This is a genomic window from Desulfovibrio sp. TomC, from assembly GCF_000801335.2.
Classification (GTDB): domain Bacteria; phylum Desulfobacterota; class Desulfovibrionia; order Desulfovibrionales; family Desulfovibrionaceae; genus Solidesulfovibrio.
The window spans coordinates 230687-286502 of the sequence record NZ_JSEH01000003.1 but is presented as its reverse complement, the minus strand read 5'-3'; the positions used below and the strand labels follow the sequence as shown (position 1 = coordinate 286502).

The window sequence follows — 55816 nt, the reverse complement described above, 5'->3', positions numbered from 1 at the left end:
CGCCTGTTCCTTGAGCACTGCCATCTGCCGGGCCAGAATGTCGGGCAACGTCGCCCCGTCTTCATCGAGCAGCCGCCGGATCTCGGCCAGGGAGCAGCCGAACTGTTTGAGCGCCAGGACGGCGTGCAGCCGCATGGCCTCGGCCTGCCCATACACCCTGTCTCCGCCCTCGGTCCGCGTCGTCGGGCGAAGCAGCCCCAAGGCGTCATAATGGCGCAGCGTCCTGACCGTCACCCCGGCGCGCCGGGCCAATTCACCGATACGAAGCACCATGGCCGCCCTCCTTTTCCCCAGGGTACACCCTGACGCAACGTCAGATTCAAGGGAAAAGACACCCCTGGACCAACATTTTTGACGCAGCGTCCGACTGTTTTGTCGCCCGCCTGCCCCGACAGCGTATCAAACCGCGGCTTCAAAAAAGGAAACGGCCGGCAGCGCCCGCATCCCGGGGAGCTTCCGGCCGTCTGACGGCGCTGTTGCCAAGGGCGCCTGCGCGCCCGGCGATTGGTTGGGAGCTAGATGCCGCCGCACAGGCGGGCAAAGCTCATGCACTCGAACCGATTGCTAAAGGGGCACGGTTCCTTGGAAAACCACTTGCGCTTGGGGCACCAGTAGGCATTCTTGAAGGGCTCGTTGCACCCGGAGGGCGTCGTGGCCTTGCGGGTGTACGAGCCGAACCGCATCCTGCCATCGTTGTGACTGACGTTCCAGACGGCCATGATCGTCGCCTCCGTTTTTCCCTTCCATTGCATAGGGCGGGCCAAAGCAGAATTTGCCATCTGGTTATAATTCAAACGATTTCTCCTGGCCTCGGTCGCCCCTGGCGCATGGCTCCATTTTGATCTAAAAGCCTGCACGTATCCCAACCCATCGCGCGCCGGAGATTCCGGCGGGCAAAGGAGGACGCCTTGGGACTTTTGGCCGCCAGCGGCGGATTCACCCGATATAGGATTGTTGGCGAGGCGGATAAGCAGATTCTGCGCGAGGCCCCGGAACGGCTCAAAAAATACGCCTTCGTGGACATTGACGGCACCGCCGATGAACGCTCCTTCGGCTGGACCGCGTTTGAAGACTACCTGGACGCCGAGTGGCACAGCGCCCCCCCGGAAAAAGGCCACTACATGGCTTTTTCCCTGCGCTTGGACACCCGGCGCATCTCCCCGGCCGTGTTCAAAAAACACCTGCGTCTGGCCATCGACATCGAAAAACAGCAGCAGATGCAGGGCGAGGGCAAGGCGTTTTTGTCCAAGGACCGTAAAAAAGAAATCGCCGAGCGCGTCAAATTATCGCTCATGTCCCGGTCGCTGCCCATCCCGGCCGTGTTCGAAGTCGTCTGGAACACCATCGACCAAGTCATCTGGCTGTGCTCCACCAACGGCAAGGTGCAGGAACTCTTCGAAGACCTCTTCACCATGACCTTTGAACTCCGCCTGGAGCCGCAGACCCCGGCCTTCCTGGCCGAACGCATCCTCGGCGTCGAACGGTCGCTGGCCATCGAACACCTCGAACCCAGCCAGTTCGGCGGCTGACCAGCAGCGACCTGCCTCGGCTGACGCTGCGCCAGGCCCCTGCCCTGGACCCGCCGGGGGGCGATTCGCCCCCAGCCCCCGTCAGGCGGGGGATCTTGCACCAATTGCCTGCCCGTGGAGAAGATATGGACGTGAACATGGCGGAAGCCAAAAACCCGATACTCGGCCAGGACTTCCTGACCTGGCTCTGGTTTAAAAGCGAAAAAAGCGGCTGGCTGTTCAAGCTGCCCGACGGCGGCGAGGTCAACGTCTACCTGGAACAAAAGATTTCCGTGCGCGGCGGCGTTGGCGATGAAGCCGAAACCGCCACTGTCTCCGGTCCCCACGCCCAGTTCGCCGAGGCCCGCCTGGGCGTCAAAAGCGGCAAACGGGTGGACCGGGCGCTCATCCGCTTCGAGCAGGACGGCGAAACCTGGACCGTCACGGTCAAGGCCGACGACTTTGCCTTAAATGCCCTGCGCCCGCCCAAAACCGAAACCCGCACCGAAGAAGGCGAAGATCCTGACGCCAAGGTGCTGGAAAAAATGTTTCTGATCGAAAAATGCGCCGCCTTCTTCGACGCTCTTTACACCCAGTTCCTGGCCGTACGCCTGAGCCAGGGCTGGACCGGCGAACTCTCCGACTTCGCCGAATGGCTGCAGGAAGGGGTGTAGGGATTAGATCCAAGCAAGAAAAGAGAAGACAAAGGCGAAGATGCCTCCGGCGGCCGGGGGGGATCATCCCCCCCGGACCCCCTGATCGGGGCGGCGGCGTTTGGGCGGCGACAGGGAGAACCCTGCCGCCGCCCAAACGCTCCCGCCCCGAATCCGTTGTTCAGGAGATTTGAGGTCTGTCCCTATTCCCACCCGCACCATAGAAAAAAATATGCTTGAACATCTCACGATCGTCCTTTTTCGGCCCAAGTTCTCGGAGAACGTCGGCGCGGCGGCCCGGGCCTGCGCCAACATGGGCGTGTCGCGCCTGGTACTGGTCGATCCGCCCTATTTCGATATGGAGCGGGCCAGGCCCATGGCCACCAGCAAGGGCGGGCTTCTGCTCGACCGCCTGGAGATCGTCGCCACCCTGGCCGAGGCCGTGGCCGGGGCCAGGGACGTCTACGGCACGACGGCCAGGCTTGGCGGCTGGCGCAAGGGCGTCATCACCCCGGGACAGGCGGCCGGCAGCGTCTGCCGCACCCTGGCCGCCGGCGACGGCGTGGCCCTGGTCTTCGGACCGGAGGATGCCGGGCTGTCCAACCAGGAAACCCAGCTGTGCGGCCGGCTCGTCAACATTGTGACTGCCGACGAGGCCACCTCGCTCAATCTGGCCCAGGCCGTCCTGGTGGTCTGCTACGAGGTGTTCAAGGCCTCCCAGGGGCTGGCCGAGGAAGTGGACGAACCGCTCCCCTCCCGGGCCGCCACCCATGCCGAACGGGAGTCCCTTTTTGCCGCTCTGCGCGAAAGCCTGCTGGCCATCGATTTTTTAAAGGCCGACAACCCGGAGTACTGGATGTTGCCGGTGCGTCGGTTCATCGACCGGGTCGGCCTGCGGCGAAACGAATTCAATCTGCTGATGGGCGTATGCCGCCAGATCAAATGGGCCTTGGGCCAGGGCGCGGCCAAAAAGCGCCAGGACTGACCAGCCGCCCCATGGACACCGGCCGGGCAAGGCCGTATCAGGCGGGGATGACGCCCCGACGCGCCCCCCTTGCCGGCTTGCTGCTGGCCCTGCTCTGGCTGCTGGCCGCTGCCGTGCCGCCCATCGCCGACGACGACGCCTCCTGGACCCTGGTCCTCGACGCCCTGCACAAACAGGACACCATCATCCGAAGCCGGCTTGGGGCCTTCAAGGCCCGCCACGCCGTTGAAAACGTCGAACAAAACATCGAGCTGGAACATCTCCTGCGCGACCGGGCCAGGCTGGCCCTGTGGCAGGCCACGGCCTCCGACCCCTGGGAGATCCGCACGGTCCTGGCCGGCCTGGAACGCATCCGGCTCAATGTCGAGCATCTGTCCCAACGGCCGCAGCAGGCCTGGGCCTCCCTGGAGCAAAACGTCGCCCTGCTCGAATCCTACCGGGACAAGCTCGGCGAAATCTCCCGCCAGCAAGTGCCCGAGCGGTTCCGCGACACCCTGGAGCCCACCCGGCGCTCCGTCCAGGAGTTGGGGGCCGAAGTCGCCGCCCTGCGCGATCAGGTGGCCGAGCAGGCCGCCCCGCTTCGGGAACTGTCGGAGCAGCTCAAGACCGCGACCGATGAGCTCCAAACTGCCCTGGCCCCAGCCTGGAAGACCTACTACAAGGACGTCAATCCGACGATTTTCACCTCGTCGTTCCTGCGTTACACCAGTGAAGACATTGAAGACTGGCTCCTGTGGTCCGGCCTTGGCCTGGAGCTGTTGCGGACTCCGGCCATGGGGGAGCTGCTGCTCGACGGCATCGGCATGGGCTGTCTGGCCGCCGCCCTGCTCGGTGGTCTGGCGCTGCTGACCCGACGCTTCGCGGCCGGCCGGGGCGCGTCAAAGGCCGCGCTGGCGGTGGGGTTCAAGGCTTCAGGCTGCGCCGCCGCCGGCGCTTTTTTCGTCACCCTGGCCCAGTTCGCGCCGTTTTTCCTGTTTACCCAGCTCATATCCATCGGCGAAATTCTCTTTTCCGCCGCCCTGGTCCATCTGTCACGCCTGGGCCGCAACCTGGAACGCGACGCCAAACGGCCGGCCGTGCTGTGGCCAACCTGGCGGATTTTCGCCCTGGGACTGCTGCTCGAATCCGGCCGTTATCCCGACACCCTTGATGGTCCGGTCATGGCCATTATGCTGGGACTGGCCGGCTGGGGCTTCTGGAAACGCTACAAGGCCGTGCCGGTTTCCCAACGTCTGGACCGGTCCATCACCCGTATCCTGGCCTTTGCCCTGCCGCCCCTGGCCGCAACCTCCCTGCTCGGCCTGCCCCAGACAGCCATCCTGTGCGCCTCGGGCCTTTTCTATGTGGCTCTGGCACTGCGTTTTGCCGCCATGACCACCCGCACCCTGGGCCAGATGGAAGTCGACCGCCACCAGGGCCGTCCGCCCATCTTCCTCGGCATCCTGACCGGGGCCGGCTTCCCTTTTTTCTTTTTGACCTTTCTGTTTCTGTTCCTGTGGCTGCTGTCCAACCAGTTCGGCGGCGAAAACGTCTTCCTGGAAATTCTCAACACGGAAACCCGGGTGGAATCCGTGGGCATAAGCCTTAACAAACTCGTGCTGCTGCTGTTTGGCTACTATGCGGCCCGGGCGCTTATTGCCCTGTCGGCGACATTTATCACCGAGTTGTCCCGCCACCGCCAAGCCGTGGAGCGCGGGGCCAAGGCCACGCTCCTCACCATCAACACCTATCTGTGGTGGGGCCTGTACACGATGTTCGCCATGGCCGTGCTGGGCCTGTCCCTGACCAGCGTGGCCGTGGTGGCCGGCGGCCTGTCCGTCGGCATCGGCTTTGGCCTCCAGACCACGGTCAATAATTTCGTCAGCGGCCTGATTCTGCTCTTTGGCCGCTCCGTCCAGGCCGGGGACACCATCCAGCTGGGCGACGGCCAGGGCGTGGTCAAGGAAGTCAATATCCGCAACACGGAAGTGCTCACCAACGAAAACGCCACGGTGTTCGTGCCCAATTCCGAACTGGTCTCCGGCAAAATCACCAACTGGAGCCACACGGACCCAAGCGTGCGCCGCGACATCAGCGTGGGCGTGGCCTATGGCTCGGATACGGCCAAGGTGCGCCAGCTGCTTTTGGCCGCCGCCGCCGAGTGTCCTGCCGTGATGACCACCCCGCCGCCGGCCGTGCTCCACTGGGATTTCGGGGCCAGCACCCTGGATTTCCGGCTGCGCATCTGGCTTGTCGACGTGGCCGGCGCGGTCACGGCCATGTCCTTGGTGCGCGAAGCCATCGACCGGCTCTTTCGCGGGGCCGGCATCGAAATCGCCTATCCCCAGGCCGATCTCCACCTGCGCACGGCCCCGGCCCTGGAAGCGTTGGCCAAGCCCCAGCAGGAGGAGACCGTCCGCCTGCTGACCAGCATCAGCGCCCGCCTCGACGCCCTGGAGAAAACCAACCGCCGGCCGGCCCCGGCCGGCGACGACGCCCCAAAAGGAAGCATTCCATGACCCAGGACACCAACCAGGAACCGGCCAAGGTCTATTTCGCCGATCTGCGGGCCAGAACGGCCAATCGCAACCGTACGGCCAAGATCAAAAAACTCTTCAAAGCCGCCGGCTTTGGCGAGGTTGTGGCCAAGGACGACCTGACCGCCGTCAAGGTCCATTTCGGCGAGCGCGGCTGCGACACCCACATAAGCCCCACCGCTGTCCGGGCGGTCATGGACTGCATCAAGGCCTGCGGCGGCCGGCCCTTTGCCGCCGACACCAACACGCTCTATTCCGGCAGCCGGCACAACGCCGTGGACCATCTCATAACGGCGGTGGAGCACGGCTTTGATTACGCGGTGCTTGGCGCGCCGGTCATTATCGCCGACGGCCTGGACAGCACCAACATCGTAAACGTCCCCATTGCCGGCAAACATTTCCAGACCGTGAAAATCGCCGGCGACATCGTCCGGGCCAATTCCCTGCTGGTCCTGTCCCATTTCAAGGGCCATGAGCTGGCCGGCTTTGGCGGGGCGGTCAAGAACCTGGCCATGGGCTGCGCCCCCCGGGCCGGCAAACAGGACCAGCACTGCGTACGCTTCGAAGTGGACCCCAAAAAGTGCATCGGCTGCGCCGAATGCCTCAGGGTCTGCCCGGTCGGGGCCATCGCCCTGGACGAGAAAAAAGCCGTGATCAGCAAGGACGTCTGCATCGGCTGCGGCGAGTGCCTGACGGTGTGTCCGAAAAAAGCCATGAGCATCGACTGGAAAACCGAGATCGTGCCCTTTATGGAGCGCATGGTGGAATACGCCCTGGGTGCCGTGACCGGCAAAGAAGGCCGGGTCGGGTATATCAATTTCCTGGTCAACGTCACGCCCGACTGCGACTGCGTGCCCTGGTCCGACGCGCCCATTGTGCCGGACATCGGCTTTCTGGCTTCGACCGACCCGGTGGCCCTGGACAAGGCCTGCCTCGATCTGGTCAACGAGCAGGCGGCCTGTCCCGAGTGCAAGCTCGAACACGGCCTGCCGTCTGGCGAGGACAAGTTCACGGCCCTGTGGCAATGGACCCGCGGCGACATGACCTTTGCCCACGGCGCAGCCATTGGCCTGGGGCGGCCGGAGTACGAACTTATCCGGGTCTGACCCCGGCCTGCGGCTGTCTTCGCGCACTAAAACGCCCCACCGGCTGGGCCGGCGGGGCGTTTTAGTGCTGCTGTCCCGGCCAAACAGACGTCTGGCCGGGACAGGCTGGCCGCTATTTCCGGATCATGGTGCTCGACCGGATGCACCCTTCGGTGGCCGAGGCCACCTTGCGCTCCATCTCCTCGGGCATGGAACCGTGGGTCAGGATGTAGTTGACGGTCCGGGAATTGAGCAGGGCCGCCGTCTGCTGGGTGGCGCATTTGCAGATCGCGGCAATCTGGGGCTTGGTGTAGCCTTGTCTGGCGAATTCCCCTTCCTTGGCCAGACACTGGGCATGCATCTTGTCTTGCATGGCCTGACGCATCTGCGGCGTCACCGCAATGTCCCCGGCAGCCCAGGCGAAGCCGGGCAGGCCCAGCACAACCAGTATGACCAGCGTCTTCATGTCCGCTCCTCCCCGTCTCCAGCCAGCTACTTTATCATATTGGGATGGTGGGCATCCCCTTCCATCTCAACCGTATGGCAGACGTCGCAGCGCTTGCCCGAGGCAATGACTCCGGGAGCGCCCATGTACTGCATCGGCGCGATGTTGTTCACATCCAGGCCGTAGTCGTTAATCGCCACGTAGGTGGCATGGGGACTGCCGTGGCAGGCGGCGCACGGGATGTTGCCGGTGTCCTCGGTGCGGTTGCGAAACAACCCGGCTGCGTCCTTGGTCCAGGTGTTAAAGGCCGTGGCGTCCTTGGCCGGCCGGGTAAAGCCTTTGTGGCAGGTCAGGCAGTCGGGCAGCTGGGTCCAGGCGGCCCGGGGATGGACTGCGGCGGTGGTGGCCACGCTTCGCGGGGCCAGAGGAGCCAGCAGCCGGGCGGCAGCAGCCTTGCCGGCGGCCTTTTCAAAGGTCAGAAGCGAAATGGCATGGTCTTCCATGAAGCCGTGGCAGCGGGGACAGCCGACGCCGGCGGCGGCGTGGTTGTCGCGCTGGGCCTGGGTGACGCCGTTTGGCGCGGTCGGATGGCAGCGGTTGCAGGCTTCTTCCCCAAGGCCGGTCATGTACGAAGCATGGAAGCCATGGATCGCGGCCGAGAGGCTTAACAGTTCCGGCCGGCCGGGCAAACCGGCCGCGCTCGGGCCGGCATCGGGATGGCAGCCGAAGCAGGCGACTGGCTCACCGGCAGCGGCGCTCTGGACGAGCTTGGTGCCGTTTCGCTTGTCGTGGACGGCCAGGAGCGCCTGGGCCGTGGGCGTGGCCACGCCGGTGGCCGCGTCGATGGCCCAGTTCCCGCCGTGGCAGGTCTTGCAGCCCATTTCCGTGGACACGGCGGCCACGGCCTTGGTTTGGGCCAGGACCGCGCCGGCGGCGTCGGCGGCCGTCACGGTAAAGACCGGATACGGATTGATTTTACCGTCGTCGGACAGGGGCGAAACCGGGATGCCGGAGGCTGTAAAGGCCTTGCCGGCCAGGGTCATGGCGCCATCCGGAGTCAGGCCCGTGGTCGAGGTGTTGGCCGGCAGGTCCTTGCCAACCAGCGTCTTGGCGTATTTCCAGAATTCCAGATGGGCGTCCGGCTTTTTGGCCCCGTCCGGGGCGGCGTAGCGCACGGTTGCCCCCTCGGTGACCACTTCGGGCATGACGTCGCGCTTGATGACCACGGCTTTGAGGCCGTTCCCCGGCACTGCCAGGGAAAACGAGCCGTCGCAGCCGGCCATGGCCGCCACGCCCAGTTCCCCCACGGCCAGGACCAGATGCCCGGCATTCTCCAGATCAAAGGCAGGAATGGCGACTTCGGCCGGGGTGATGTCGACCGGCTTTTGCACTTGCGGGGCGTGGCCGTTTAGGCCCTCGACCACATAGGCGGCCAGGGCGTTTCGCTCGGCCGGGGAACCGAGAAAGGGCGGCATGTGGGTAAAAATCCTGCCCTGGCCGGTGAGATAGGCCTCCATGCCCTCGATGCCGACCCGGTTGGTGAATTTTTTGATGTCCCGGATGGGGCCGTCGATGCTGTGGCAGCTGACGCACTCCAGGGTAAAAAGCGCCTGCCCGGCCGCCAGCCGGTTTTCCGGGGTCACGTCCGTGACCGTGGCCCATTTGGCCCGGGGCAAAAGCGGTGCATCGTAGGGCGCGGCCTGACTGGGCCGGATGTCCGTGGACCAGAGCATCCCTTCGATCAGCCAGGGCTTGCGGGCTCCCTCGCGCATGGTTTCAAAGGTTCCGACCAGCCCAAGCCCAACCAGGAGCAAGGCCACGGCCAGCACCCGGCGAAGGGCCAGCGGCAGCTGGGTGACCAGGGCCAGCGAACCGGCGGCGGCAGCCAACAGCAGCGCCGGCCAGACCGCCCGGCAGGTCGCCAGCTCACTTGAACGACGCAGCAGGAAATCCTGCACCGAGGCCGGCAAAACACCCGCGTACCACCAGCCGGAAAGGAGCAGCACCGGGGCCGCCGCCACAACCCAGCGGCACGAAGCCCGCAGCATCGTCTCCCGCGCTTCTTCGTCCGGGATGCCAAGAGACGTGGCAAAACCGAACAGTCCGGCCAGAAGCAGTCCCAGGGCAAAACGCAGGACCAGCGAAGGCCAGAACGTGGGATTAAACAGGCCATCCCAGAAATCCATGGTCGCCGGCCACTGGCCCGGGGTGAGCATGAAGCCCACGATGCCGTTGACGACAAAGAGCGACAGGAAGGCAAAGGCGAAATAGAGCCAGCCGACCAGCATGTGGCGTTTGGCCGCAAGGCGATCAAAGCCGTAGTAGTAGACCAGGAGGGCCGCGATCTCGCCGGCAAAAAACGCCCATTCCGTGGCCCAGCCCCAGGCGAAGGTACGCACCAGCACCAACGTGGCCTGGGGCGAGAGCAGGGAGATGGTCAGCCAGATGCCGACACCGGAAAGGCCGCCGAAGACCATGGTCAGCAGCAGGAAAAACCGGGTGTGGCGATGCAGATAAGTCAGCAGCGGCTGTGAGCCGAGTGTTCTGGCCCGGGCTTCGGTCAGGACCAAAAAAAGCCCGCCGCCTACGGCAAAATAGGCCACATAGACATGGAGCACGGCAATAAGCACGATCCAAAAACCGCCGCCGGTCGAAGCCAGCTGCCAGACAGGAAATTCCATGACCCTATCCCCTTCTCGCCGTGCGGCGGTAGCTCATGACAGCCCAGACCACGGCTGCGGCGGTGGCGGCAAAGCTGGCCAAAAACATGATCAGCGGTCCGGCCTGAAAGGCCACGGGCAGCGACTCGGGCGAAAACTGCGGGGCCAGATAGGCTTGGCGCACCAGCTCGCGCACCGCCGCCATGCACCCGACGGTGACGACGATAAAAAATGCCGCCCGGCCGGCCCGGCCCCGCACGGCGTTAAGAAGCGCCGCCGCAGCCAGCCCCAGGCCGAGCATGAAGGCCAGCGTGGTTTCGGAGTGCGCGCCGAAAAACCGTTCCATGATGCCGCGCGGCAACGACAGGAGAAACCACAGCCCGATGGGAATCTGGGCCAGGGTGGCGAAGGTGAACCAGCGAAGCCCGGTGCGTTTGCGGACAGCCGCTTCGGCGTCGGTCCTGGCGGCCTTGCTGGAAAAAAGGGCCAAGTACAGGCCGCCAACGGCCAGGGAGGCGGTCACGAAATGCAGCCAGCGGGGCACAAAAGTCACATCGCCCACCGCCAGCGCCAAGCCGCCGTTCTCGGTCAAGGAGGGCTTCCACAGTTGCGGGGTAAGCGACAGGACCGAGACGTTGACCAAAATGAGGCTGGCCGCCAGCAACAGCGCCCCGGCCGCCGCCGCCGCCAGTCCCGAACCAGGACGCGCCGCCCGCGCCTGGAACACGTAGAGCAGGGCGTAGGCGATCATGACCACCATGAAAAGCGACAGCCAGGGAACAGCCGACAAGATGGCGGCGGTATAGAGGTACTGGCCGTAGAGCACCGAGGCAAACAGCAGCGGCGGAATAGCCAGGTTGACGCCCACGGCCACGGACCCGGGCAGGCGCTTGGCCAGGGCCACGGCAGCGCCACGGCTGCGCCCCGGCGAGAGCAGGGCCAGGAGCGTGCCGCCCAGGGCCACGTTGACCACCAGCAGATGGGCGGTAAAGGCAACCACGAGCAGCAGGTCGAAAAGCCACCAGGGGCCGGGGATGGCTGTTCCAGGGGCAATGGACAAGATCGGCGGCATACGGGAGGCTCCCTTCCCGGGCAAGCCCGCTTGCGACAGCGCGCGGCGCACATCGGGGATTCGGATTTCCCCTTCCCCTTACGGAAATATGGTTCCAATCACAACGCCAAAGAGCCATTTTCCAGGCAGCACCCCGCCCCGGGCCGTTTTTGCCGCCGGACGCCCACCCCGGACGCCCCCTCGACGCGCGAACCCGGCCGTGCTAGGGCCAGCGCAAAAAGGGGAGTGCCTCCCCTGGTTTTTCCCTTTTCCCGCCCGGCCCCTGCTCTTGGACGGTCCAAGGCCATTTCCCCCACCGGGCGGGTTTTTTCTCGAAGCCTCCGGGACCGTTCCCGAGACGATAGGCCGCCGGCCCCAAGGGCCGGGCAGCGGCCATGAAGGACGCAACAACATGGAAAAACGCGAGAATCTGGCCTTGCAGGTGACCAAGGAAATCGTGGTCAAGTTCGTCGAGACCGGCCGTATTTCGCCCGGCAATTTCACCGAGCATTTTGGACCCATCTACGAGGAAGTGCTGCGGGTCATCAGCCGTGGCCAGGACGAACAGGGCACGCCCGCCGGCGTGCGGGTCATCGCCAAGGGCGGGCGCGACAATGGCTGATCTGCCTGTTCCCGGCGACAACCGCCGCGTGGCCGGCATGTTCGGCCGGGTGGCCGGATCGTACGACCTGCTCAACCACGTGCTCTCGGCCGGCCTCGACATCGTCTGGCGGCGGGCCATGGTCCGCACGCTCCTGGCCCCCGGCCTGCCCCTTGGCCCCATCCTCGATCTGGCCGCCGGAACCCTCGACGTCTCCATCGCCATTGCCCGCAAAAGCCCCCGGCTGGTGCTGGCCGCCGATGTCTGCGGCCCCATGCTGCAAAAGGGCCTGGGCAAGCTCGACGCCGCCGCCCGCCGGCAGATCCATCCGGTGGTGGCCGACGGCCGCACCCTGCCCCTGCCCGACGCCTCGGTGGCCGGCGCGGCCATCGCCTTTGGCATCCGCAACATCCGGCCGCGCCCGGACGCCCTGGCCGAACTGGCTCGGGTCATCCGGCCGGGCGGGCGGCTCATTGTGCTGGAATTTGGCACCGGCAAGCGGCGGATGTGGGGCGGGGCGTATAATTTCTATCTGCGCCAGGTGCTGCCGCTCATCGGCAAGATCGTCTCCGGCGACGACGAGGCCTACCGCTATCTGGCCGAAACCATCCGCGACTTCCCCCAGGAAGCCGTGCTCGCCGACGAGATGCGCCGGGCCGGATTTGCCGACGTGGGCTACCGGGCCATGGCCGGCGGCATCGTCTTTCTCCACGCCGGGGTCAAAGCGGCATAAAGCGAGGGGGAGAAAGAAGGGGGAGAAGAGAAAAATGCCTCCGGCGGCCGGGGGGATGATCCCCCCGGCCCCCTGCACAGGAAGAAGTTTTTTATGGGGCTCTTGGCGCTGGCTGGATAGCCGGTCGGCAGCGGACCGGGACAGGCGAAGGCGGCGCTTGAAGGGAAACAGCGTTGCTTTGGCCAGGCACCGGGAGAAATGTTGAGACTAACAGGCGGCGGCCGTTGGTTGGGGAAACCATGCGGCCGCTCAAGCGGACTAGCCGCCTGAGGCGCGCAGAAAAAAGAGCAGGGCCAGACCGGACAGGATGGCCGTCATGCCCAGACCGCGCAGTTCGCCGGGCTTTCGCTCGGCCAAGGCTTTCAAGACCGTGGGCATCTTTTCCGCCGCCAGGAAGTACGGCAGCCCTTCCAGAATAAAGGCCAGACCAAGGGCCGTCAGGAACAGTTTCCAGTTAAATTCCATCACGCAAGGGTACGGTTTTGGCCGCGACATGTAAAGACGCCTATCTTGCCGGGGGGCGCGCTTTGCGGTATCGCGGCCATTGACCCGCTGCCTTTTTTTCAATCAAGGAGCACAACCATTGATCAGCTTTGAAGACATCCGCACGAAAAAAGCTGCCGTGGCGATCATCGGCCTGGGCTACGTCGGCCTGCCCCTGGCCGTGGCCCTGGCCCGCCATTTCGACGTGGTCGGTTTTGACGTCAAGGCCGCCCGGGTGGAAGAACTCATCGCCGGGCGCGACAGCACCCTCGAAGTCGAATCCGATGAGCTGGCCGCCGCCAGTCTGCGCTATACCAGCGATCCGGCCGAACTGGCCGCCTGCAAGGTCTTCATCGTGGCCGTGCCGACGCCGATAAACGCCAACCGGGTGCCCGACCTCGGCCCGCTGGTCAGTGCCTCTCGCCTGCTGGCCGGCTGGATCACCCCGGGCTCCATCGTCGTCTACGAGTCCACGGTCTACCCGGGCCTGACTGAGGAAATCTGCCTGCCGCTCTTGGAAAAAGGTTCCAACCTGACCGCCGGCCAGGACTTTTTTGTGGGCTATTCCCCGGAACGCATAAACCCCGGCGACAAGGTCCACACCCTGGCCACCGTGGTCAAAATCGTGGCCGGCCAGACCCCGGAAGTCACCGACCTGCTGGCCGAGCTTTATGGAGCCGTGGTCACCGCCGGCATCCACAAAGCGGCTTCGATCAAGGTGGCCGAGGCGGCCAAGGTCATCGAAAACACCCAGCGCGACATCAATATTGCGCTTATGAACGAATTGTCGATGATCTGCGAACGCCTGGACATCGACACTGTGGACGTGTTGCGCGCGGCCGAGACGAAATGGAATTTCCTGCCCTTTCGCCCGGGTCTGGTCGGCGGCCACTGCATCGGCGTCGATCCCTACTACCTGCTCTACAAGGCCCAAAGCCTCAACCTGCATCCGCAGGTCATCCCGGCCGGGCGTCGCATCAACGACTCCATGGCCAAGCATGTGGCCGAAGTGACCATCAAGATGCTCATTCGCTCCGAGTGCCGGGCTGCCTGCGCCCGCATCGGCGTGCTGGGCCTGACCTTTAAGGAAAACGTCCCTGACCTGCGCAACACCAAGGTCGTGGACATCATCCGCGAGCTTTGCGATTTCCGGATGCACGTGCTGGTCCACGATCCCATGGCCTCCCCGGAGGAGGCCCGCGAGGAATACGGCCTGACGCTCGTCCCCTGCGAAGAGCTGCGCGAGCTTGACGCGCTCATTATCGCCGTCAACCACGCCGCCTTCAAGGCGCTCTCCCTGACAGAACTCGCCACCTGGTTTCGCCCCACGGTCGAGCCGATCCTTATTGACGTCAAGGGCGTGTTCGAGCGCACCGAGGCCGAAACCGCCGGCTACCGCTACTGGCGTTTGTAAAAGCCTCCATGCCAAGACCCGCATCGTTCCCCGGCCCGGCCGCCGCGCCCCATGCGGCGCATCCGGCCGGGCCGGGGAGCGTCTCCCCTGCCCCTTCCGGCCGGCTGCTCCTGGTCCTGGCCACGGCCAAGGAATACCGGGCCGCGTTGTCGGGCCTGGGCGCGCCGGCTCCCCCGGCCCCAGGTGAAACCGTAGCCTGGCGGCGCGGCGGCCGGGAGTATTGCGTCCTTGTTTCCGGGGTCGGACCGGTGGCTGCGGCCATGGCTGCCGGCCGGGCCATCGGCCGGGCCCAGGCCACGCCCGGCCGGGAACTTGGCGGCGTCGTCGGCCTTGGCATTGCCGGCAGCTTTGACCTAAACGCCCTGCCCCTGGGCGGGGTTGTTGCGGCAACGGCTGAAATCTTTCCCGAATATGGCCTGCGCCGCCCGGACGGCGCGGCAGCGGCCGACGCCCGGGGCATGGCCTTTCCCCAGACCACCATCGACGGACACGATATTTACGACCGCCTGCCCCTGCCCCCGCCAGCCGAGGCGGCCCGGGCCATGGGCCTGACTCTGCCCGAAACGGCCGTGATCGGTCCCTGCCTGACCGTGGCCGGCGTCACCGCCTCGGCCGACCGGGCCGCCGGTCTGATCCGGACCACTGCCGCCCTGGCCGAGTCCATGGAAGGATTTGCCGTGGCCCTGTGCGCTGTCTCGGCGGGTCTGCCCGCCCTGGAAGTGCGCGTCATTTCCAACCGGGTGGGTTCGCGCCCACCGGCCGACTGGGACCTGCCCGGGGCCTTTGCCGCCCTGGGCCGCGCCGCCGCCTGTCTTTTTTCCTGAGCGAGGCCTGCATGGACGTCGTCAGTTTTGCCATCTCCCCCTGTCCCAACGATGTGACCATCTTCGGGGCGCTGCTCCTTGGCCGGGTCGCTCTCCCCGGCGTTCGGACGGAATTCGCCTTTGAGGACGTGGAGACCTTAAACGAGGCTGCCCTGGCCGGGGCCTACGACGTGGTCAAAATCTCCGCGGCCATGGCCGCGCCCCTGGCCGACGCCTATGCGGTCCTGCCCTCGGGCGCGGCCTTCGGCTTTGGGGCCGGCCCCAAGCTGGTGGTCAAACAGGGTTTTGCCGGCCGGCCCCGCTCCGTGGCCGTGCCCGGGCTTCGCACCACGGCCGCAACGCTCCTGCGCGCCGCCCTGGCCGCCGACGACCCCGGGCTGCCGCCCCCGGACGCGGCCTTTGTCCCGGTGCGCTACGACGCAATCGTCGAGGCCGTGCAGTCGGGCCGCACCGAGGCCGGGCTGCTCATCCACGAAACCGCCCTGGCCGCTGCCAGCCACGGCCTGGAACTGGTTCTCGACCTCGGGGCCTGGTGGCAGGCGCGCATCCCGGACTCCCCGGTTCCGCTGGGGGTCATCGTGGCCAAAAAAAGCCTGGGCGAAAAGCGTCTGGCCGCGCTGGGCCAGGTGTTGCGCCAAAGCTTGGCCATGGCCCGGGCCGAACCGGAACTGGTGGCCCCGCTGGTGCGGCTTTTTGCCCGGGAACGCGACGAAGCCGTCATTGCCGCCCATATCCGGGCCTATGTCGGCGATTTGAGCCTGGACATGGGACCCGCCGGGCGCACGGCCCTGGCCGAACTGGCGCAAATGGCCCCAGCCCGCCATTTCAAGGCCCTTCCCCCCTTGCCAGCCCAGGACGATTGCTGGTAAAGCCGAGCGGATGAGCGATATTGCGGACATTGTTACTCGGGAAGTCCCGGCCATCAACCGGTACCTGGAGGGCGCGGCCGGCACGCTGAACCCTCTGGTGCAGCCGGTGGTGCGCCATGTGCTGCTGGCCGGAGGCAAACGCCTGCGTCCGCTGCTCACCATTCTGGTGGCCAGGGCTTTGGGCTACACTGGGGACGACATCCATCCCCTGGCCTGCTCCCTGGAATTCCTCCACTCGGCAACACTGCTGCACGACGACATCGTCGACGGTGCCAAACTCCGCCGGGGCCGCGAATCCGCCCATGTCCGTTTCGGCACGACCCACACTATCCTGGCCGGCGATGTCCTGCTCGCCCTGGCCAACCGACTGGTGGCCGAATACGACAATCCGGAACTGACCCGCATCCTGTCCGAGGCGCTCCTGCAGACCGCCACCGGCGAAATCCTGGAAATTGCCCATCTGCGCGACATCGACCTGCCCCTGGACACCTATTTTTCCATCATCACCGGCAAGACCGCCTACCTGATCCAGGCCTCCTGCCACTGCGGCGCGGTGTTGGCCGGGGCCAGCGACACCCTGTGTCAGGCGGCCCGGGACCTCGGCCACGCCATCGGCATCGCCTTCCAGCTCGTGGACGACGCCCTGGACTACACCTCGCCGGCCACGGTGTCGGGCAAGCCCACCGGCGGCGACCTCAAGGAAGGCAAAGTCACGTTGCCGCTGCTCCTCTATCTCGCCGGATTGCCCTTCGAGGAACGCCGCCGGTTGGCTGAAGATTTCCGCCAGGACCAACTTTCTGCCGAGGATATCGAATATTTGCGCGGCAACATTGTTGCCGGCGGACACGCCGACAAAACCCGGGAGATGGCCGGCGACTATCTGGCCAAGGCCCAGGCCGCCCTGGCCCTGTTTCCGCCTTCCCCCGAAGCCGAGCTGATCAGCGATGTCCTGGCCCCCATGCTCGCCCGGGACAAATAGGAAGCATCCAGCCGGCGGCATGCCCGCACACCTCTGACCCCAAAACGGAAGGAACGCCATGCTCAGTCGTGTCGCCGTGGGCCTGCGCCCAAGCGTCCGGGACGTGGTCGGCCAGCGCGTGGCCGGCAAGATCCAAAACGAATTGGATCTGCCGGTCGCCGCCGTCGCCATTATCAGAATATTCACCGTTGCCGGCCTTGACCCCGCCGAGATCGCTGCCGTCATCGCCGCCGGCGTACTCCACGATCCGGTCGTCCAGACCGCTGCCGCCGTTCCTCTTCACCCGCACGGCGAACCGGCCGACTGGGTCATCGAAGTGGGCTTTCGCCCCGGCGTCACCGACAACGAGGCCAGAACCGCCAAGGAAGCCATTGCCCTGGCCCTTGGCCTGGATGCTGCCCGCAAGAAGGATCTGGCCGTCTACACTGCCGTCCAGTACCACATTGCCGGCCTGCCCGACCGGGCCGCAGCCGAGCACGTGGCCCTGGACCTGCTCGCCAACGACCTGCTCCAGCGCCATGACGTCAAATCCCGCGACGAATGGGCAGCCGAACCCGGCTTCCCGGCCCGGGAGGCCAAGGTCACGGGCAAGGCCAACGCCACGGTCGAGGTGCCCGATCTCTTCAACATGACCGAAGAGCAGATGCTCACGCTCAGTAGTGAGCGCACCCTGGCCCTGTCCCTGGACGAATGGTGGGCCATCCGGGCCTATTTCGGCCTGCCCGGGTTCAAGCTGCGCCGCGTGTCCTGGGGGCTGATCCACAACCCCACCGACGTGGAACTGGAGTGCATGGCCCAGACCTGGTCCGAGCACTGCAAGCACAAAATTTTCAGCGCGGCCATCACCTACCGCGACCTGGAGACCGGCGACGAGGAAGAAATCGTCAGCCTGTACAAGACCTATATTCAGCGCTCAACCGCCGACATCCGGGCGGCCCTGGGCGAACGCGACTTCTGCCTGTCGGTCTTTTCCGACAACGCCGGCGTGGTGCGTTTCACCGACGATCTCAATTTGTGCATCAAGGTCGAGACCCACAACAGCCCCTCGGCCCTTGACCCCTACGGCGGAGCCTTGACCGGCATTGTCGGCGTCAACCGCGATCCCATGGGCACGGGCATCGGCGCGAATTTGCTGTGCAACACCGACGTCTTCTGCTTTGCCTCGCCCTTTTTCGAAGGCCAGCTGCCGCCGCGCCTGCTCCACCCCCGCCGGGTGCTCGAAGGCGTGCGCGAGGGCGTCGAACACGGCGGCAACAAGTCCGGCGTGCCGACGGTCAACGGTTCCATCGTCTTTGACGAACGCTACCTCGGCAAACCGCTGGTCTTTTGCGGCACCGTCGGCATGCTGCCGGCCGTCATAAACGGCAAACCCAGCCATTATAAAAAGGCCATGGCCGGCGATTACATCGTCATGACCGGCGGCCGGGTGGGCAAGGACGGCATCCACGGCGCGACCTTCTCGTCGGAAGAACTCCACGAAGGTTCCCCGGCCACGGCCGTGCAGATCGGCGATCCCATCACCCAGCGGCGCATGTATGATTTCCTCATGCGCGCCCGGGATATGGGCCTGTACAACGCCATCACCGACAACGGGGCCGGCGGCCTGTCCAGCTCGGTTGGCGAAATGGCCCAGGACTGCGGCGGCTGCGAACTCTACCTCGACCGGGTGCCGCTCAAATACGACGGGCTGGTCCCCTGGGAGATCTTTACCTCCGAGGCCCAGGAACGCATGACCCTGGCCGTGCCGCCGGACAAATTCGCCCAGTTCATGGCCCTGGCCAAGGAAATGGGGGTCGAGGCCACGGAGCTTGGCCAGTACACCAATTCCGGCTACCTGCGCGTCTACTACGGCAAGCACACCGTGGCCTACATTGACATGGATTTCCTCCACAACGGCACGCCGCGCATGTCGCTTGTGGCCGAGTGGAAGCGTCCGGTCATCGCCCGCACCGAGCCGGTCCTGCCGGCTGGCGGACATGGGCCGCTGCTCAAAAAGATGCTTGGCCGGCTCAATATCTGCAGCAAGGAATACGTGGTCCGCCAGTACGACCACGAGGTCAAGGGCGGTTCGGCCGTCAAACCCCTGTGCGGCGTGCGCCGCGACGGCCCGTCCGACGGCGGCGTGCTGCGTCCGGTGCTTTCGCGCCCCGAAGGCGTGGCGCTCACCCATGGCATCTGCCCCCGCTACTCCGACATCGACGCCTACTGGATGATGGCTGCGGCCATTGACGAGGCCGTGCGCGGGGCCGTGGGCGTGGGCGCCGATCCCGAACGGCTGGCCGGCGTTGACAACTTCTGCTGGTGCGACCCGGTGGAGTCGGCCAAGACTCCGGACGGACGCTACAAGCTGGCCCAGCTGGTGCGGGCCAACAAGGCCCTGGCCCATTTCTGCCGGGCCTTTATGGTACCCTGCATCTCGGGCAAAGACTCCATGAAAAACGACTATTCCGGCGGCGGAGCCAAAATCTCCATCCCGCCGACGGTCCTGTTCTCGGTCATGGGCTTTGTGCCCGACGTCTCCCGGGTGGTCACCTCCGACTTCAAGCGCCCGGGCGACCTCGTCTACATCCTGGGGGCCACGGCGGCCGAACTCGGCGCGTCCGAGTTGGCTGACGAACTGGGCTTCACCTCTCCGGACGTGCCGCAAGTCGAAGCCCTCTCGGCCCGTCGTCGCTACCAAACGCTCTTTGCCGCCATCACGGCCGGGCTGGTCAGTGCCTGCCACGACTGTTCCGACGGCGGTCTGGCCGTGGCCCTGGCCGAAATGGCCATCGGCGGCCGGCTTGGGGCCGATCTCGACTGCGACGCCGCCCCGGGCGCCGCCCGCCTCAGCGACCTGGAACTGCTCTACAGCGAATCCCAGAGCCGTCTGGTGGTCAGCGTCTCCCCGGAGAACCAGACCGCCTTCGAGACGCTCTTTGCCGGCCAGCCCGTCGGCCGGCTCGGCGTCGTCACCGAGGCTCCGGCCCTTCTCCTGCGCCGCGGCCAGACCCTCCTGTGCCGGGAACCGGCCGAAGAACTGGCCCAGGCCTTCAAGGCTACGCTTAACTGGTAGCCCTGCCGCCGGACCGCCGGCCGCAACCCATCCGATACCGCCGGGGGAGCCATTCCCCCGGCGTTTTTTTTGCTTCAAAGCGCTCTGGCCTCGACCGGAACCCAGGCCGAGTCGAAAAGAACGCTCTATCTGTATACGCCAGGCAACATTGCGCCGACAGGCCAATCCAGGGCCTTTCCCCCAAAAGCACGAATTGTCCGGCCAAAGTGACTTCCTGCGCCATTCGGCAAACCGTATTGCACCCCAGTTGTCATTGTGTTACGAATATGCAGTTCCCCTTTCCACTTCAACCGAGGAGACCGCCATGGTCCGTTGGCGTGCTTGGTGCCAGGCATTGCTCACGGTGGGTCTTTGTGCCTGCCCCATCGGATTTGCAACCGCACAGCCCCCTGCCGCGGCCGGGACGACGGCCTCCTATGTCGGCTCCAAAGCCTGTATGGACTGTCACCCCAAGGAATACGAGTCGTTTACCAGGTATTCCAAAAAAGCCCACTCCTCCCAGTCCATCAAGATCATGGCTCCCAAGCTTTCGGCCGAGGAACTCAACGGCTGTTTCGCCTGCCACACCACCGGCTACGGCCAGCCCGGCGGCTTCGTCAGCTTTGAAAAAACCCCGGAACTGGCCGACGCCGGCTGCGAGGTCTGCCACGGCCCGGGCTCCGCCCATGCCGACGCCGGCGGCGACGCCACGCTCATTCGTGCGAAACTGGCCATGTCCATGTGCGAGAGCTGCCACAACGCCGAACGGGTCCGGACCTTTAATTTCAAGCCCATGCTCTTTGCCGGGGCGCACTGAGCAGCAGGGCCGCGCCGTGAGGCGTTCGGGTGGAGAGTCAAGCCCGCTTTACAATCCGTGTGAGGAGGTTGCCCCGACGTTTGCCCCGGGAGACTGACGGGCCGCCCCATGAGGAGGCCGGCGATGAATGTGGTTGCGCGTTCGCTTGGGATCAAGGTGCTGCTGCTTGTTTCGGGGCTGACCATACTGGCCTTTGCCGGACTGTTTCTGGCCAATTCGTATTGGCAACGCCAGGGGGCGGTGGCCCAGATCGACCGGGCGGCCAAACGCTCAAGCGACATGCTGCGCATGGCCATTGAGGAACCCATGCGGCTTGGCAAAAACGCCGAGACCAAATCCCAGTTTGCCAAGGTTGCCGCCGCCCACCAGGACATCCGGGTGTTCCTGACCGATTTCAAGGCCAACGTGACCTATGCCACCGACAGCGCCGCCGTGCGCCAGGACATGGCCCGCGTGACGTCGGACCCGTCCGTGGCCGAGTTGGTCAAAAAGGCCCTGGCCGAGGACTTCCACGGCGGCGAGATCCTGTCCTGGGCCGGGGTGCCGTCGTTTGTGGCCGTCAATTCGGTGCGCAATGAACCCGACTGCCACCACTGCCACGGCGTGTCCAAGCCCATCCTTGGAGCCATGGTGGTGGTCCAGGACGTTGCCCCGGAAATGGCCCGGCTGACTGCGGACCAATACAAGGCCGCCGGGTTGTCGCTTGGCGGACTGGCGGCGCTGTTGACCACCCTGCTCCTGTTTATGAAATTCGCCGTGGTCTCCCGGGTCAAGAAAATCGCCGCCCTGTCGGCCGAGATTGCCAAGGGGGCCCTCGACCTCACCTTTGACGATCCCGGCCAGGACGAAATCGCCGCCCTGGCCGGCAACCTCTCGGCCATGGTCGGCACCATCAAGGACCAGCTCGAATACAACCGGGGCGTTTTAAACGGCGTCATCATCCCCATCTTCGTGGCCGACAAAGAGCGGCGCTTCGAGTTTGTCAACACGCCGCTGACCAACATCCTCGGCAAATCCGCCAAGGAGATGCTCGGCAAACCGGTCACTGACAGCTTCCTGCGCGAGGACGGCCGTTCAGGCTGCGCCGCCGTGCTGTCCACCGGCGAGTGTTCCAGCGGCTTTACCCGTTTTACCCGCTCCGATGGCCGGCTCTTCCCGCTGCATTACGAAATCTCGCCGCTCAAAAACGCGGCCGGCGCGGTTGTGGGCGTCATCGGCGTCCTGATCGACCTCACCCAGGAGGAACGCGACAAGGACCACATCAAGGCCCAACGCGAAAAATTGCTGGCCGTGGCCGACGAGGTCACTGCCGTGGCCCAGGAGCTTTCCAGCGCTTCGGATGTCTTAAGCGCCCGCATGGAGGAACTGACCTCCGGCGTGGCCAACACCGCCCAGGAGACCGAGCGGGTGGCCACGGCCATGGAACAGATGAACGCCACGGTCCTGGAAGTGGCCAAAAATGCCGGCGACACGGCCCGGGCCTCGGAAACGGCCACCAAGGAAGCCGAAGCCGGGGGACGGGAGGTCGAACAGACCGTCCGGGAAACCCGGCTGGTGTCGCAGCGCACCGCCGATCTGGCCGCTTCCCTGGGCGAGCTTGAGGTGCGGGCGCAAAACATCGGACAGGTGCTCTCGGTGATTGGCGACATCGCCGACCAGACCAATCTCCTGGCCCTCAATGCCGCCATCGAGGCGGCTCGGGCCGGCGAGGCCGGACGCGGCTTTGCCGTGGTGGCCGACGAAGTCCGCAAACTGGCCGAAAAAACCATGACCGCCACGGCCGAAGTGGCCTCGGCTGTCGGCGAGATCCAGGACAGCACCCGGCAGGTGGTCACCGGCATGGGCGAAACCAAGACCCGGGTGGAACGGACGGCGGATATGGCCGAGGGATCGGGAGCGGTGCTCGGACGCATCGTCGGCCAAGCCACCCGCATTGCCGACATGGTGCGCAACATCGCCACTGCCTCGGAAGAGCAGTCCGCCACCAGCGAGGAAGTCTCCGGCAGCGTGGCCCACATCAATGAACTCTCCAAGGACCTGACCGGGCGTATTGCCGAAGCCGGGGAACGCATTCACGAAGTGCGCACCATGGCCAATCATCTGGCCAAACTCGTGGAGCAGTTCCGGGAAGAGTAAGACAGGACCCGGTGACGGGCGCGCTTGACAATATGGGGTAAACTAAAGGATAGACTTGTCCGTGCGCGATCGGTATTTTTGCCTCGCGCGTCCTGTCGGCATGGCCGATTCCGTGACGCGATTCCGCGACCCTGGCCCAGAAGGCCTCTGTCGCGCCGACGGATAATGACCTTGTTGCCGCTCAGGCAAGGGCGCCCCGGGCGGACCCGGCGCTGAGGGCAAATAAGGACTGGCTGCCGGCCAACATCAAGACAACGGAGACAAGCATGGACAAATACGAGTGCAACATCTGCGGCTATGTGTATGATCCCGCCGCTGGCGACCCGGACAACGGCGTGGCCCCCGGCACCAAATTCGAAGACGTTCCCGAGGACTGGGTCTGCCCGACCTGCGGCGCTCCCAAGAGCGAATTCAGCAAGGCCTAACCCGTCTCTTTTCGCCGCATCCGATGCGGCGTTTCAAGGATTTGCAAATGCGACCCGTTGAAATATGCAAGGATGTCTACTGGGTCGGGGCTGTCGACTGGGAATGCCGTGATTTTCACGGCTACATGACCGCCCCCACCGGGACAACCTACAACGCCTTCCTGATCAAGGACGAGAAAGTCGCCCTGTTTGACTCGGTCAAAGCCGGTCACGGGGACGAAATGTTGTGTCGCCTGGCCCACGTGGTCAAGCCCGAAGACGTCGACTATCTCATCATCAACCACGTGGAAATGGACCACTCGGGCTCCCTGCCCGAACTGGTGGCCCGGACCAAACCGGAAAAAATCTTCACCTCCCCCATGGGCGAACGGGCCTTGCGCGCGCATTTTGCCTGCGCCGACTGGCCCATCGAAGTGGTCAAGACCGGTTCCACCATCTCCCTTGGCAAACGGACCCTCCAGTTCCTGGAGACCCGGATGCTCCACTGGCCCGACAACATGGCCACGTTTATCCCCGAAGACGGCGTGCTCATTTCCTCCGACGCCTTCGGCCAGAACTGGGCCACCAGCGAACGCTTTGCCGACGAAGTGGACCGCAGCCTGCTGCGCAAGCAGCTCGACCGCTACTTCGCCAACATCGTCCTGCCCTTTAGCCCCATCGCCCAGAAGACCATCGAGACCATCGAGTCCATGGGCCTGGATATCCGCTACATCTGCCCTGACCACGGCCTGTTGTTCCGTACCCGCGAAGACGCCGCCTGGGTGATCGAACGCTACAAGGAACTGGCCAGCCAGAAGCAGAAGAAGAAGGCCGTGCTGGTCTTTGACACCATGTGGCATTCCACCGAGCACATGGCCCACGCCATTGCCAGCGGACTCATGGAGCATGGCCTGACGGTCAAACTGATGAACCTGCACGTCTTTGACCATTCCGACGTCATGGAAGAGGTCTGGGACGCGGCAGCCGTCTTTGTGGGCTCGGCCACCCACAACAACGGAATGTTGCCCAAGGTGGCCGACATGCTGACCTACATGAAGGGCTTAAAGCCCAAGGGCAAAATCGGCGGGGCCTTCGGCTCCTATGGCTGGAGCGGCGAGGCCGTCAAGGACATTGCCGGCTGGCTGGCCGAGATGGGTATGGAAATGCCCGTCGATCCGGTGCGCCTGCTCTATGTGCCGACCCACGAGCAGCTGGCCGTGTGCACGGAAATGGGCCGCACCATCGGCAAGATGGTGGCCGACAAGCTCGGCTGATCGCCCTCTGTCTGACCTGTCGGGGGAATCGGGACATTGCCCGGTTCCCCTTTTTTTCGGCCGCGCCGGCGAAGGTCCGGCGCCCCGGCCGTCCCTGCCGGCGACCGGTTTCCGATGCAACATACGGCCTTGGGGCCAAGCCAAGCGAGGTGGTGTATGATCGTTTCCGAAGGCCGGCTCGGCCGCGTGTTCGTTTTGCGCCTGGGCGACGGGGACCGCATCCCGGACGCCATCGAGGACTTCGCCAAGACCCGCGGCGTGTCCTCGGCCCTGGTGGCCGCTTTGGGCGGCCTGGAAAACGGCCGGCTGGTCACCGGTCCAAAAGACGGCACGACCATGCCGCCAACGGCCATGCTGACGGCCATCGACGCCGTGCACGAGGCCGCAGCCGTGGGCACCCTCTTTCCCGACGCCGACGGGATGCCCCGGCTGCACATGCACGCCGCCCTCGGCCGGGCCGGCGAAACCCGCACCGGCTGCGTGCGCCCGGGCCTGGATGTCTGGAAAATCCTTGAGGTGGTGGTCATCGAGATCACCGGCACGGACCTGGCCCGGGCCAAAGACCCGGAAACAGGCTTCGAACTGCTCGGCCGGAAGGCGTAGAGAGGGGAGAGAAGGCAGAAGATGCCTCCGGCGGCCAAAGGGACTGAGTCCCTTTGGAATCCCCTCCTGGGGGGAGTTTGCTTTGACTGTGGGCGTTGCCAGGGCGATGCGCGAAAGTTGCGAAAAAGAAGACGAGAAGCGTCCGGGGGCCAGAGCACTGGTGTTTGTGCTTGACCGGGACCAGCGGTTTTGCCGCGACCGGGCAATGCCGCCGAGTAGGGCGGGAGAAGAGGGGCCTGAGGCCCCCAACGGGCAAAGGGGGACGGCGGTTACGGCCGGGCTGGCGCGTCCTGGCCGGACGGGCCGGCCGGGCCGGTCGGGGACGTCAACACCTCGGGGAGGCGCTTGATCACCCGCGTGGCCAGCAAGGCATTGCCGGCTTCGTTGAAATGGCAGCAGGTATCGCGGAAAACATCGCCAGGCGTGTCGGCGAAAAGCCGGGTGGCGTCCTCAAAGGCGACCCCGGCTTGACGCAGCGCCGGTATGCGCTTGTCGAGTTCCCGGTAGCCGCTGCGCACCGCCTCGCCAAAGGCCGGGTCCGGGGAAACGGCCTTGGCCTGCTCCCAGGCCGAGAGCGGCTTGGCCCCCTCGGGATACTGGTTGGGCTGGAGCACATGGAGATAGGCAAAGCCGGCCTCATGGCCCAGTTTGGCCAAAGCCAGACTGGAACGCAGCCAGATGTCCGCCGCCTGGGCCTGGACCGCCTCCGGTGAAATCGTGGGATCAACCCCGGCCGGGCTGGGCAGCGGCGCCGCCTCCCGGTCACGCATCTGGGTCAGGGCCGCATCTTCCCCACGCTTGAGCAGATTGTCGCCCAGATGCCATAGCACGAGCGCCGTGCGCGAAAAAGAAAAAGGCATCGCGCCCTTGGCCCAGGTCTGCCCCAGTTCGTCCCACAGAGCCAGCCGGCCAAGCAGCTTGCGGGATTTGGCGTCGACAAAATCGTCGGTTAAATCCCGCCAAAACATGGGATAGGCCGGCGAAATTCCCGCCGGAACCAGATCATGGCCGGGCAGGACCACTTCATTAAACCCGTCGATATTGATCAGCAGGTCAATCTTGGCCCCCTGGGACAGGAGATAGGCCACGGCGAGCAGGGACTGGGGCTGCTTATACCCGGCAACGGCAAGGCAAAACAGCTTGACCGTGCGGCCCTCGGTCCCCGGCAGGGCGGCCACGGCCTGACGCAGGGCGTCCCACTCCAGAACGAAGAAATCGCCGGCCACCGAGCCGCCGGTGATCACCACATTAAACGCATCCGGCGAGGCGGAGTCCAACAGGTCCGGGCCGATAAGCCCCTGGCTATTGACCGCCTTGCTGTCGCGGCCATCGTAAACAAAGCCCAGGTACGGGTGAATCATGTAGCCTTGTTTCTGGCTTCGTCCGGTGCGTGTCAGGGAGGCCGCAGACTGGGGCAATTCCCCGCCGGACCGATCGAGGAGATCAAGACGCAAGGCATCGGCCTGCAAGCCGGCCAACGCCATCCAGGCCGCGCCGACGCCTTCCAGGCACAACGCGGTCATGGCCAGGGCGGCCAGCGCCAATGCAATACGTTTCACCATGCTCTCCCTGCCCAGACCGCTGGTCCATGGCTCAAAAGAGGCAAACCCTTCCCCGCAAGCGGGAGAGGGTTTGCCCAAAAAACGGCCACGATTGCAGCAAAAATGGCCGGACGCGAAGGAAAGCTATTTTACAGCGTCCTTAAGCGTTTTGCCGGGAGTGAAACGCACGGCTTTGGAGGCAGGGATATCAATGGGGTTGCCGGTCCGGGGATCACGTCCGGTGCGTGCCGCCCGATCCGACACTTTGAAGGTGCCAAAACCGGTCAGGGTCAAGGCTTCGCCTCCGACCAGGGATTCCTGAATGGCGCTCAAAACGGCGTCGAGGACTTTTCCCGCTTCGGCCTTCGTGGCGATGCCGGCATTCGCCTGGATCTTGGCAATGATGTCTGTTTTAGCCATGTGCGTGGGCTCTCCTTATCGTTGGGACCCGCCACGTCCGCCCGGGAGCGAATCGCCCGTCCGGGGGAGTCGCCGCAGCTGATTCCCGAATTCGTGGTCAGCTATACCGAAATCCCCGGCCTTAGGCCACAACTTTCCCCTTCTTCTCCCACAAACGCATGTCCTTCATCTTTTTGCGGCGTTCTCGCTGCAGGGACTTGCACACCAGGGGCATGGTCTTCTTATAGCCGTGTTTGGCCTTGTACTCTTCAGGGGTCAACCCGTGGAGGGCGAGATGCTTGCGGGTAATAACCTTGAATGATTTGGCGCACTCCATGCAGGTTATGGACTTTTCCTTGACCGCCTTTTTGGGGTCCATCCCCTCCGCCGCCTCACCCATCCCCACGCTCACGTCCAGGCCAAGGCAGATATCACGGATGCCAAGGGCCAAGCGGCGCACCATGGAGGAGATTTCCTCGTCGGTCATGTTGCGCACTGACGCTTGGGCTTTCACGATTTCAAGAGCACTTTTAAGATGGTCGTCCATACTGTCTCCTTCGTGGCTGATACTGGCGAAGGAGTGAGCTTTCCTGCCTGGGCTGTTTTTTGTCAATTGCAAAAAACGAATTGCATATACACTGGCCCGTTCTGTTAGATTAAAGTGACTTTTCCATCAGACGTTTTATGTAAATTACATTTTTGAAATAGAGATATGCCTGCGCCGCAGCCCCACAGTACTCTCGTTTCCAAGCCTTGAAAAAAACGAGTCGGGGCGCGTTATCGCACCCCGACCCATCAGAAAACCGCTTTAGCCGGCTTGAATCACGATCTTGCGCGGTTGGACTTTTTCCTGGCGCGGCAGATGCAGTTCCAGCACACCGTCGCGAAGCGATGCCCGAATGCGCTCCTTGTCCACGATATGGGACACCGTGAAGCTCCGGAAATACTCGCCGCCGCCAAATTCCACGTGGCCAAGCTTCTGTCCCTCGGGCAACACATACTCAGCCTTGCCCGACACCTTGAGCTCGTCCTCGTTGAGATCGATGACCAGATGCTCCTTGGACACGCCCGGCATGTCCACATAAATATAAAATCCGTCTTCCTTTTCGATGATGTCCGTGGCCGGCTTGACTCTGGGCAGCCGGCGTTCTTCAGGCCTGGGTGCACTTGGATCCGCCATAGTCCTTCTCCTTTCCTCTGTGCTTGCCCCGGGGCAGGCGCTGTTACGTCACGCCTCGGACTGGCGATCCGGCCACGCCCTGCCGCCGCAACACGGCCGCTGACCGACGGGCCGGCCTGCGCCGAAAGAACTCCCCGGGCGGGACGGCCCGCCCCAATCGGCTACACCGCCTCGATGCTGATTTTTTGGGGCCGGTTCTCATTGGCCTTGGGCAGCACCACCTCGAGCAGGCCGTCGCGCATGGTCGCCGTGACCTTCTCCCGGCTGATGCCGGCCGAGATGTTGACCACCCGCTGGAAAACACCAGTGGGACGTTCCTGCCTGTAGTACTTGCCGCGTTCCGCCTTGCGCTCGCCCTTGATGACCAGACTGGAGTCGGTCAGGGTCAGATCGAGATCGGCAATGGCCATGCCCGGTATCTCGCACCGGACATAGAGATTGGCGTCATCCTCGCCGATATTGACGGGAGGGTAGGCCACGCTGCGCTGACTGATGGCCATGGACGGCCAAAGCGTCTCGAAAAGCCGATCAAAAGGCGTCGTTGTACCATAAAACGGGCTTAAATCGATGACCATACGGGTTCCTCCTGACAGTTCGACGCATCTGAGCGAAACATAAACAAGCCAGCCCCCCTGTCAATGGTCGAAACAAAACCGAAAACCCGGGTTTCACGGCCAGGCTCAGACCTTGACAGGCCACCCGGGCGGGTTATTTCTGTTTCGATCCTGTTCCCGGGGACATCTCCCCACCAGACCCGCCCCGGCTGCCGGGACGGTGTCTTTTTTTCGGCCAGACAGCACGACATCACGGAGAAAGGAGACATGCCCATGTCCGCCGCCCAAGGCGAAACCCACGAGTTTCGCGCTGAAATCCGCAAGCTTCTTGATATCATTACCCATTCCATTTACACCAACCGCGAAATCTTCCTGCGCGAGCTGGTGTCCAATGCTTCCGACGCCCTGGACAAGCTGCGTTTCGAACAAAGCCGGGGCGCGACAATCGCCGACCCTGACACGCCGCTGGAAATCCGCATCGCCACCGACAAGGATGCCGGGCGCATCACCATCACCGACACCGGCTGCGGCATGACCCGCGACGAGCTCATCGACCACCTGGGCACCATCGCCAAATCCGGCACCGAAGCCTTCATGCGCTCGGTGGCCGAGAACAAGGACGCCGCCTCCAACCTCATCGGCCGTTTCGGCGTGGGTTTTTACTCCGTCTTCATGGTGGCCGACCAGGTGGCCGTCACCTCGCGTTCCTTTGTCCCGGACGCCGCCCCGGCCCGCTGGGTGTCCGACGGTTCGGGCAGCTTCACCGTGGAAGACGTTGCGGGCGAAGCGCCGCGCGGCACCGTGATCGAGATCACGCTTAAGGAGGACACCAAGGAATACGCTGATCCCGAGCGTTTGAAAGCCGTCCTTCGCACCCACTCCAACTTCATCTCCTTCCCCATTTTCCTTAACGGCGACAAGACCAACACCATCCCGGCCCTGTGGCGGGAATCCAAGTTCTCGGTCACCCCGGAGCAGTACAAGGAATTCTATCAGTTCCTGACCCACGACAGCGACGAACCGCTGGCCACCATCCACGTCAGCGTGGACGCGCCGGTGCAGTTTACCGCCCTGCTGTTTATTCCCAAGCACGGCCTTGGCCCCATGGCCTTTCGCGACCAGCTCCACCACGGGCTTGACCTCTACGTGCGCCGGGTGCTCATTTCCAGGGAAACCAAGGAACTGATCCCGGAATATCTGGGGTTTGTGCGCGGGGTGGTGGACACCGAAGACCTGCCGCTCAACCTCTCGCGCGAAACGCTCCAGGAAAATCTGGTGCTGCGAAAGATCCAGACCATCCTCGTCAAGCAGATCCTCGACAAGCTCAAGGCCCTGGGCAAGGAAGATCCGGCCAAGTACAACGCGTTTTTCACGGCCCACGGCCAGGGCTTCAAGCTCGGCTACAGCGACTACGCCCACCGCGACGCCTTTGCCGAGCTGGTGCGCTTTGATTCCTCGGCCCTGGACAAGACGGACGAGGACGTTGAGGCTTCGAGCCTGACCTCGCTTGACGACTACGTCACCCGGGCGCGCGACGGCCAAAAGGCCATCTACCATCTCTCCGGCCCCTCCCGGGCGGCGCTCGACCTCAACCCGCACTTGGAAATCTTCCGGTCCAAGGGCCTGGAAGTGCTCTACCTCTATGAGCCGGTGGACGAATTCATCATGGATTCCATCGGCACGTACAAGGAGTTGCCGCTGAAATCCGCCGAGCTGGCCGACGCGGCCGAGCTTGACGCCTTCGAGGGGACGGCCGAGACGCCCAAGGCCCCGGAGCTGACCCCTGAGGAGTCCGGCTCTCTGGACGATTTTTTAAAGGCCATCAAGGAGATCCTGGGCGACCGCGTCACCGACGTGCGCGTCTCCACCCGCCTGACCCAAAGCCCGTCGTGCCTGGTGTCCCCGGATGACCGAATGACCTCGAGCATGCAAAAGATCATGCGGCTGGTCAGCAAGGACACCTCGGTCCCGAAAAAGGCCCTGGAGCTCAACCGCGACCACACGCTTATCCGCAATCTGCTGGCCATCTACCGCCGCGACGGAGCCGATCCGTTCATCGGCAAGGCGGTCGAGCAGCTCTACGACTCGGCGCTTTTGCTCGACGGCTACCTGTCCGATCCGCACCAGATGGTGGCCCGCATAAACGACCTGCTCTCCGACGCCAGCGCCCTGCACGCCAAATAGGCAACCCGCCCCGAAAAAAAGGCCGGGAGAGGATACGTCCTCTCCCGGCCTTTTTTGTGGTTGCGCCCGGCCAGAGAACCCGGGTGCGTCCTATGAAATTGGGCTGGCGGCCTCTCTCAAAGGCCTGCGCCCGGATCAGGCCGGCACAGGTGGTGGCGCATCGGCGGAGGCCCTCGCCCCACGGCGTGGCACGGGGGAGGGGGGCCTAGAACAAATACCCGTACGTCGCAGCCAGCTTGTCCGTGCGGCCAAGGAGCGCTTCGGCCGTCTGGTCCACGCTGCTTGCGTCCACGATGCCGGCCTCGGAGGCCAGAAAATATTTGAGCGATCCTTCCTTGGAGGAAAAAAGCCAACTCACCGAATAGATCGAGCACAAATTGGGCCGGCCCGGGAATTCTTCCTTGGTTTTAAGGACCAGGACGATCTTTTTCTCATCCCGGTTGGTCGGGGCCATGAGCGACGAGCGGCCAAGCAGTTCCTTTACCCGGTAGGCCAGACGCGCCCCCACCGGATCGGAATCGTCGTGGTCGATGGAAACCGGCGTTTTTTTGCCGGCCGCCTCCTCGATCTTTTTCGGGGCCGGTTCGGAGGCGGCCGGCGGAACCTTGGCCTTGGCGTCCTGGGTCGGGGCCTGGGCCGGAGCCTGGGCCAGGGCGGGAACGGCACAAAGCAGCACCAGCGTTGCCGCCAACAATGAAGCACGCCAAGCAGCAATCATAAGAAAAACTCCTTGCAGCAGGAAAAAGCAGGTTGGTATCCATTCCATACCCAGCCGCCTGGGCCTTTGCAAGCCGGGTCGCCAGCTCAACGGCTCTCCGGCGCAGCATCTTCGGTCGAAAATAAGTTGCAAAACTAAATAGTTATTATGACATTATTGTCAAATTGCGGCGACTGTCGTATAGGGGCGGGCCTCAATACGAAGAATCGTCGCCACTTTCACGCCCGGAGGTTTCATGCGCCTGCTGTCCCAGACAATCCTGCTCGTTGCCGCCTTGTCCGTCGCCCTGCCCGCCGCAGCGGCCGACCCCATCCGCATCGGCGCCGTGGTCTCGGCCACCGGTCCGGCGTCGTTTCTTGGCGAACCCGAAAGAAACACCCTGCAAATGCAGGCCGACGCCCTAAACGCGGCCGGGGGCCTGCTTGGCCGCCCGGTGGAAATCATCATCCTTGATGACGAGACCGACGTGAACAAGGCTGTGCTGGCGGCCGACCGGCTGCTCAAAAAGGACAACGTCGTGGCCGTGGTCGGCCCCACGGTCTCCGGCAACTCCCTGGCCGTGGCCCCCAAAATCGAAGCCGCCAAGGCCCCCATGGTGTCCATGGCCGCAGCGGAAAAAATCGTCAAGCCGGTCAATGCCTGGATCTTTAAAACCGCCCAGTCCGACCGGCTGGCTGTCGGCCGCATCCTGGCCCACGCCAAGGCCAAGGGCTACAAAAAGCTGGCCATCCTCACCGTGTCCGACGGTTACGGCCAGGCCGGACGCGAAGTGCTCAAGGAAATGGTCCCGGCCGGAGGGCTGGAGCTGATCGGCGACGAGGTCTACGGTCCCAAGGACACGGACATGACCGCCCAGCTGACCAAGCTCAAGGGCGCAAACCCCGACGCCATTATCTGTTGGGGCACCAATCCCGGACCGGCCGTGGTGGCCAAGAACCGGGTCCAGCTCGGCATCACCACTCCGCTCTATATGAGCCACGGCGTGGCCTCGAAAAAATTCATCGAACTGGCCGGCGAAGCGGCCGAAGGCCTGCTGCTCCCGGCCGGCAAACTCACCGTGGCCGATCAGCTGCCCGAGGCCGATCCCCAAAAAGCCCTGCTCCTCGCCTATTCCAAGGCCTACGAAGACCGCTTCAAGGCCCCGGCCTCGGCCTTTGGCGGCTACGGCTACGACGCGCTCATGCTGGTGGCCGAGGCCATCAAGGCCGGCGGCGACGCTTCCCCGGCCGCCATTCGCGACAACCTGGAAAAAATCGCCGGTTTCCCCGGCATCACCGGTGTTTTCAAGTTCACGCCAACCGACCACAACGGTCTTGACGAGACCGCCTTTGTCATGGTCACCATCGCCGGCGGCGATTTCAAGCTGTTGCCGCAAGAGCAATAATCTCCGGTCCCGCCCGGTTTCCTTCCCGCCCGGAATCGACTACAAGGCGGGACACGCATCAATGACACTGACGTTACCCGCGCGACGGCTCCACCCGCCGCGCGGGAACGCGTCTTAAGGAGCGAGCCATGCGCATCAAAGCGATCCTCCTGGCCCTTTGCGCCCTTTGTGCCGTCGCCGGCCCGGTCCGCGCCGCCGAACCCATCCGGCTTGGCGCGGTATTGTCCGTCACCGGACCGGCCTCGTTTCTCGGCGAACCCGAGAAGAACACCATCCTGATGGAAGTCGAGAAGATCAACGCCGCCGGCGGGGTGCTTGGCCGCCCGGTGGAAGTCGTCATCCTCGATGACGAGACCGACGTGAACAAGGCCGTCCTGGCCCTTGATCGCCTGATCAAAAAGGAAAACGTGGCCGCCATCCTCGGCCCCACCACCTCGGGCAACTCGCTGGCCGTCATGGGCAAGGCCGCTGCCGCCAAGGTGCCGCTTATTTCCTGCTCTGCCGCCGAAAAGATCACCAAGCCGGTAAGTCCGTATATCTACAAGGTCGCCCCGTCCGACCGCTTGGCCGTGGCCCGCATCCTGGCCCACGCCAAGGCCAAGGGATACAAGAAGCTGGCCATCCTCTCCGTGTCCGACGGCTTCGGCCAGGCCGGACGCGAGGTCCTCAAGGAACTTATTCCGGCCGACGGTTTCGAACTGACCGCTGACGAGGTGTTCGGTCCCAAGGACACGGACATGACCGCCCAGCTGACCAAAATCCAGGGCACCAGCCCCGACGCCGTCATCTGCTGGGGCACCAACCCCGGACCGGCGGTGGTGGCCAAGAACCGGGTCCAGCTTGGCATCACCACCCCGCTCTACATGAGCCATGGCGTGGCCTCGAAAAAGTTCATCGAACTGGCCGGCGACGCGGCCGAAGGCCTGCTGCTCCCGGCCGGCAAGATCACCGTGGCCGGAAAGCTCCCGGATGCCGACCCGCAAAAGGCCCAGCTCGTGGCCTATGCCCAGGCCTATGACGCGCACTTCAAGGCCCCGGTCTCGACTTTCGGCGGACACGGCTACGACTCGCTGCATCTGGCCGTCAAAGCCATTGCCGACGCCGGTTCCGACAAACCCGAAGCCATCCGCGACGCCCTGGAAAAGATCAAGGGATTCCCGGGCATCGGCGGCATCTTCACCTTTACCCCCGAGGACCATGCCGGTCTTGGTCCCGACGCCTTCATCATGCTTGGCATCGAGAAGGGCGACTGGGTCATTGTTGGTCAGTGATGTTTGCCGGCGCGCCCCAATACCTTGTTTCGGGACTCACCCAGGGGGCCGCCTACGGTCTGATCGGGCTTGGGTTCACCATGATCTTCAACACCACCGGCATCATCAACTTCGCCCAGGGCGAGTTCGTGATGCTCGGCGGGATGCTCTCGGTCTGCCTCTTGGGGGCGGGGCTGCCCCTGCCCCTGGCCATAGTGGCCGCCTGCCTGGCCACGGCCGCCATCGGCGGCCTCATGGAACGCCTGACCATCCGGCCCCTGGCCGGCGCGCCGGCCGTTAACGCCGTCATCATCACCATCGGCGTCTCCATCCTGCTGCGCGGCGGAGCCATGCTGGCCTTTGGCAAGGACACCGTCGCCCTGCCGGCCTTTTCCGGGGTCAAACCCATCCTGGCCCTGGGCGCGGCCATCCAGCCCCAAAGCCTGTGGGTCCTGGCCGTGACCCTGGCCCTTTTGGCCGCGCTCAAGCTCTTTTTCTCGGCCACCATCCAGGGCAAGGCCATGCTGGCCTGCGCCTGCCAGAAGAAAGCCGCCAGTCTGGTCGGCATCTCGGTTGCCCGCATGGCCCTTTTGTCCTTTGGCATAAGCGGCCTGATCGGAGCCACGGCCGGGGCGATCCTGGCCCCCATCACCATGACCGCCTACGACGTCGGCATGATGCTTGGCCTCAAGGGCTTTGCCGCCTGCATCCTCGGGGGCCTGGGCAATCCCTTTGGCGCGGCTGCCGGCGGGCTGATCCTCGGCGTCCTGGAATCGTTTGGCGCCGGCTACATCTCCTCCGGCTACAAGGACGCCTTCGCCTTCATTGTCCTTTTGCTCCTGCTCTTCGTCAAACCGTCGGGCCTTTTTGGCAAAGCCGGGGTGGAACGGGTATGAAGCGCCCCATCCTTGGCCAAAACGCCGCCCAGGCGGCCCTTTTTTTCGCCCTGCTCCTGGCCGTGCCCTACGGGTTGCCAAACGAATACTATTTAAGCATCTGCATCCTGGGGAGCCTTAACGCCGTCATCGCCGTGGGACTCAACCTGCTCATGGGCTATGCCGGGCAGGTGTCCCTGGGCCACGCCGCCTTCTACGGCCTCGGGGCCTACGCCACGGCTATCTGCACCACCCGCTTCGGCCTGCCCATCCCGGTCGGCATGGCCGCCGGCGTCACCCTGGCCTCGGTCGTGGCCTGGATCGTGGCCGCGCCCACGCTCAAACTCAAGGGCAACTATCTGGCCATGGCCACGCTCGGCTTTGGCATCATCGTCTCCATCGTCTTTAACGAGGCCGTGGACCTGACCGGCGGCCCGTCCGGCTTCGTCGGCATCCCCCGCCTGACCCTTTTGGGCCACGCCTTCGATTCCGATCGCGGCTACTACAATCTCATGGCCGCCGTCCTCACCCTGGTCGTACTCCTGGCCTTGAACCTCATGAAGTCGCGCACCGGCCGGGCGCTGCGCGCCCTGCACGTCAGCGAGAAGGCCGCCTCCAGCCTCGGAGTCGACATCGCCGCCCACAAGCGCTTCGTCTTCGTCCTGTCCGCCGCCCTGGCCGGGCTGGCCGGCGTGCTCTACGCCCACTACCTGAGCTTCATCGCCCCGGCCTCGTTCGGGTTTTCCTTTTCGGTCCAGCTCGTGGTCATGGTCGTTCTCGGCGGCATGGCCAGCGTCTGGGGCTCGGTGGCCGGCGCATTCTTTTTAACGGCCCTGCCGGAAGCGCTCCGGGAATTCGAAGACATCGACATCCTGGTCTACGGAGCCATCCTGGTGCTCACCATCATGTACCTGCCCGACGGGCTGGCCGGTGGCATCAAGCGCCTTTCCCGCAAGCTGCGGCGCACCGAGGTCGATGATGCCCGCCGCTAACGCCGCCGCAGCCCCCTTGCTCGACGTCAGCGCCGCCACCGTCCGTTTCGGCGGCATCCACGCCCTGACCGAAGCCGATTTCGCCATTGCCCACGGCTCGGTCACAGCACTCATTGGCCCCAACGGCGCGGGCAAGACCACCATGTTAAACGCCATCACCGGCATGGTGCCGCTCACCTCCGGCCACATTCGCTTGGACGGCGTCGACATCGCCGGCCTGCCGCCCCAGAAACGGGCCGCCGCCGGCGTGGTGCGCACCTTCCAAAATCTCGAAGTCTTCACCTCCATGTCGGTCCTGGAAAACGTCATGACCGGCCGCCATGCCCTCACCCGCTATTCCATCGCGGCCAGCCTGCTGCGTACGCCCGGTTTTCGCCGGGCCGAACGCGCCTGCCGCGAGGCAGCCCTGGATTGCCTGGAGTTCGTCGGGCTGGCAAACGAGGCCGATACCCCGGCCGGCGATCTGCCCTACGGCAAGCAGCGCCTCCTGGAAATGGCCCGGGCCTTGGCCGCCGACCCCAAGCTGCTGCTCCTCGACGAACCGGCCGCCGGGCTCAATTCCAAGGAAACAGCCCAGCTCGGCGACCTCATCCGGGCCGTGTGCGACCGCCGCCACGTCACCGTCGGACTGGTCGAACACGACATGGAGCTGGTCATGGCTGTCAGCGACCACATCACCGTGCTCCATTTCGGCCAGCCCCTGGCCGCCGGCACGCCCGACGCCATCCAGGCCAACCCGGACGTGATTAAAGCATATCTGGGTGAGGATGATTGACGAGAAGAGAAGATGCCTCCGGCGGCGGGGGGAGAGTAATCCCCCCGGACCCCCTTGATGGGAGAAGTTATTCAGGGGGAACTGCGTTGCAGTGGCAAATGTTGCCCCTGTATGAACCCCTTGCCTCCCAGGTGGGATTCCAAAGGGCTCAGCCCTTTGGCCGCCGGAGGCACTCTAAAAAATTAGGCACATCCCACAATGCTGACCCTGCGTAACATCGATATACACTATGGCCGGGTGCACGCGGTGCGCCGGGTGTCGCTCCATGTCGCCCCGGGCGAGATCGTGGCCCTGATCGGGGCCAACGGCGCGGGCAAGACCACGCTGCTCTCGGCCATTTCCGGCGTCATGCGCGTCTCCGGCGGCGACATCGAGTTTGACGGCCGCTCCATCGCCAGCGAAAAGCCCGAACGCATCGTCCGCCTGGGGCTGTCCCATGTGCCGGAGCGGCGCTTGGTCTTTGGCCCCATGTCGGTGGAGGACAATCTGCTCCTTGGGGCCTATACGAAATTTCGCCGCCGCGAGGTGGCGGCCGATCTGGAAGAGATTTACGCCATGTTTCCGGTGCTGCTCGACCGCAAAGGCCAGCAGGCGGCGGCGCTGTCCGGCGGCGAGCAGCAGATGCTGGCCATTGGCCGGGCGCTCATGGCCCGGCCGCGCTGTCTGCTTCTGGACGAACCCGGCATGGGCCTTGCCCCCCAGATCTGCAAGGAAATCTTCCGCCACGTGGCCACGCTTCGCCGCGACAAGGGGCTGACCGTCCTTTTGGTCGAGCAAAACGCCAAGAGCGCCCTGGCCGTGGCCGACCGGGGCTATGTGCTGGAGACGGGCCGGGTGCTCCTCTCCGGCACGTCCGAAGAATTGCTCGCCAACCACGACGTCCGCCGTGCCTATTTGGGGCGAGAGAAAGAGAATTAAGTCAGAGAGAAGAGAGAAGATGCCTCCGGCGGCCGGGGGGGATAATCCCCCCCGGACCCCCTTGATGGGAAGGGTTTTCAGGGAGTTGCAGCGGCAGGTATTGCCCCTCCGTAAACCTCTTGCCTTCCAGGAGGGATTCCAAAGGGGTCACCCCTTTGGCCGCCGGAGGCACTCTTGTAAAAGCCGCCGGAGGCACTCTTTCTCTCACGGGAGCCTGACCATGCGCGAATGCTTTGAGCCAAAATTCGAGACCATGGACCGCCGGGACTTGGCCCAGCTGCAACTGGAACGGTTGCAGGAGACGCTCACCCGCGTGGCTCGCAATGTGCCGTTGTATCGCAAGCGCTTTGCCGAGCTTGGCGTCGATCCCGAAACCTTCTCCGATCTGGCCGATGTGCGCCGCCTGCCCTTTACCACCAAGGCCGATCTGCGCGAGGCCTATCCGTACGGGCTTTTCGCCGTGCCGCTGCGCGACGTGGTGCGCCTGCATGCCTCGTCGGGCACCTCGGGCAAACCCGTGGTGGCCGGCTACACCCGAAACGACATCAAGGCTTGGTCGCGCCTCGTGGCCCGGGTCATGGTGGCGGCCGGCGTGTCCCGCGACGACGTGGTGCAGATTGCGCTCGGCTACGGCCTTTTCACCGGCGGCATGGGCTTTCACTACGGAGCCGAGACAGTCGGCGCAGCCGTCATCCCGGCCTCCAGCGGCGGCACCCGGCGGCAGGTCACCATCATGCAGGACTACCGCACCTCGGTGTTCGTGGCCACCCCGAGCTACGCCCTGTATCTGGCCGAGACGCTCGACGCCATGAACGTCAACGTCAATGCCTTGAGCCTTCGTTACGGGCTGTTCGGGGCCGAGACCTGGACTGAGGCCATGCGCGCGGCCATCGAAGACCGGCTCAAGGTGACGGCCACGGACAACTACGGCCTAAGCGAAATCATGGGCCCGGGCGTGGCCGGCGAATGCCTGGAAAAAGCCGGCATGCACGTCAGCGAAGACCATTTCCTGATCGAAATCGTCGATCCGGCCACCGGCGAACCGCTGGCCGACGGCGAGGAAGGCGAACTGGTCATCACCACCCTGGCCAAGGAAGCCTTTCCCATGATCCGGTTTCGCACCGGCGACATCAGCCGCATCATCCCCGAGCCCTGCCCCTGCGGCCGCACCATGCGCCGCATCAGCCGCATCCTTGGGCGTTGCGACGACATGCTCATCATCCGGGGCGTCAACGTCTTCCCGTCCCGGGTCGAGGCGCTTTTGCTCGAAGTCGAAGGCGTCACCCCCAACTACCGCATCGTGCTCACCCGGCAGGGCGCTCTGGACCAGGCACTCGTCGAGGTGGAGCCGACCGAAGGCCTGCTCTTCGACCGCGTTTCCGAACACCAGGCCCTGCTCGAAAAACTCGAACGCCGGCTGGCCTCGGAACTCGGCGTCGGCTTGGCCGTGCGCTTCGTCGAACCAGGCAGCCTCACGCGCAGCGAGGAAGGCAAGACCATCCGCGTCGCCGACCGGCGCGGGCTGCTGCTGTCGGGGAAGTAGGGAAGAGGGAAGAGAATCGGGGCGCTGCCCCGGCCCCGCCGGGGGGATCACCCCCGGCCCCCCGGAAAGGGGGTGAGGGGGGATGTCGTGCCGCGAAAGAGAGAAGCGGCAGTGGAAGATCAGCGGCCGAGGTTGATTTCGCCGTTCTTCTTCAGTTTTCGCAGCAGCGCGTCGTCGGACTTGGCCATGCGCGGCGCATCACCCGCAAACGACGCCAGGATCATACCGCAGAATTTCTCGCCCTTGTAGACCTCCACCCGGTAGACCGTGCCGGCCTTGTCCACGGAAAATTCCTTTTTGAGTTCGGCCTTGGTCAGCGTCACCCCGGCCTCGTCGGTCAGGCCCGGCTTGGAAAAACCGATGACATTGACCCGGTACTCTCCGCTCGGCGCGACAGAAAACCCTTTACGCACATCCACCACCTTGCCAAAGGGCACTTCCCGGCGAACGCCGTCAATCTCCATGGGCACGGACGCAAGGGACGAATCGAACTCCATGAACTGCGGGTCAAGCTCGGTGACGTTGGTGTTGCCAAAATAGACCTTGAGGCTCTTGTCCGACGAGACCAGGGCCAGAAGCGGGCTGGCCGGCTGGTATTCCACGGCGCTGTCCTTTTTCAGCGGAATATAGCGCAGCCGTTCCCGGGCATTGCGCAGATCAAGGTAGACCTTGTTGTCGAAAAACGACACGGCCACGTTGCTCTGCAGCGCCTCGGCCACTTGCGGCGCGCCAAGCTCGAAGGTGCGCTCATACTCCACGCCAAAGGACTTGAGAAACGACTCGATGACCCGCAGATGGTAGTAGGAGCGCATGGCCGGCGGCAGATTCTTGCTGCCTTCGATGCCGAAAGCCGGCTTGCCCTGGCCGATGGCGAAATAGGTCAGGGTTTTGGACATTTCCTTGGCGGTTTCGTCATCGAGCGTCTTGGTGTGGGTGTTTTTGACGTGGTAGGCGTGCAGTGGTTCGTACAGATGGTCGTTGGCGGCGGACACGGCCCGCGCGGCCAGCTCCTGCAGATTGCCGAACCGGGTCGTCTCGGCCGACTCCTGGTCGATGATGACCGACTGGCCCCAACGCAGCGGACACTGCCACTCGGTGACAAAGGTCGGGCTGTAATAGCCCCAGCCGTCGTGCAGATGCAGTACGGCCGTCACCTGCTCATCGCGGATGATGGCCTTGATCTTCTGCACGGCCTCGTATTCCGGGTCCTTGGGATCAAGCTCGGCGAACTTGCGGTTCATGTCGCCGTAGACCCCGCGCGAACAGCGGATGATGCTTAAAAAATTGAGATTGGGCACCACCCAGACCGAGCCGGACTTGATCTTGTAGTGGGAAACCAGCAGGGCCGCAGCCGAAAAGCCGCCGGGTTCGTCGCCCTGGATGCCGCCGATGACCAGGATGGTCGGGCCGGGACGGCCGGAATCGAGCTTGTGCAGGGTGAAATCAAGATTGCCGCACAGTGCGGTCGCAGCAGGCAGCAAAAGGAGCAACAAGGCCAGAATGAAACGCATGGGACCTCGACGCGGCGGGGTTTGATGGTTTGACCGTGCCAAGTCTAGCCCAACCGGCTCGAAAAGTCATCTCGCCCCGGGCAGGTCTGTGCCGCATTGGGGCAAACGCCGCCAGCCGGCCTGCGGTCGGGTGTGCGGAAACAGGACGCCGGGGCAACCGCTTTCGCCGCCAGCCCGCCGCCGGAGGCGAACGGGCTGGCGGCGAAAGCCCAACTTCGGCTGGACCGGGAGCTGGCACGGGCAGCGGCGAAGCGAACAAAATCGGAAGCCATGCTCCACGCCCAATCCCCCCGACGTTGGCATAACATCCTACCCATTAATTTTATTGGACATATTTGTCGAACGCCCCCCTTCCATCTTTGGTCCCTTCGCGTATACTGCGTGGAAGCGAATTGTGAAAATCCGCAATTGCCAAGAATGAATTATTTTATAGAAGGATGTACCAATGACCAATCGAAGACTGTGGCTGATTGATGCCGGGTATATGTACAGAGGCCAATCCTACTACAATAGGGAATATAGCATCGACTACGTCAAACTGCGCAACAAATTGGAAGCCGAAAGCCCTATTTGGCGCGCCTATTATCTCAACTCCGTGCCCAATCCCACCCCCGATTCCCAGGTTGCTTTCTACAATTGGATGCGCTCCGCCCCGCCCCAGGGACCGAAAATCATCACCAAGCTCTACGAACTGCGCACCAGCGAAATCGGCGAGCTCTACTGCGAACAGTGCCGTCGCAAGGTTCCCATCACCTGCTCCCATGACCGGACCCATCGCCTGAGCCGCGAACAGCAAAAAGGCGTGGACGTCGGCCTGGCCACCCTGGCCCTGACCCATATTGAGAACTATGACACCTTGATCCTCTCCTCCGGCGACAGCGATCTTTTGGACGCCGTGGAATACATTACGGAAAAAAACAAACAGTTCGAGTTGCTCGTCTTTAAAAACGGCGTCTCCACTGATCTCCAGTGCCGGGCCGACCGCATCTGGTGGATCGACGACTTTGCCCAGGAAGTCGCCCGCGAACCCAGGCCCGTGGCCCCATAGCCCGGACCTCCTCTGTTGAGCCTTCCGGCCGGGACCCTGTCCCGGCTTTTTTTTCGCCCGCATCCGTCATTTTGGGCGAATTATCAGCCCAACGCCCCTCCTCCAGTGGCCCGCCCACCGCCATTGTCCGGCCCACTCCGACCGGACCACAGTTCTTTTCGGGCGATAAATACGCCTCCACGAGGCGTTTTCGGCGAATAATTCGCCCGGAGAAGCCGTCTCCGGTTGTCTCTAAATGACAACATCCTGCCATGACTGACGATAACTTGTTGGCACGGTTCCTGCCTCTTATCGGGCGAGGTTTCGCCATGCCCCCTACGCCCCATGACCGAATGCCCCCCCGATGCCACAGGATCTGCCTGGCCTGCCATGGCGGGCGATTGGCCTCCCTGCTGGAAACGGCTTCGGCCTTTCGCTGTTACCGTCTTGAGGCTGGTCTCCTGTCGGCCGAGGCCGTCTGGGGCATGCCGGCCGACGGACTGCCCGGACTGGCTGCATTGCTGGCCCAGACCGGCGTGGCCCTGCTTGTGTGCGGCGGGGCCACCTGCTGCTGCCTCGCCCCGTTTGCCCGGTACGGCATCGCCGTAGCCCCCTGGATTGCCGGAGATGTGCCCACGGTCATCGCCGCCTTGGCCCAAAACCGCCTCGAAACCCTGCTCGCCCCGGGAGCCAGCCCCGGCCGCCGCCAACCCGGCCGCCAGGGCCGGTTCCCGGGGCGGCCCGGGTGCGGGGTCATCCCTACGGAGTACGAACCATCATGAATGAGCAAGGCCTTCGCGACTTGAATGAAGCAATCGCCCCTCCCCCCAAATCCACCGGACTCGACAAGGTGGCTGCCGTCATCGTCGTCCTGTCCGGCAAAGGCGGCGTGGGCAAATCCACGGTTTCGGCCAATCTGGCCGCCGGACTGGCCATGGAAGGCCTCAAAACCGGGCTCCTGGACGTCGATGTCCACGGTCCGAGCATCCCGCGCCTGTTAAAACTGACCGGCTATCACCCGGAAATATCGGAAAAAGGCATGCTGCCCGTGGAGTGGCATTGGAATCTCGGCGTCATGTCCATCGGCTTTCTGCTGCCGGGCAAAGACGATGCCGTCATCTGGCGCGGACCGGCCAAGGCCGGGGTCATTGCCCAGTTGGCCGAGCAGGTGAACTGGGGCGAGCGCGACGTGCTGGTGGTCGACTGCCCGCCCGGCACCGGCGACGAACCCCTGTCCGTGCTCCAGATTTTCGGCCCCAAGGCCATGGCCCTCATCGTCACTTCGCCCCAGGACGTGGCTGTGGACGACGTGCGCCGCTCGGTCACCTTCTGCCGCCAGATGGGCAACCCGATCCTCGGCATTGTGGAAAATTTAAGCGGCTTTGCCTGCCCGGACTGCGGCTCGGTGCACCACATCTTCAGCACCGGCGGCGGCGAGCGTCTGGCCGAGGAAGTCCAGGTTCCATTCCTGGGCCGCATCCCCATCGACCCGGAAGTGGCCCGTTCGGGCGACGACGGCGACGTCTATCTGGCTGTGGCCGGCAAAAGCCCGGCCGCCCTGGCCTTCAAGGATATCATCGCCGCCGCCGTTCAGGCCGTGGGAGGGAAAAAGGAGACGGCCGATGCCGACTAGCCCCGACGCCGACACCCTGGACATGATGCTCGACGTCTTTGAGGAGGAGCAGCAGGCCGATCTCGTGGCCCGCTTCGGCGAGCGCGGCTACGCCATCTGGCGCGACGCCCCGGACCGCGCCCGGCTGAGCGAACCGACCAGCGTCGGCACGGTCAAGGGCTCCTGCGGCGACACCATTTCCATTGCCATTGCCGTGGCCGGCGAGCGCATTGTGGCCACGGATTTCAATACCGACGGCTGCGCCTCAAGCCTCATCGCCGCCGCCACCGCCGCCCGACTGGCCGCCGGCACCTCGCTCGACGAGGCCGTGGACATCGACGAAGCCGCCATTGTGGCTGCCGTTGGCCGGTTTCCCGACGACGACCGCCACTGCGCCTATCTGGCTGCCGCAGCCGTGCGCGAGGCCGTGCACCACTGGATGATCCACAGCGGGGCGCTGGCCGACGGGCAACACACCGAACAATCGCCTTCTGCCTAGGCCCAGGCCCGAGCAGACGGCACGGAGACCCACATGAGCAAGACAATAGCCATCAGCAGCGAAGGCCCTACCCTGGACGACGCCGTGGACCCGCGTTTTGGCCGGGCCGCCGGCTTTGTCATCGTGGATGGGGCCGGAGCCACCCGCTACATCGACAACGGCGGCTCCCAGGCCATGGCCCACGGAGCCGGCATCGAGGCGGCCCGGCGCATCGCCGAGGCCGGAGCCACGGTGCTGCTCTCCGGCGTGGTCGGCCCCAAGGCGGCCAGCGCCCTGTCTGCGGCCGGCGTGGCCGTGGTCGAGGGCCTGGAAGGGCTGACCGTCGGGCAGGCCGTGGCCCGATACCGGGCCGGCCAGGACGCCTGACATGCTCGTTGCCATTGCCAGCGGCAAGGGCGGCACCGGCAAGACCACCATCTCGGCAGCCTTGGCTACGGTGTGGAGCGAGGCCTTGATGCGGCCCCTGACCGTGGTTGATCTGGATGTGGAAGAACCCAACCTGCACCTCTTCCTGCGCCCGGTCATCCGCCGGGCCAGTGCGGCCAGCCTGGAAATCCCGGTGGTGGACGCGACCGCGCCCTGCTCGGACTGCGGGGCCTGCCGGGAGCTGTGCCAGTTCGGGGCAGTGACGGTCATGGCCGGCAAGCCGTTGGTCTTCCCGGAGATGTGCCACGGCTGCGGCGGCTGTCTGGCCGTGTGCCCGTCCGGAGCCATCAAGGCCGGGACGCGGGAACTGGGCCATATCGAGGAAGGGGCCAGCGGCACGACCGACTTTCTGGCCGGACGCCTGCGCATTGGCGAGTCCCAAAGCCCGCCGCTGATCCGGGCCGTGCTGCGCCGTCTGGCCGCAGTGGCCGACCCGGCCGGCGACGTCCTCCTGGACGCCCCGCCCGGGGTGAGTTGTCCGGCCATGACCAGCGTGTCCGCCGCCGACGCCATCGTACTGGTGGCCGAACCCACGCCCTTTGGCCTCCACGACTTCCTGCTGGCGGTGGAGGCCTTTTCGCCCCTGGGCAAGCCCATGGCCGTGGTGGTCAATCGCTCAAGCGACGGCACGCCCCAGCTTCTGGACCTGTGCCGGGAGCACAAGCTGCCGGTGCTGGCCACCATTGCCGACGACCGGGCCGTGGCCGAGACCTACGCCCGGGGCGGACTCCTCCCCGACGTCGGGGCGCATTACCGGGCCATCTGCCACGAACTGGCCCGCTCCATTGCGGCCTTTGCCAGGGGGGGCAACCATGCGTGAGATCGTGATCTTAAGCGGCAAGGGCGGAGCCGGCAAAACCTCGGTCACCGCCGCCTTTGCCGCCCTGGCCCAAAACGCCGTCCTGTGCGACCTCGACGTGGACGCCCCGGATCTCCACATCCTGCTTGCGCCAACCAACACCCTGCGCGAGGCCTTCGTGGCCGGCCATCTGGCTTCGGTGCATGCCGACGCCTGCGACGGCTGCGGCGAATGCGCCGGACGCTGCCGCTTCGGGGCCGTGGTCCAGACGCCGGAAGGCCACTACGCCGTCAACCCCGCGCACTGCGAAGGCTGCAAGGTCTGCGTGGCCCTGTGCCCCAGGCAAGCCATCGACTTCACCCCGCGCACCTGCGGCTTGAGCGCCGTGTCCGACACCCGCTTTGGCCCGCTGGTCCATGCCCAACTCGATCCCGGGGCGGAAAATTCCGGCCGGTTGGTGGCGCTGTTGCGCAGCAAGGCCAAGGCCCTGGCCAAGGCCCGGGGCCTGGACTTTATCATCAGCGACGGCGCGCCCGGCATTGCCTGCCCGGTGGTCAGTTCCCTGTCCGGGGCCAATCTGGCCGTGCTGGTCACCGAGCCGACCCCGTCGGGAACCCACGACCTCATCCGGGTAGCCAGTCTGTGCGACCATTTCCGGCTGCCAAGCGCCGTCATCCTCAACAAGGCCGACCTCAATGCCGACGAAGCGGCCCGGATCGGGGATTTCTGCGCCGACACCGGCCGCCCCGTCATCGGACGGCTGCCCTACAGCCCCGATGTAGTCCGGGCCATGACCGCCCGGGTCACCCTGCCCGAATACGGCGGCCCCCTGGCCAACACCCTGGCCGACCTCTGGCAGACCGTCGCCGCCCTGGCTGCCGCCCCATCCCGGCCGCAACTGCAACCCCTCTAAAAAAAGGATTACACCCATGGAAACCATCCGTATCGCTATTCCCTCGACCCAGCCCGGCGGCCTTGACAGCGAAGTCGGCGCCCATTTTGGCCACTGCGACTGCTACACCCTGGTCGATGTGGCCGACGGCCGCGTAGCCAGCATCGCCACCCTGGACAACATGCCCCACGTCCACGGCGGCTGCATGGCCCCGGTCAACCACCTGTCCCAAAACGGCGTCCAGGTGCTCCTGGCCGGCGGCATGGGCATGCGCCCGCTCATGGGCTTTGCCCAGGTCGGCATCACGGTCTACCACGGCGGCGACGCCGCCTCGGTCAAAGAAGCCGTGGACGCCTTCCTGGCCGGAACCCTGGTTCCCTTTGACCGCAACCAGACCTGCGGCGGCGGTTGCGCGTAGTTCGTGTGAGAAAAAGAGATGCCTCCGGCGGCCGGGGCTTTGCCCCGGACCCCACCGGGGGGATGATCCCCCCGGACCCCCGCAAATGGGGAAGTTTTCAAGGGATTCTTGGCGTTGGCTGGCAAGCCGGTCGGTTGTGGACCGGGACAGCCTGCACTTGACGGGAACAACCGTTGACCAGGCCCCCCGCCAAGAGGGGAGTTGCGAAAGCGATGTGCACGAGCGCACCATGCGCCCACACGGTCGGAAGGAGTTGTCTTTCCGGCCGAAAATGGAGAAAATATGCCGCTTTATGAAATTGTCTGCGACGCCTGCTCCTTTGCCGGCGAAGTGCTCAGTCCTGGCGTCGCCGACGCCCCGGCCTGCCCCCAGTGCGGCGCGCCGGCCCGAAAACTGCTTTCGGCCACCAGTTCGCTCACCGGCAAGGCGGCCTCCGGCGGCCGGCCCGGCCCCTCCGACCACGGCTGCTGCGGCTCCCGGCCCGGACAGGCTGCCGGTTGCGCCGGTCCCGGCTCGTGCTGCGGCAAGGCGGGTTGAGCATGGCCCATATCCTGATTGCCAGCCACCAGCCCGAGGCCCTGGCCCCGTTTCTTGCCGCCCTGGCCGAGGCCGGCTGCCGGGTGGACCTCGCCCCCAGCGCCAAGGCCGCCCAGGAAGCCGTGCGCCATGAACCGCCCACCCTGTGCCTGGTGGACGGCGACCTGCCGGACATGACGGCCCTGGCCCTGGTCAGCCGCCTGATCGAAATCAATGCCTGCGTCACCTCGGCCGTGGTCTCGCCGCTCACCGACGAGGCCTTCCACGAGGCCGGCGAGGGCCTGGGCATCCTCATGCGCCTGTCCCCCGGCCCAGGGCCAAACGAGGCCAGAACCCTGCTGGCCACTCTGACCACCCTTGGCGGATAAGGACGTCCTCATGGCCACCCTGCGCATCCTGGCGGGCAACCCGCAGCGCCGATCCCGCCCTGGCCTTTGAGCACGGCTGGTCGGTCTGGGGGGCCTCGCAGCGAATCGAGCGCACCCTGGCTGCCTTTGCCGTTAAAACCGTCTATACCGGACACGGCACGGGCGAGGCCGCCCTGGCCCGCCGTTCGGGCGGCCGGCTGCTCCCCACCGGCTGCGGGCAGGCCAGCCCCGTCCAAGACGCGACCGCACGCAAGGAGGCAGACATGTATTTCAAGCAGATCACCACGCCCGGACTGGGCTGTTTTTCCTATGTCGTCGGCTGCCCGGCCGTGGGCGAGGCCATGGTGGTGGACCCCCGGCGCGATATTGGGCCGTATCTGGAAATCGCCCGGGACGAGGGCATGCGGATCACGCACGTCATTGAAACCCATCTCCACGCCGACCACGTAAGCGGCGGCCAGGAACTGCGGGCGGCAACCGGCGCGACCATCCACATCCACCCGGCCGCCGGCGTGGACTACCCCTTTGAGCCGCTGGCCGAAGGACAGAGCATCACCGTGGGCACGGCCCGCCTCGAAGTGCTTTTTACCCCGGGCCACACGCCCAACTCCGTGTCGCTTGTGGTCAGCGATCTGGCCCGCTCGCCCGAACCGGCCCTGGTGCTGACCGGCGACGTGCTCTTTGTCGGCGACATCGGCCGGCCCGATCTGCCCGGCGCGGAGATCCTGGAGGAACAGGTCGAGAACCTGTACCACAGCCTCTACACCACTCTCGGCCGGCTCCCGGCCGACCTGGAGGTCTACCCGGCCCACGGCCAGGGGTCGCTGTGCGGCCGGGGCATGAGCGCCAAGGGCGTGTCCACGCTTGGCTACGAGCGCCGGGCCAACGCCATGCTGGGGTTTGCCGATTTCGCCGGCTTCCAGGCGGCGGTCATGGCCCGGTTTCCGGCCCGGCCCAAGAGTTTTTCCCACATCATCGAGACCAACCGCCGGGGTGCGCCGCTGCTCGACCGTTGCCCCATGGCCCGGGAGCTGTCCCCGGAGCGCTTCGAAGCGGCCATGGCCGGCAAGGACACCGTGGTCATTGACGCCCGGGACGCGGCGGCCTTTGGCGGGACACACATTCCGGGCAGCCTCAACATCGGCTTTGAGAAGCAGCTCGCCAACTGGGTGGGCATGTCCGTGGCTCCGGACTCGAAAATCCTGCTCGTGGCCGAGAACCGGGAGCGGGCCGGAGCCATGCGCGTCGAACTGTTGCGCATCGGCTACGACGACATCCTGGGCCATCTGGCCGGCGGCATGGCCGCCTGGACCCGAAGCGGCCGGCGGGTGGCTTCTCTGGGGCAACTGTCGGTGGCCGACCTGGCCGTGGATCTGGGGAGCGCCACCCCGCCAACGCTCCTTGACGTGCGCACCGACGCCGAATGGGAAGCCGGACACATTGCCCAGGCCGTCCATCAGAGCTTTGCCGACATCCTGGACGGCGGCGTGGACCTGTGCTTTGCCGGCCCGGTGGCCGTGGTGTGCGGTTCGGGCTACCGTTCCAACATCATCGGCAGCGCCCTGGCCGCCAAGGGCTGCACCCAGGTGCGTTCGGTGGCCGGCGGCATGACGGCCTGGACCCGGGCCGGGCTGCCGGTGGCCGTCGGCTGATCGGCCAGCCCACCAACCCCGCCAGCCGGATCAAACGCGAGCGGATCTCCAAAAAAAACCGGGAGAAGGGCACGCCTCCTCCCGGTTCTTTTCCATCCCGTCTGGTTGCAGCCTGCGCCGCAGCCCGGTTAACTGTCCATCTGCTGGATGGCGTCGAGTTTCCAGCTGTCGCCCGGGACGGTTTCCCGGCGCACGAAATGCCAGACCTCGCGCACCTGCTCGGCCTGGCCCGCCTTGGGGTCCTCACGAAGCAGGGTATCGAAATAGGCCGAGGCGATGGTCACCCCGTTTTGGCTGCGCACCTCAAGAAGCTTGGCATCCACGAGCAGCACGTCGGTTGGCGTCGGCGTGGGATCGGCTGCGGCCTGCTGGCGCACGTCGGTCATGAAGGCTGCTGTGGAAAAGGCCTCGATGTCGGCCAGATTGCGCTGGCTCCAGGAGCGTTGCATCCGGGCAAACAGCGTCTTGGCCCCGGCCAGAAACTCCTCGGCGTCAAAGCCCGGCGGGACCGTCGGCCCGGCCGGCGCGGCCTCGGCCCCGAGATTGGCCCAGCCGCCGGCAGCGGCCGCGGCCTGTGGAGTCGGCTGGGCCTCGTAGGTGCGCTCCATGGGACGGCTCATGGCCGGCCCGTCGGCCGCGGCCTGGCGTCTCGAACGCAGGAACTTAAAGAGCAAAAACAAGCCGCCGCCGATCAGCAGCAGATCGAGCAGGCCCGGACCGCCGGCCCCGTGCCCGCCGCCGCCAAACAACATGGAACCGAGCAGGCCGCCAACGGCCAGGCCGCCGAGCATCCCGCCGATACCCGGACGCGAGAAAAAGCCGCCGCCGGGAGTGGCCCCAATCGGATTGGGCCGGGCCTGCTGGGCGCCAAAGCCGTCGGACGGCGCACCCATGCCCGGCCGGGGGGTTGTGGACGAGCTAAAGGACTGGCGGTTGCCAATGGAACTGCCCCCGCCCAGCCGTTTGGCGGCGGCATAGTCCACGCTTGCAAAAAGCAAAAGAAAAACAGCCAGCAACACGCAAGTGGTTCTCCCCACGAAAGGCCTCCTTGGTACGGACACGATACAGACATCCGGGACTCTCTTGCGCCGCCGCCACTCCTGGCAACGCCACGGACATTTGCCGTTTACGTTGCCGGGGAAGCGAGGCCTCGCCGTGCTACGGCCGCTCCCACACAACGGGAGCAGCCGGATTCGGTCTCGGATGATCTCTTATATCAGTCGCCAAGGGGGAGCAGTCAAGGGAAACCGGTCTACATGGAACATTGTTTAGGCGCGAAGCTGACGGCGAAGGCAGAGACAAAGGGGCGCACCGTGAACTGGACGCCGGCCCGGGGGATGACGGCAAAGGGCTTGGCCGGGCCATGGCTGGCCGTGAGCATGTCGTCGGAAAAGGCCAGCAAAAGCGGCGTCAATTCATGATCGCCGTCGCCGCAGATGCTGTCGCGCACCAGCGGGGCCAGCTCCTGGCGTGCGCCGGAGGCCAGGGTGGCGATGATGGTGGAGCGTACGGTGGCCACCCGCACCACCTGCCCGGCCGGGTCAAAGGTCAGGGAGTTGTCGTCGCCGGCAATGCCCACGGCGTCGGGATCATAGGCCCACACCGGCCCGACCGGCGTTGGCGTCTCGACCGGCCGGGCCGGCTCCAGGGAACGCACGCCGCCATCCGGGTAAAAACTCAGGCCCAGACGGACCGGCACCTTGCCGCACGGGGCGCGCACCACGATCTCCTCGCCGGGCCACAGCGTCAGGCTGCGCAACCGCCCGGCCTCGTCAAAGGCCACGGCCACAAACTTTCCGGCAATGTCCCCGATGGGCGTGGCCACGGTCAACACCTCGGCCAGCCCGGCCTCGTCAGCCTCGGTCCAGTAGCCCGACAGCTTGCCGTTTAAGGGAAACACCCGGGCCACGGCCCCGTTGTCGTGGAAGGTGACCAGTTCCGCCGGCAGCGGCCCGACTGTGGTTTCCACCACGGTGCGGGTTTCCAGGGGCACGGACCGGGCCTGGCCATTTTGATGGAAGGTCAGCGGCGGCTTGTACATCCGCCGGGAATCGTCGATGGAGTGCTGGGGCGTGAGCCGGCCGATGGACGTGTCCATGGCACAGGGAGCGGCCACAGCGGCAGCCATCAGGCTGCCGTCGGGGTGGCGTTCCACCAGACCGTCAGTGGGCAGGGGACCGTAGCGGGTGTCGATGGTTTCCATGACTGCGTCTAAGCAAATCCTGGTCCACTTTTTTCTGTCTATAATTTCTGAATGTTACAATACAAGCAGCAGGCCAATGCGCACAAAAGCGTCGGTTGTTCCGACAAAAACGTCGGCGGCCGCCGCCGTCATACGGCCGTAACGCATCCCGCCCATATTTTGTTGCCAATCGACCCCTTGCGTGAGGCCGTATGCTGACCTTTGCCCATTCCAGCTACTTTCATGATCTGCTCGACAGTTTTACCGCCGGGGTAATCATCGTCAACATCCGGGGGCTGGTCTACGCCGCCAATGCCGCCGCCACGGACCTGCTTGGCTACGATGGCCGCCAACTGGCCGATCCGGCCTTGTCGGCGGCCATCATCGCCCGGGCTGACGCCCCCAGGCAGCTGGCCCGGTTCCTGGCCGCACCGCTCAAGCACGGCCGCAAGCCCGAGCCCCTGGCTATGGCCTATGCCCATCCCGACGGCGAGACGCGGCGATTTCGCCTGTCCGGGTCGCTTCTGCTGGAAAACGGCAAGATCTTCGGCATTCTCATCGAGATCACCGACGTCACGGAAATCTACCGCCTGCACGAACGGGAGCGGGCCATGCACCTGGGCATCCAGGCCGCCCAGCAGGAACGCATCAGAGGCCTGGGACAGTTTTCCCTGGCCGTGGCCCATCAGATCAGAAATCCCCTCATGGTCATCGGCGGGTTCACCGGGCGGCTCCTGCGGGGCAAGGCGGCAGACGACCCCGAAACAGCGCCGCTGTCCATGATTCTGGATGGAGCCAAACGGTTGGAGGCTGTGGTGCGGGCGGTATCGGAATACGCCCGCAGGCGGGAGCTTGCGCCGGCCATGTGCGATCCGGCCGACATAGCCAGCCGGGCCTTTGAGGCCGCAGCCCTGCGCACGGGTCTTTCGGCCCGCCTCACCCTGGACGCCTCCATCGGGCTTGTGCGCACCGATGCGGCCTGTTTGACGGAAATTCTGACGGAACTGTGCGCCAATGCCCTGGAGGCCGAGCCCGGGGCGAACGGACAGGTCACGGCGACGGCAACCGTTTCCATCACCTTCGCCCGCACATCGGACGCGGTGGCAGTGGTGGTGGCCGACAACGGCCCCGGCCCGGACGACGCCGCCCTGGCCTATGCCTTCGACCCCTTTTACACCACCAAGGCCGTGGGGGTCGGCATGGGGCTGCCCATTGCCAGACGCCGGGCCGAGGACCTGGGCGCGCGCCTCAGTCTGGGCCGCTCCGCCTTGGGAGGCGGGGCGGCCCGGCTCGTCCTGCCCCAACCGGAGCAGGCTGCCGCCGTCCGAATGACGCCGGCATCGGCTACTCTTCCATAAAAACGGAATCACCCTTGGCCGAGTGCATGTAGGGGCGACCCATATCTTCCAGCAAGGATTTGCAGTGGACACATAACGTGGCTGTCGGCTGGGCCCGAAGACGGGCCAGACCAATGTCTTCGCCGCACTCCTGGCAGATGCCGTATTCGCCTTCCTTGACTCGGGCCAGGGCTTCATGGATCTCGCCAATAAGCTGGCGGTCGCGCTCACCCATTAAAAGGGCCATATGGCGGTCGGATTCCACAGTCGCCCGGTCCGCCAGATCGGCACAGACTGTCTCTTCCCGAGCCATTACATCCAGCGATTCCCTTGACTTGCCCTGTAATATTTCCAGCATGTCGCGCAGCACTTCACTGAACCGATCAACGTCAAGATGTCCCATGGCGTTTCTCCCTTGGTGTCAGTTGTAACACAGTTCTCCTGGGCCGTCCCACAGAAACTGTATGTTCGCCTTTTGCCCGGGATATTTGAAACCGCGGTGACAGCCGTGTGGAGACTGCGTGACGCTGGCCGAAGTCCCCCTCCCTGGCGGCAAATTCTGCCGCCTTATTTTTTAGATCATATAAAATCAGTATGTTACAAATAAAACCACTGTGGCAGGCTTATTGCTACCTCTGCGGCCAGACGGTCCCCTCCCTTTGGAGGCGGGCCGAACTTGCCGCCCGGAGGCGTTTATGGCCACCTCAGTCAACACCAGCGATGTCGTCAATTGGGCCTACCAGTACAGTCTGGCCAGCGCGAAGCTCTCGACAGCCCAGAGCGCTGCCAGCTCTTCGGCCACCAGACGCTCGGACATCGCCACGGCCCAGGCCGATTTCAACGCCACCATGAAAAGCCTCGTGCCTGCTGCGGCCCAGTCAAGCGTGCAGTTCCAATATTTCGACGCCTATACCAATTACAATACCGCCCTGGCCGGCGCTTCCTCTGAAAAGGAACGCCAGGCCGCCATGAACGGACTTCTCACGGAACTGAGCGGCATCACCCTGCCAACGCCGACCTCTTCCACCCTGGACGCCCTGGTCACCGACACGCTCAGTGCCCAGAAGACCAACCTGTCCAACGCCGCTGCCGGCGTCAAAGCCATGGCCGCCAGCGCCGCCAAGATGGCCTCCAACGCCTCGGCCGCCTGGAATGCGGCCATTGCAAGCAGCGCCAGCGCCCTCAATTCCCAGGCCACCAGTATGACCGATTCGCTCAAGAACCTGTTCGCCTCCATGGGTCTTGACGCCTCGACCATCACCACGCCAACGGCCAGTGTCTCACCCACCTCGGCCTTTGCCGCCGGCTCGGCCACGGCTGCGACGAGCGGTACCCCGGGGACCATTTTAAACGCCGCCCTGATCGGATTCCTGACCGCCAGCGAGGCAGCCAACAGCAGTTGACGGCCCAGGGCCGACCGGGAAGCCCGCTCCGCCCTGGCTGTTTCTTGGGGCTTTACATTGCCGGCGGTCTTCATAATGATATAAGGCGGCATCTCTCACGGACCAAACGCCAGGAGCCGTCCCATGGCCGCCAAGCCCGCCCCGACCTGTTTTGCCCCGTCCGAACGGGCTCTGAGCGACGAGATCGACCGACAGTTCTTGGTCCTCTCCACCCATGCCATCCCGGTTGTCTTAAACGCCATTCCCATCATCGCCATGGTGCTCAACCGCCACCGTCAGGTGGTCCACGGCAACCGAAAATTCATTGATGTGCTGGGCATCGGCGACATCCGCGAGGCCCTTGGCAAACGTCCTGGCGAAGCCTTTCGCTGCGTCCATGCCGCCGAGCATCCCGGCGGCTGCGGCACCAGCGAATTTTGCGCCCACTGCGGGGCCGTGCGCTCCATCCTGCTTGGGCTGGCCGGCCAGGACAACGTCCAGGAATGCGCCATCAACCGGGATACCGGCTCCGGCATCGAGGCCCTGGATCTGCGGGTGTCCTCGACGTTGGTTCATCTCAACGCCGAGCAATACCTGATTTTTTCCATAAATGACGTCAGCCACGAAAACCGGCGACGCACCCTGGAACGCCTCTTTTTCCACGACATGTTAAATACCGTGGGCGGCATCCAGGGACTCATGGAATTCATGGTGGAGGAAGCCCCACAGGAGTTGCAGGCCGATGCCCGGCTCATTTACCGGGCCGTCTCCCAGCTCACCGATGAGATCAGCTACCAAAAGCAGCTGCTTGCCGCCGAGACCAATGAACTGGAAACCAACATCACGCCCCTGCGTTCGGAGGACATCCTCGACGTGGTGGAAGCCACCTTCCAAAGCGGTGAACAGGCCCGGGACAAGCGCATCGAACGCTGCGACAACTGTCACGACGTCATTTTTTATTCCGATCCGGTGCTGTTGCGGCGGGTGGTGGGCAATATGGTCAAAAACGCCCTGGAGGCCACGACCTCGGGCGGGGCCGTGCGTCTGGGCTGCTCGGTCGATCGGGATGCGGTGGAACTGTGGGTGCAAAATGACGGGGTGATCCCCCGCAGCGTGCAGATGCGCATCTTCAGCCGGTCGTTTTCCACCAAGGGCGTGGGCCGCGGCCTTGGCACCTACAGCATCAAATTGCTCACCGAACGCTACCTTGGCGGCCGGGCGAGCTTCACCTCCGACATGGAGCACGGCACTGTCTTTCGCGTCCGCCTGCCCCTGGACCCGGGCGGCCACGGCGACGTCTGATCCCGGCGCTTGGCGCTCAAAGAGCCCCCGCCCGACCGGAGTGCAGGGGATCGGCACGAGGGGTTCGCGTCAAACGCATGCATGGACTGCCCTGGCTCGCAGCCGACCGGATGCCCAGTCTACGCCAGCCCCCCTTATAAAACTTCTTCCTTTGCAGGGGTCCGGGGGGATCATCCCCCCGGCCGCCGGAGGCCTCTTCCGCCTTCTGTCTTCATCCCCGGCCGCCCTTAGCGGGCCACCACCGCCACGTCCACCCGGGTCGCCCCGGCCAGGCGCAAGGCCCGCGCCGCCGTCTCCACCGTGGCCCCGGTGGTCATGACGTCGTCGATTAAAAGCACATGCCGTCCGGCCACCAGCCGGGGCTGCCCCTCGAACGCCCCGACCAGATTGGTCAGACGCTGGCGGCCCGGCAACTGGCTTTGGGGGATGGTGTTGCGCACCCGCACAAGCCCCTGGGCGCACACCGGGCGCGAAAGTTCCCGACC

Annotated in this window: 56 protein-coding genes (2 of these 56 cut by a window edge); 39 read left to right on the top strand and 17 right to left on the bottom strand. The window is 64.8% G+C overall.

Going from position 1 to position 55816, the window contains the following annotated elements:
- Window positions 1-273: the 5' portion of a MerR family transcriptional regulator gene (locus tag NY78_RS04515; protein WP_043632208.1), read on the bottom strand. It extends 1311 nt beyond the left edge of the window; the window shows 273 of its 1584 coding nt (coding positions 1-273); it begins with the start codon at window positions 271-273; its stop codon lies beyond the left edge, outside the window.
- Between the two features lie 242 nt (window positions 274-515).
- Window positions 516-719, bottom strand: a complete 204-nt coding sequence (locus NY78_RS04510; protein WP_043632205.1) for a hypothetical protein — start codon at window positions 717-719, stop codon at window positions 516-518.
- A 189-nt stretch (window positions 720-908) separates the two neighbouring features.
- Here NY78_RS04510 and NY78_RS04505 point away from each other — a divergent pair, with 189 nt between their 5' ends.
- The 5 genes from NY78_RS04505 to NY78_RS04485 all read left to right on the top strand — a co-directional run bounded on the left by NY78_RS04505 (window position 909) and on the right by NY78_RS04485 (window position 6768).
- Window positions 909-1529, top strand: coding sequence for a hypothetical protein (locus NY78_RS04505; RefSeq protein WP_043632199.1), 621 nt, complete (start codon window positions 909-911; stop codon window positions 1527-1529).
- A 125-nt stretch (window positions 1530-1654) separates the two neighbouring features.
- Window positions 1655-2182, top strand: a complete 528-nt coding sequence (locus tag NY78_RS04500) for a hypothetical protein (protein WP_043632198.1) — start codon at window positions 1655-1657, stop codon at window positions 2180-2182.
- Between the two features lie 211 nt (window positions 2183-2393).
- The gene (locus tag NY78_RS04495; protein WP_043632197.1) at window positions 2394-3146 is read left to right on the top strand and encodes an RNA methyltransferase; all 753 of its coding nucleotides are present in this window, start codon (window positions 2394-2396) and stop codon (window positions 3144-3146) included.
- Window positions 3147-3193: 47 nt separating this feature from the next.
- Window positions 3194-5644: a mechanosensitive ion channel domain-containing protein gene (locus NY78_RS04490; RefSeq protein ID WP_043632192.1), complete on the top strand. Its 2451-nt coding sequence runs from the start codon at window positions 3194-3196 to the stop codon at window positions 5642-5644.
- The gene (locus NY78_RS04485; RefSeq protein ID WP_043632191.1) at window positions 5641-6768 is read left to right on the top strand and encodes a DUF362 domain-containing protein; all 1128 of its coding nucleotides are present in this window, start codon (window positions 5641-5643) and stop codon (window positions 6766-6768) included. Before NY78_RS04490 ends, NY78_RS04485 begins: the two co-directional genes overlap by 4 nt.
- A 112-nt stretch (window positions 6769-6880) precedes the next feature.
- On the opposite strand, the gene NY78_RS04480 is transcribed toward NY78_RS04485, so the two are convergent.
- Genes NY78_RS04480 through NY78_RS04470 form a run of 3 tightly spaced genes read right to left on the bottom strand, consistent with a single transcriptional unit; the run spans window position 6881 to window position 10924 of the window.
- Complete coding sequence (locus NY78_RS04480; RefSeq protein ID WP_043632190.1) at window positions 6881-7213, bottom strand: hypothetical protein; 333 nt, start codon at window positions 7211-7213, stop codon at window positions 6881-6883.
- A gap of 26 nt (window positions 7214-7239) precedes the next feature.
- Window positions 7240-9873 carry a c-type cytochrome gene (locus NY78_RS04475; protein WP_043632188.1) on the bottom strand — a complete coding sequence of 878 codons (2634 nt, stop codon included), beginning with the start codon at window positions 9871-9873 and terminating at the stop codon, window positions 7240-7242.
- Between the two features lie 4 nt (window positions 9874-9877).
- The gene (locus NY78_RS04470; protein ID WP_043632185.1) at window positions 9878-10924 is read right to left on the bottom strand and encodes a hypothetical protein; all 1047 of its coding nucleotides are present in this window, start codon (window positions 10922-10924) and stop codon (window positions 9878-9880) included.
- Between the two features lie 391 nt (window positions 10925-11315).
- On the opposite strand from NY78_RS04470, the gene NY78_RS04465 reads away from it, so the two are divergent.
- Both NY78_RS04465 and NY78_RS04460 read left to right on the top strand, forming a co-directional pair.
- Window positions 11316-11525 carry a hypothetical protein gene (locus NY78_RS04465; protein ID WP_043632182.1) on the top strand — a complete coding sequence of 70 codons (210 nt, stop codon included), beginning with the start codon at window positions 11316-11318 and terminating at the stop codon, window positions 11523-11525.
- The gene (locus NY78_RS04460) at window positions 11518-12237 is read left to right on the top strand and encodes a ubiquinone/menaquinone biosynthesis methyltransferase (RefSeq protein ID WP_043632181.1); all 720 of its coding nucleotides are present in this window, start codon (window positions 11518-11520) and stop codon (window positions 12235-12237) included. Before NY78_RS04465 ends, NY78_RS04460 begins: the two co-directional genes overlap by 8 nt.
- A 258-nt stretch (window positions 12238-12495) precedes the next feature.
- Here NY78_RS04460 and NY78_RS04455 read toward each other — a convergent pair whose 3' ends face one another.
- Window positions 12496-12702, bottom strand: coding sequence for a DUF2065 domain-containing protein (locus NY78_RS04455; protein ID WP_043632364.1), 207 nt, complete (start codon window positions 12700-12702; stop codon window positions 12496-12498).
- Between the two features lie 118 nt (window positions 12703-12820).
- On the opposite strand from NY78_RS04455, the gene NY78_RS04450 reads away from it, so the two are divergent.
- From NY78_RS04450 to NY78_RS04405, 10 genes are all read left to right on the top strand, one after another.
- Window positions 12821-14134 (top strand): nucleotide sugar dehydrogenase, encoded by a 1314-nt coding sequence (locus tag NY78_RS04450; RefSeq protein WP_043632179.1) that lies wholly within the window; start codon window positions 12821-12823, stop codon window positions 14132-14134.
- A gap of 8 nt (window positions 14135-14142) precedes the next feature.
- Entirely contained in the window at window positions 14143-14958 is an 816-nt protein-coding gene (gene mqnB / locus NY78_RS04445) for a futalosine hydrolase (protein WP_053062134.1), read from the top strand.
- A gap of 11 nt (window positions 14959-14969) precedes the next feature.
- Window positions 14970-15827, top strand: coding sequence for an MqnA/MqnD/SBP family protein (locus NY78_RS04440; RefSeq protein WP_043632177.1), 858 nt, complete (start codon window positions 14970-14972; stop codon window positions 15825-15827).
- A 10-nt stretch (window positions 15828-15837) separates the two neighbouring features.
- On the top strand, window positions 15838-16806 hold the full coding sequence (locus NY78_RS04435) for a polyprenyl synthetase family protein (protein ID WP_043632173.1): 969 nt from the start codon (window positions 15838-15840) through the stop codon (window positions 16804-16806).
- 58 nt (window positions 16807-16864) lie between these two features.
- The gene (locus NY78_RS04430; protein ID WP_043632169.1) at window positions 16865-19861 is read left to right on the top strand and encodes an AIR synthase-related protein; all 2997 of its coding nucleotides are present in this window, start codon (window positions 16865-16867) and stop codon (window positions 19859-19861) included.
- A gap of 304 nt (window positions 19862-20165) precedes the next feature.
- On the top strand, window positions 20166-20657 hold the full coding sequence (locus NY78_RS04425; protein WP_043632168.1) for a cytochrome c family protein: 492 nt from the start codon (window positions 20166-20168) through the stop codon (window positions 20655-20657).
- A gap of 123 nt (window positions 20658-20780) precedes the next feature.
- A complete protein-coding gene (locus tag NY78_RS04420; RefSeq protein WP_043632166.1) occupies window positions 20781-22793 on the top strand; it encodes a methyl-accepting chemotaxis protein in 2013 nt (670 codons plus the stop codon).
- A gap of 266 nt (window positions 22794-23059) precedes the next feature.
- Window positions 23060-23218 (top strand): rubredoxin, encoded by a 159-nt coding sequence (gene rd / locus NY78_RS04415; RefSeq protein WP_043632165.1) that lies wholly within the window; start codon window positions 23060-23062, stop codon window positions 23216-23218.
- 47 nt (window positions 23219-23265) lie between these two features.
- The gene (locus tag NY78_RS04410; RefSeq protein WP_043632162.1) at window positions 23266-24471 is read left to right on the top strand and encodes an FprA family A-type flavoprotein; all 1206 of its coding nucleotides are present in this window, start codon (window positions 23266-23268) and stop codon (window positions 24469-24471) included.
- A 156-nt stretch (window positions 24472-24627) separates the two neighbouring features.
- Entirely contained in the window at window positions 24628-25074 is a 447-nt protein-coding gene (locus NY78_RS04405) for a PPC domain-containing DNA-binding protein (RefSeq protein ID WP_043632161.1), read from the top strand.
- A 269-nt stretch (window positions 25075-25343) separates the two neighbouring features.
- Here the strand turns inward: NY78_RS04405 and NY78_RS04400 are convergent, their stop codons facing one another.
- The 5 genes from NY78_RS04400 to NY78_RS04380 form a co-directional block, all read right to left on the bottom strand.
- Window positions 25344-26633, bottom strand: coding sequence for a hypothetical protein (locus tag NY78_RS04400; protein ID WP_156180863.1), 1290 nt, complete (start codon window positions 26631-26633; stop codon window positions 25344-25346).
- A 126-nt stretch (window positions 26634-26759) separates the two neighbouring features.
- Window positions 26760-27035: an HU family DNA-binding protein gene (locus NY78_RS04395; protein ID WP_043632154.1), complete on the bottom strand. Its 276-nt coding sequence runs from the start codon at window positions 27033-27035 to the stop codon at window positions 26760-26762.
- A 121-nt stretch (window positions 27036-27156) separates the two neighbouring features.
- Complete coding sequence (locus NY78_RS04390; RefSeq protein WP_043632151.1) at window positions 27157-27561, bottom strand: MucR family transcriptional regulator; 405 nt, start codon at window positions 27559-27561, stop codon at window positions 27157-27159.
- A gap of 261 nt (window positions 27562-27822) precedes the next feature.
- Complete coding sequence (locus tag NY78_RS04385; RefSeq protein ID WP_043632149.1) at window positions 27823-28194, bottom strand: Hsp20/alpha crystallin family protein; 372 nt, start codon at window positions 28192-28194, stop codon at window positions 27823-27825.
- A 161-nt stretch (window positions 28195-28355) separates the two neighbouring features.
- Window positions 28356-28769, bottom strand: coding sequence for an Hsp20/alpha crystallin family protein (locus NY78_RS04380; RefSeq protein WP_043632148.1), 414 nt, complete (start codon window positions 28767-28769; stop codon window positions 28356-28358).
- Window positions 28770-29021: 252 nt separating this feature from the next.
- On the opposite strand from NY78_RS04380, the gene htpG reads away from it, so the two are divergent.
- Window positions 29022-30932 carry a molecular chaperone HtpG gene (gene htpG, locus NY78_RS04375; RefSeq protein WP_043632147.1) on the top strand — a complete coding sequence of 637 codons (1911 nt, stop codon included), beginning with the start codon at window positions 29022-29024 and terminating at the stop codon, window positions 30930-30932.
- A gap of 205 nt (window positions 30933-31137) precedes the next feature.
- Here htpG and NY78_RS04370 read toward each other — a convergent pair whose 3' ends face one another.
- Entirely contained in the window at window positions 31138-31650 is a 513-nt protein-coding gene (locus NY78_RS04370) for a hypothetical protein (protein WP_043632145.1), read from the bottom strand.
- Between the two features lie 235 nt (window positions 31651-31885).
- On the opposite strand from NY78_RS04370, the gene NY78_RS04365 reads away from it, so the two are divergent.
- The 7 genes from NY78_RS04365 (at window position 31886) to NY78_RS04335 (ending at window position 39387) form a co-directional block, all read left to right on the top strand.
- The gene (locus NY78_RS04365) at window positions 31886-33034 is read left to right on the top strand and encodes an ABC transporter substrate-binding protein (RefSeq protein ID WP_043632144.1); all 1149 of its coding nucleotides are present in this window, start codon (window positions 31886-31888) and stop codon (window positions 33032-33034) included.
- Between the two features lie 128 nt (window positions 33035-33162).
- Window positions 33163-34305 (top strand): ABC transporter substrate-binding protein, encoded by a 1143-nt coding sequence (locus NY78_RS04360; protein WP_043632141.1) that lies wholly within the window; start codon window positions 33163-33165, stop codon window positions 34303-34305.
- Window positions 34305-35180 carry a branched-chain amino acid ABC transporter permease gene (locus NY78_RS04355; protein ID WP_043632135.1) on the top strand — a complete coding sequence of 292 codons (876 nt, stop codon included), beginning with the start codon at window positions 34305-34307 and terminating at the stop codon, window positions 35178-35180. Before NY78_RS04360 ends, NY78_RS04355 begins: the two co-directional genes overlap by 1 nt.
- Window positions 35177-36151 (top strand): branched-chain amino acid ABC transporter permease, encoded by a 975-nt coding sequence (locus NY78_RS04350; RefSeq protein WP_043632134.1) that lies wholly within the window; start codon window positions 35177-35179, stop codon window positions 36149-36151. The genes NY78_RS04355 and NY78_RS04350 overlap by 4 nt, the downstream gene beginning before the upstream one ends.
- Window positions 36138-36926 carry an ABC transporter ATP-binding protein gene (locus tag NY78_RS04345; protein ID WP_082139883.1) on the top strand — a complete coding sequence of 263 codons (789 nt, stop codon included), beginning with the start codon at window positions 36138-36140 and terminating at the stop codon, window positions 36924-36926. Before NY78_RS04350 ends, NY78_RS04345 begins: the two co-directional genes overlap by 14 nt.
- Before the next feature lie 198 nt (window positions 36927-37124).
- Complete coding sequence (locus NY78_RS04340; protein WP_043632132.1) at window positions 37125-37844, top strand: ABC transporter ATP-binding protein; 720 nt, start codon at window positions 37125-37127, stop codon at window positions 37842-37844.
- 220 nt (window positions 37845-38064) lie between these two features.
- On the top strand, window positions 38065-39387 hold the full coding sequence (locus NY78_RS04335) for a phenylacetate--CoA ligase family protein (RefSeq protein WP_043632130.1): 1323 nt from the start codon (window positions 38065-38067) through the stop codon (window positions 39385-39387).
- A gap of 119 nt (window positions 39388-39506) precedes the next feature.
- Here NY78_RS04335 and NY78_RS04330 read toward each other — a convergent pair whose 3' ends face one another.
- Window positions 39507-40898 (bottom strand): M14 family metallopeptidase, encoded by a 1392-nt coding sequence (locus tag NY78_RS04330; protein ID WP_043632127.1) that lies wholly within the window; start codon window positions 40896-40898, stop codon window positions 39507-39509.
- A gap of 445 nt (window positions 40899-41343) precedes the next feature.
- Here NY78_RS04330 and NY78_RS04325 point away from each other — a divergent pair, with 445 nt between their 5' ends.
- The 11 genes from NY78_RS04325 to NY78_RS04275 all read left to right on the top strand — a co-directional run bounded on the left by NY78_RS04325 (window position 41344) and on the right by NY78_RS04275 (window position 49128).
- On the top strand, window positions 41344-41946 hold the full coding sequence (locus NY78_RS04325; protein ID WP_043632126.1) for an NYN domain-containing protein: 603 nt from the start codon (window positions 41344-41346) through the stop codon (window positions 41944-41946).
- 308 nt (window positions 41947-42254) lie between these two features.
- Complete coding sequence (locus NY78_RS04320; RefSeq protein ID WP_047960027.1) at window positions 42255-42707, top strand: NifB/NifX family molybdenum-iron cluster-binding protein; 453 nt, start codon at window positions 42255-42257, stop codon at window positions 42705-42707.
- Complete coding sequence (locus NY78_RS04315) at window positions 42704-43558, top strand: Mrp/NBP35 family ATP-binding protein (RefSeq protein WP_043632125.1); 855 nt, start codon at window positions 42704-42706, stop codon at window positions 43556-43558. The genes NY78_RS04320 and NY78_RS04315 overlap by 4 nt, the downstream gene beginning before the upstream one ends.
- Complete coding sequence (locus NY78_RS04310) at window positions 43548-44036, top strand: iron-sulfur cluster assembly scaffold protein (RefSeq protein WP_043632124.1); 489 nt, start codon at window positions 43548-43550, stop codon at window positions 44034-44036. The genes NY78_RS04315 and NY78_RS04310 overlap by 11 nt, the downstream gene beginning before the upstream one ends.
- Before the next feature lie 33 nt (window positions 44037-44069).
- Complete coding sequence (locus NY78_RS04305; RefSeq protein WP_043632123.1) at window positions 44070-44402, top strand: NifB/NifX family molybdenum-iron cluster-binding protein; 333 nt, start codon at window positions 44070-44072, stop codon at window positions 44400-44402.
- A 1-nt stretch (window position 44403) separates the two neighbouring features.
- The gene (locus NY78_RS04300; protein ID WP_043632122.1) at window positions 44404-45282 is read left to right on the top strand and encodes a nucleotide-binding protein; all 879 of its coding nucleotides are present in this window, start codon (window positions 44404-44406) and stop codon (window positions 45280-45282) included.
- On the top strand, window positions 45275-46174 hold the full coding sequence (locus NY78_RS04295) for an ATP-binding protein (protein ID WP_043632119.1): 900 nt from the start codon (window positions 45275-45277) through the stop codon (window positions 46172-46174). Before NY78_RS04300 ends, NY78_RS04295 begins: the two co-directional genes overlap by 8 nt.
- A gap of 16 nt (window positions 46175-46190) precedes the next feature.
- A complete protein-coding gene (locus tag NY78_RS04290) occupies window positions 46191-46571 on the top strand; it encodes a NifB/NifX family molybdenum-iron cluster-binding protein (RefSeq protein ID WP_043632118.1) in 381 nt (126 codons plus the stop codon).
- 282 nt (window positions 46572-46853) lie between these two features.
- Window positions 46854-47108 (top strand): FmdB family zinc ribbon protein, encoded by a 255-nt coding sequence (locus NY78_RS04285; protein ID WP_043632117.1) that lies wholly within the window; start codon window positions 46854-46856, stop codon window positions 47106-47108.
- Window positions 47109-47110: 2 nt separating this feature from the next.
- Window positions 47111-47476: a response regulator gene (locus NY78_RS04280; RefSeq protein ID WP_043632114.1), complete on the top strand. Its 366-nt coding sequence runs from the start codon at window positions 47111-47113 to the stop codon at window positions 47474-47476.
- Window positions 47477-47739: 263 nt separating this feature from the next.
- Window positions 47740-49128, top strand: a complete 1389-nt coding sequence (locus NY78_RS04275; protein WP_043632112.1) for an MBL fold metallo-hydrolase — start codon at window positions 47740-47742, stop codon at window positions 49126-49128.
- Between the two features lie 128 nt (window positions 49129-49256).
- Here the strand turns inward: NY78_RS04275 and NY78_RS04270 are convergent, their stop codons facing one another.
- Both NY78_RS04270 and NY78_RS04265 read right to left on the bottom strand, forming a co-directional pair.
- Window positions 49257-50165, bottom strand: coding sequence for a Tim44 domain-containing protein (locus tag NY78_RS04270; RefSeq protein ID WP_053062133.1), 909 nt, complete (start codon window positions 50163-50165; stop codon window positions 49257-49259).
- A gap of 215 nt (window positions 50166-50380) precedes the next feature.
- Window positions 50381-51331 (bottom strand): hypothetical protein, encoded by a 951-nt coding sequence (locus tag NY78_RS04265; protein WP_043632107.1) that lies wholly within the window; start codon window positions 51329-51331, stop codon window positions 50381-50383.
- A gap of 191 nt (window positions 51332-51522) precedes the next feature.
- Between NY78_RS04265 and NY78_RS04260 the strand changes: the two genes are divergently transcribed.
- A complete protein-coding gene (locus NY78_RS04260) occupies window positions 51523-52668 on the top strand; it encodes a two-component system sensor histidine kinase NtrB (protein ID WP_047960025.1) in 1146 nt (381 codons plus the stop codon).
- On the opposite strand, the gene NY78_RS04255 is transcribed toward NY78_RS04260, so the two are convergent.
- Window positions 52655-53050: a TraR/DksA C4-type zinc finger protein gene (locus NY78_RS04255; RefSeq protein WP_043632104.1), complete on the bottom strand. Its 396-nt coding sequence runs from the start codon at window positions 53048-53050 to the stop codon at window positions 52655-52657. The two genes, NY78_RS04260 and NY78_RS04255, sit on opposite strands and share 14 nt — an antisense overlap.
- 292 nt (window positions 53051-53342) lie before the next feature.
- Here NY78_RS04255 and NY78_RS04250 point away from each other — a divergent pair, with 292 nt between their 5' ends.
- Both NY78_RS04250 and NY78_RS04245 read left to right on the top strand, forming a co-directional pair.
- Complete coding sequence (locus tag NY78_RS04250) at window positions 53343-54050, top strand: hypothetical protein (RefSeq protein ID WP_043632101.1); 708 nt, start codon at window positions 53343-53345, stop codon at window positions 54048-54050.
- A gap of 123 nt (window positions 54051-54173) precedes the next feature.
- Entirely contained in the window at window positions 54174-55331 is a 1158-nt protein-coding gene (locus NY78_RS04245) for a sensor histidine kinase (protein ID WP_043632099.1), read from the top strand.
- Window positions 55332-55558: 227 nt separating this feature from the next.
- Here the strand turns inward: NY78_RS04245 and NY78_RS04240 are convergent, their stop codons facing one another.
- Window positions 55559-55816, bottom strand: the final stretch of a protein-coding gene (locus NY78_RS04240; RefSeq protein ID WP_231583752.1) for a ComF family protein. It continues 603 nt past the right edge of the window; only the last 258 of its 861 coding nucleotides appear in the window; the start codon falls outside the window, past its right edge — the gene reads right to left on this strand; its stop codon occupies window positions 55559-55561.

Bases quoted from the DNA above. Each gene is read 5' to 3' on its own strand.
- NY78_RS04510 (WP_043632205.1), bottom strand. From the start codon at position 719: ATGGCCGTCTGGAACGTCAGTCACAACGATGGCAGGATGCGGTTCGGC.
- NY78_RS04500 (WP_043632198.1), top strand. From the start codon at position 1,655: ATGGACGTGAACATGGCGGAAGCCAAAAACCCGATACTCGGCCAGGAC.
- NY78_RS04495 (WP_043632197.1), top strand. From the start codon at position 2,394: ATGCTTGAACATCTCACGATCGTCCTTTTTCGGCCCAAGTTCTCGGAG.
- NY78_RS04490 (WP_043632192.1), top strand. From the start codon at position 3,194: ATGACGCCCCGACGCGCCCCCCTTGCCGGCTTGCTGCTGGCCCTGCTC.
- NY78_RS04485 (WP_043632191.1), top strand. From the start codon at position 5,641: ATGACCCAGGACACCAACCAGGAACCGGCCAAGGTCTATTTCGCCGAT.
- NY78_RS04480 (WP_043632190.1), bottom strand. From the start codon at position 7,213: ATGAAGACGCTGGTCATACTGGTTGTGCTGGGCCTGCCCGGCTTCGCC.
- NY78_RS04475 (WP_043632188.1), bottom strand. From the start codon at position 9,873: ATGGAATTTCCTGTCTGGCAGCTGGCTTCGACCGGCGGCGGTTTTTGG.
- NY78_RS04470 (WP_043632185.1), bottom strand. From the start codon at position 10,924: ATGCCGCCGATCTTGTCCATTGCCCCTGGAACAGCCATCCCCGGCCCC.
- NY78_RS04465 (WP_043632182.1), top strand. From the start codon at position 11,316: ATGGAAAAACGCGAGAATCTGGCCTTGCAGGTGACCAAGGAAATCGTG.
- NY78_RS04460 (WP_043632181.1), top strand. From the start codon at position 11,518: ATGGCTGATCTGCCTGTTCCCGGCGACAACCGCCGCGTGGCCGGCATG.
- NY78_RS04455 (WP_043632364.1), bottom strand. From the start codon at position 12,702: ATGGAATTTAACTGGAAACTGTTCCTGACGGCCCTTGGTCTGGCCTTT.
- mqnB (WP_053062134.1), top strand. From the start codon at position 14,143: ATGCCAAGACCCGCATCGTTCCCCGGCCCGGCCGCCGCGCCCCATGCG.
- NY78_RS04440 (WP_043632177.1), top strand. From the start codon at position 14,970: ATGGACGTCGTCAGTTTTGCCATCTCCCCCTGTCCCAACGATGTGACC.
- NY78_RS04435 (WP_043632173.1), top strand. From the start codon at position 15,838: ATGAGCGATATTGCGGACATTGTTACTCGGGAAGTCCCGGCCATCAAC.
- NY78_RS04430 (WP_043632169.1), top strand. From the start codon at position 16,865: ATGCTCAGTCGTGTCGCCGTGGGCCTGCGCCCAAGCGTCCGGGACGTG.
- NY78_RS04425 (WP_043632168.1), top strand. From the start codon at position 20,166: ATGGTCCGTTGGCGTGCTTGGTGCCAGGCATTGCTCACGGTGGGTCTT.
- NY78_RS04420 (WP_043632166.1), top strand. From the start codon at position 20,781: ATGAATGTGGTTGCGCGTTCGCTTGGGATCAAGGTGCTGCTGCTTGTT.
- rd (WP_043632165.1), top strand. From the start codon at position 23,060: ATGGACAAATACGAGTGCAACATCTGCGGCTATGTGTATGATCCCGCC.
- NY78_RS04410 (WP_043632162.1), top strand. From the start codon at position 23,266: ATGCGACCCGTTGAAATATGCAAGGATGTCTACTGGGTCGGGGCTGTC.
- NY78_RS04405 (WP_043632161.1), top strand. From the start codon at position 24,628: ATGATCGTTTCCGAAGGCCGGCTCGGCCGCGTGTTCGTTTTGCGCCTG.
- NY78_RS04395 (WP_043632154.1), bottom strand. From the start codon at position 27,035: ATGGCTAAAACAGACATCATTGCCAAGATCCAGGCGAATGCCGGCATC.
- NY78_RS04390 (WP_043632151.1), bottom strand. From the start codon at position 27,561: ATGGACGACCATCTTAAAAGTGCTCTTGAAATCGTGAAAGCCCAAGCG.
- NY78_RS04385 (WP_043632149.1), bottom strand. From the start codon at position 28,194: ATGGCGGATCCAAGTGCACCCAGGCCTGAAGAACGCCGGCTGCCCAGA.
- NY78_RS04380 (WP_043632148.1), bottom strand. From the start codon at position 28,769: ATGGTCATCGATTTAAGCCCGTTTTATGGTACAACGACGCCTTTTGAT.
- htpG (WP_043632147.1), top strand. From the start codon at position 29,022: ATGTCCGCCGCCCAAGGCGAAACCCACGAGTTTCGCGCTGAAATCCGC.
- NY78_RS04370 (WP_043632145.1), bottom strand. From the start codon at position 31,650: ATGATTGCTGCTTGGCGTGCTTCATTGTTGGCGGCAACGCTGGTGCTG.
- NY78_RS04365 (WP_043632144.1), top strand. From the start codon at position 31,886: ATGCGCCTGCTGTCCCAGACAATCCTGCTCGTTGCCGCCTTGTCCGTC.
- NY78_RS04360 (WP_043632141.1), top strand. From the start codon at position 33,163: ATGCGCATCAAAGCGATCCTCCTGGCCCTTTGCGCCCTTTGTGCCGTC.
- NY78_RS04355 (WP_043632135.1), top strand. From the start codon at position 34,305: ATGTTTGCCGGCGCGCCCCAATACCTTGTTTCGGGACTCACCCAGGGG.
- NY78_RS04350 (WP_043632134.1), top strand. From the start codon at position 35,177: ATGAAGCGCCCCATCCTTGGCCAAAACGCCGCCCAGGCGGCCCTTTTT.
- NY78_RS04345 (WP_082139883.1), top strand. From the start codon at position 36,138: ATGCCCGCCGCTAACGCCGCCGCAGCCCCCTTGCTCGACGTCAGCGCC.
- NY78_RS04340 (WP_043632132.1), top strand. From the start codon at position 37,125: ATGCTGACCCTGCGTAACATCGATATACACTATGGCCGGGTGCACGCG.
- NY78_RS04335 (WP_043632130.1), top strand. From the start codon at position 38,065: ATGCGCGAATGCTTTGAGCCAAAATTCGAGACCATGGACCGCCGGGAC.
- NY78_RS04330 (WP_043632127.1), bottom strand. From the start codon at position 40,898: ATGCGTTTCATTCTGGCCTTGTTGCTCCTTTTGCTGCCTGCTGCGACC.
- NY78_RS04325 (WP_043632126.1), top strand. From the start codon at position 41,344: ATGACCAATCGAAGACTGTGGCTGATTGATGCCGGGTATATGTACAGA.
- NY78_RS04320 (WP_047960027.1), top strand. From the start codon at position 42,255: ATGCCCCCTACGCCCCATGACCGAATGCCCCCCCGATGCCACAGGATC.
- NY78_RS04315 (WP_043632125.1), top strand. From the start codon at position 42,704: ATGAATGAGCAAGGCCTTCGCGACTTGAATGAAGCAATCGCCCCTCCC.
- NY78_RS04310 (WP_043632124.1), top strand. From the start codon at position 43,548: ATGCCGACTAGCCCCGACGCCGACACCCTGGACATGATGCTCGACGTC.
- NY78_RS04305 (WP_043632123.1), top strand. From the start codon at position 44,070: ATGAGCAAGACAATAGCCATCAGCAGCGAAGGCCCTACCCTGGACGAC.
- NY78_RS04300 (WP_043632122.1), top strand. From the start codon at position 44,404: ATGCTCGTTGCCATTGCCAGCGGCAAGGGCGGCACCGGCAAGACCACC.
- NY78_RS04295 (WP_043632119.1), top strand. From the start codon at position 45,275: ATGCGTGAGATCGTGATCTTAAGCGGCAAGGGCGGAGCCGGCAAAACC.
- NY78_RS04290 (WP_043632118.1), top strand. From the start codon at position 46,191: ATGGAAACCATCCGTATCGCTATTCCCTCGACCCAGCCCGGCGGCCTT.
- NY78_RS04285 (WP_043632117.1), top strand. From the start codon at position 46,854: ATGCCGCTTTATGAAATTGTCTGCGACGCCTGCTCCTTTGCCGGCGAA.
- NY78_RS04280 (WP_043632114.1), top strand. From the start codon at position 47,111: ATGGCCCATATCCTGATTGCCAGCCACCAGCCCGAGGCCCTGGCCCCG.
- NY78_RS04275 (WP_043632112.1), top strand. From the start codon at position 47,740: ATGTATTTCAAGCAGATCACCACGCCCGGACTGGGCTGTTTTTCCTAT.
- NY78_RS04265 (WP_043632107.1), bottom strand. From the start codon at position 51,331: ATGGAAACCATCGACACCCGCTACGGTCCCCTGCCCACTGACGGTCTG.
- NY78_RS04260 (WP_047960025.1), top strand. From the start codon at position 51,523: ATGCTGACCTTTGCCCATTCCAGCTACTTTCATGATCTGCTCGACAGT.
- NY78_RS04255 (WP_043632104.1), bottom strand. From the start codon at position 53,050: ATGGGACATCTTGACGTTGATCGGTTCAGTGAAGTGCTGCGCGACATG.
- NY78_RS04250 (WP_043632101.1), top strand. From the start codon at position 53,343: ATGGCCACCTCAGTCAACACCAGCGATGTCGTCAATTGGGCCTACCAG.
- NY78_RS04245 (WP_043632099.1), top strand. From the start codon at position 54,174: ATGGCCGCCAAGCCCGCCCCGACCTGTTTTGCCCCGTCCGAACGGGCT.